General features: G+C 39.1%; 54 protein-coding genes and 1 tRNA gene (2 of these 55 cut by a window edge). 25 read left to right on the top strand and 30 right to left on the bottom strand.

Translation table 11 applies throughout. From position 1 onward, the window contains the following. The 5 genes in view from ACFSR3_RS00545 to mraZ are tightly spaced (at most 4 nt apart) and all read right to left on the bottom strand, a layout consistent with a single transcriptional unit that may run on beyond the window. Positions 1 to 1457, bottom strand: the 5' portion of a protein-coding gene (locus tag ACFSR3_RS00545; protein ID WP_379819228.1) for a UDP-N-acetylmuramoyl-L-alanyl-D-glutamate--2,6-diaminopimelate ligase. It extends 7 nt beyond the left edge of the window; 1457 of the gene's 1464 nt are visible here — the first part of the coding sequence; its start codon is at positions 1455 to 1457; the stop codon falls past the left edge of the window. After that, complete coding sequence (locus ACFSR3_RS00540; protein WP_379819227.1) at positions 1454 to 3460, bottom strand: penicillin-binding protein; 2007 nt, start codon at positions 3458 to 3460, stop codon at positions 1454 to 1456. Before ACFSR3_RS00540 ends, ACFSR3_RS00545 begins: the two co-directional genes overlap by 4 nt. Continuing rightward, positions 3451 to 3798, bottom strand: a complete 348-nt coding sequence (locus ACFSR3_RS00535; protein WP_114758652.1) for an FtsL-like putative cell division protein — start codon at positions 3796 to 3798, stop codon at positions 3451 to 3453. The genes ACFSR3_RS00540 and ACFSR3_RS00535 overlap by 10 nt, the downstream gene beginning before the upstream one ends. A gap of 4 nt (positions 3799 to 3802) precedes the next feature. Then, positions 3803 to 4711, bottom strand: a complete 909-nt coding sequence (gene rsmH, locus ACFSR3_RS00530) for a 16S rRNA (cytosine(1402)-N(4))-methyltransferase RsmH (protein WP_379819226.1) — start codon at positions 4709 to 4711, stop codon at positions 3803 to 3805. Continuing rightward, entirely contained in the window at positions 4686 to 5159 is a 474-nt protein-coding gene (mraZ, locus tag ACFSR3_RS00525; RefSeq protein WP_114758564.1) for a division/cell wall cluster transcriptional repressor MraZ, read from the bottom strand. Before mraZ ends, rsmH begins: the two co-directional genes overlap by 26 nt. Before the next feature lie 406 nt (positions 5160 to 5565). Here mraZ and ACFSR3_RS00520 point away from each other — a divergent pair, with 406 nt between their 5' ends. From ACFSR3_RS00520 to ACFSR3_RS00510, 3 genes are all read left to right on the top strand, one after another. Beyond that, a complete protein-coding gene (locus tag ACFSR3_RS00520) occupies positions 5566 to 6351 on the top strand; it encodes an alpha/beta fold hydrolase (protein WP_379819225.1) in 786 nt (261 codons plus the stop codon). Between the two features lie 145 nt (positions 6352 to 6496). Continuing rightward, positions 6497 to 7117 (top strand): ribosome biogenesis GTP-binding protein YihA/YsxC, encoded by a 621-nt coding sequence (gene yihA, locus ACFSR3_RS00515; RefSeq protein ID WP_114758566.1) that lies wholly within the window; start codon positions 6497 to 6499, stop codon positions 7115 to 7117. Between the two features lie 13 nt (positions 7118 to 7130). Continuing rightward, entirely contained in the window at positions 7131 to 7595 is a 465-nt protein-coding gene (locus ACFSR3_RS00510; protein ID WP_379819224.1) for a hypothetical protein, read from the top strand. 189 nt (positions 7596 to 7784) lie between these two features. Here the strand turns inward: ACFSR3_RS00510 and gldC are convergent, their stop codons facing one another. Further along, entirely contained in the window at positions 7785 to 8126 is a 342-nt protein-coding gene (gene gldC, locus ACFSR3_RS00505; RefSeq protein ID WP_199509093.1) for a gliding motility protein GldC, read from the bottom strand. Beyond that, entirely contained in the window at positions 8126 to 9088 is a 963-nt protein-coding gene (gldB, locus tag ACFSR3_RS00500; RefSeq protein WP_379819223.1) for a gliding motility lipoprotein GldB, read from the bottom strand. Before gldB ends, gldC begins: the two co-directional genes overlap by 1 nt. Positions 9089 to 9175: 87 nt before the next feature. Between gldB and nadE the strand changes: the two genes are divergently transcribed. Both nadE and ACFSR3_RS00490 read left to right on the top strand, forming a co-directional pair. Further along, entirely contained in the window at positions 9176 to 9982 is an 807-nt protein-coding gene (gene nadE, locus ACFSR3_RS00495) for an NAD(+) synthase (protein ID WP_379819222.1), read from the top strand. 75 nt (positions 9983 to 10057) lie between these two features. Then, positions 10058 to 10687: a LuxR C-terminal-related transcriptional regulator gene (locus ACFSR3_RS00490; RefSeq protein ID WP_114758570.1), complete on the top strand. Its 630-nt coding sequence runs from the start codon at positions 10058 to 10060 to the stop codon at positions 10685 to 10687. 121 nt (positions 10688 to 10808) lie between these two features. Here the strand turns inward: ACFSR3_RS00490 and dnaG are convergent, their stop codons facing one another. The 8 genes from dnaG to ACFSR3_RS00450 all read right to left on the bottom strand — a co-directional run bounded on the left by dnaG (position 10809) and on the right by ACFSR3_RS00450 (position 21912). Continuing rightward, positions 10809 to 12812 carry a DNA primase gene (gene dnaG / locus ACFSR3_RS00485; protein ID WP_379819221.1) on the bottom strand — a complete coding sequence of 668 codons (2004 nt, stop codon included), beginning with the start codon at positions 12810 to 12812 and terminating at the stop codon, positions 10809 to 10811. A gap of 358 nt (positions 12813 to 13170) precedes the next feature. Further along, a complete protein-coding gene (locus ACFSR3_RS00480; RefSeq protein WP_379819220.1) occupies positions 13171 to 14238 on the bottom strand; it encodes a hypothetical protein in 1068 nt (355 codons plus the stop codon). Positions 14239 to 14272: 34 nt separating this feature from the next. Next, entirely contained in the window at positions 14273 to 14944 is a 672-nt protein-coding gene (locus ACFSR3_RS00475) for a hypothetical protein (RefSeq protein ID WP_379819219.1), read from the bottom strand. Then, positions 14931 to 15491 carry an RNA polymerase sigma factor gene (locus ACFSR3_RS00470; protein WP_379819218.1) on the bottom strand — a complete coding sequence of 187 codons (561 nt, stop codon included), beginning with the start codon at positions 15489 to 15491 and terminating at the stop codon, positions 14931 to 14933. The genes ACFSR3_RS00475 and ACFSR3_RS00470 overlap by 14 nt, the downstream gene beginning before the upstream one ends. 197 nt (positions 15492 to 15688) lie before the next feature. Continuing rightward, complete coding sequence (locus ACFSR3_RS00465; protein ID WP_379819217.1) at positions 15689 to 16666, bottom strand: polyprenyl synthetase family protein; 978 nt, start codon at positions 16664 to 16666, stop codon at positions 15689 to 15691. A gap of 136 nt (positions 16667 to 16802) precedes the next feature. Beyond that, positions 16803 to 17858, bottom strand: a complete 1056-nt coding sequence (gene rlmN / locus ACFSR3_RS00460) for a 23S rRNA (adenine(2503)-C(2))-methyltransferase RlmN (RefSeq protein ID WP_379819216.1) — start codon at positions 17856 to 17858, stop codon at positions 16803 to 16805. 114 nt (positions 17859 to 17972) lie between these two features. Beyond that, complete coding sequence (locus ACFSR3_RS00455) at positions 17973 to 20231, bottom strand: T9SS type A sorting domain-containing protein (protein WP_379819215.1); 2259 nt, start codon at positions 20229 to 20231, stop codon at positions 17973 to 17975. A gap of 70 nt (positions 20232 to 20301) precedes the next feature. Further along, positions 20302 to 21912 carry a T9SS type A sorting domain-containing protein gene (locus tag ACFSR3_RS00450; RefSeq protein WP_379819214.1) on the bottom strand — a complete coding sequence of 537 codons (1611 nt, stop codon included), beginning with the start codon at positions 21910 to 21912 and terminating at the stop codon, positions 20302 to 20304. Positions 21913 to 22030: 118 nt separating this feature from the next. On the opposite strand from ACFSR3_RS00450, the gene ACFSR3_RS00445 reads away from it, so the two are divergent. Then, entirely contained in the window at positions 22031 to 22672 is a 642-nt protein-coding gene (locus ACFSR3_RS00445) for an O-methyltransferase (protein WP_379819213.1), read from the top strand. Here the strand turns inward: ACFSR3_RS00445 and ACFSR3_RS00440 are convergent. The 8 genes from ACFSR3_RS00440 to ACFSR3_RS00405 form a co-directional block, all read right to left on the bottom strand. Next, positions 22631 to 23242, bottom strand: a complete 612-nt coding sequence (locus tag ACFSR3_RS00440; RefSeq protein WP_379819212.1) for a phosphatase PAP2 family protein — start codon at positions 23240 to 23242, stop codon at positions 22631 to 22633. The genes ACFSR3_RS00445 and ACFSR3_RS00440 overlap by 42 nt on opposite strands. Position 23243: 1 nt before the next feature. Continuing rightward, positions 23244 to 23537, bottom strand: coding sequence for a Sec-independent protein translocase subunit TatA/TatB (locus tag ACFSR3_RS00435; protein WP_169521695.1), 294 nt, complete (start codon positions 23535 to 23537; stop codon positions 23244 to 23246). Between the two features lie 92 nt (positions 23538 to 23629). Next, positions 23630 to 25894 (bottom strand): M1 family metallopeptidase, encoded by a 2265-nt coding sequence (locus tag ACFSR3_RS00430; protein WP_379819211.1) that lies wholly within the window; start codon positions 25892 to 25894, stop codon positions 23630 to 23632. Between the two features lie 10 nt (positions 25895 to 25904). Then, a complete protein-coding gene (locus tag ACFSR3_RS00425; RefSeq protein ID WP_379819210.1) occupies positions 25905 to 26408 on the bottom strand; it encodes a DUF6702 family protein in 504 nt (167 codons plus the stop codon). 27 nt (positions 26409 to 26435) lie between these two features. Continuing rightward, positions 26436 to 27230 carry a hypothetical protein gene (locus ACFSR3_RS00420; protein ID WP_379819209.1) on the bottom strand — a complete coding sequence of 265 codons (795 nt, stop codon included), beginning with the start codon at positions 27228 to 27230 and terminating at the stop codon, positions 26436 to 26438. Positions 27231 to 27232: 2 nt separating this feature from the next. Then, on the bottom strand, positions 27233 to 28003 hold the full coding sequence (locus tag ACFSR3_RS00415) for a hypothetical protein (protein ID WP_379819208.1): 771 nt from the start codon (positions 28001 to 28003) through the stop codon (positions 27233 to 27235). A gap of 16 nt (positions 28004 to 28019) precedes the next feature. After that, positions 28020 to 28751: a hypothetical protein gene (locus tag ACFSR3_RS00410; protein ID WP_379819207.1), complete on the bottom strand. Its 732-nt coding sequence runs from the start codon at positions 28749 to 28751 to the stop codon at positions 28020 to 28022. Continuing rightward, complete coding sequence (locus ACFSR3_RS00405) at positions 28741 to 29469, bottom strand: hypothetical protein (protein ID WP_379819206.1); 729 nt, start codon at positions 29467 to 29469, stop codon at positions 28741 to 28743. Before ACFSR3_RS00405 ends, ACFSR3_RS00410 begins: the two co-directional genes overlap by 11 nt. 98 nt (positions 29470 to 29567) lie before the next feature. Between ACFSR3_RS00405 and pepE the strand changes: the two genes are divergently transcribed. Both pepE and ACFSR3_RS00395 read left to right on the top strand, forming a co-directional pair. Beyond that, positions 29568 to 30275 (top strand): dipeptidase PepE, encoded by a 708-nt coding sequence (pepE, locus tag ACFSR3_RS00400; protein ID WP_379819205.1) that lies wholly within the window; start codon positions 29568 to 29570, stop codon positions 30273 to 30275. A 6-nt stretch (positions 30276 to 30281) separates the two neighbouring features. Next, positions 30282 to 30827 carry an exonuclease domain-containing protein gene (locus tag ACFSR3_RS00395; RefSeq protein WP_379819204.1) on the top strand — a complete coding sequence of 182 codons (546 nt, stop codon included), beginning with the start codon at positions 30282 to 30284 and terminating at the stop codon, positions 30825 to 30827. 165 nt (positions 30828 to 30992) lie between these two features. On the opposite strand, the gene ACFSR3_RS00390 is transcribed toward ACFSR3_RS00395, so the two are convergent. Next, positions 30993 to 31065 (bottom strand) — tRNA-Gly (locus tag ACFSR3_RS00390). A gap of 308 nt (positions 31066 to 31373) precedes the next feature. Here ACFSR3_RS00390 and ACFSR3_RS00385 point away from each other — a divergent pair. Next, positions 31374 to 32960 carry a L,D-transpeptidase family protein gene (locus tag ACFSR3_RS00385; protein WP_379819203.1) on the top strand — a complete coding sequence of 529 codons (1587 nt, stop codon included), beginning with the start codon at positions 31374 to 31376 and terminating at the stop codon, positions 32958 to 32960. Here the strand turns inward: ACFSR3_RS00385 and ACFSR3_RS00380 are convergent. Further along, a complete protein-coding gene (locus tag ACFSR3_RS00380; protein WP_379819202.1) occupies positions 32949 to 33656 on the bottom strand; it encodes a murein L,D-transpeptidase catalytic domain family protein in 708 nt (235 codons plus the stop codon). The genes ACFSR3_RS00385 and ACFSR3_RS00380 overlap by 12 nt on opposite strands. Before the next feature lie 336 nt (positions 33657 to 33992). Here ACFSR3_RS00380 and gpmI point away from each other — a divergent pair, with 336 nt between their 5' ends. Continuing rightward, positions 33993 to 35513, top strand: coding sequence for a 2,3-bisphosphoglycerate-independent phosphoglycerate mutase (gpmI, locus tag ACFSR3_RS00375; RefSeq protein WP_379819201.1), 1521 nt, complete (start codon positions 33993 to 33995; stop codon positions 35511 to 35513). A 63-nt stretch (positions 35514 to 35576) separates the two neighbouring features. Here gpmI and ACFSR3_RS00370 read toward each other — a convergent pair whose 3' ends face one another. Continuing rightward, positions 35577 to 36854 (bottom strand): acetyl-CoA hydrolase/transferase family protein, encoded by a 1278-nt coding sequence (locus ACFSR3_RS00370; RefSeq protein ID WP_379819200.1) that lies wholly within the window; start codon positions 36852 to 36854, stop codon positions 35577 to 35579. 133 nt (positions 36855 to 36987) lie between these two features. Here ACFSR3_RS00370 and map point away from each other — a divergent pair, with 133 nt between their 5' ends. The 3 genes from map (at position 36988) to ACFSR3_RS00355 (ending at position 39138) form a co-directional block, all read left to right on the top strand. Beyond that, positions 36988 to 37806 carry a type I methionyl aminopeptidase gene (gene map, locus ACFSR3_RS00365; RefSeq protein WP_379819260.1) on the top strand — a complete coding sequence of 273 codons (819 nt, stop codon included), beginning with the start codon at positions 36988 to 36990 and terminating at the stop codon, positions 37804 to 37806. 211 nt (positions 37807 to 38017) lie between these two features. After that, positions 38018 to 38308, top strand: a complete 291-nt coding sequence (locus tag ACFSR3_RS00360; RefSeq protein WP_379819259.1) for a GxxExxY protein — start codon at positions 38018 to 38020, stop codon at positions 38306 to 38308. A 62-nt stretch (positions 38309 to 38370) separates the two neighbouring features. Next, positions 38371 to 39138: a class I SAM-dependent methyltransferase gene (locus ACFSR3_RS00355; protein WP_379819199.1), complete on the top strand. Its 768-nt coding sequence runs from the start codon at positions 38371 to 38373 to the stop codon at positions 39136 to 39138. Between the two features lie 89 nt (positions 39139 to 39227). Here ACFSR3_RS00355 and ACFSR3_RS00350 read toward each other — a convergent pair whose 3' ends face one another. Next, the gene (locus ACFSR3_RS00350) at positions 39228 to 42035 is read right to left on the bottom strand and encodes a M16 family metallopeptidase (protein ID WP_379819198.1); all 2808 of its coding nucleotides are present in this window, start codon (positions 42033 to 42035) and stop codon (positions 39228 to 39230) included. Between the two features lie 169 nt (positions 42036 to 42204). On the opposite strand from ACFSR3_RS00350, the gene ACFSR3_RS00345 reads away from it, so the two are divergent. The 4 genes from ACFSR3_RS00345 (at position 42205) to ACFSR3_RS00330 (ending at position 46158) form a co-directional block, all read left to right on the top strand. Beyond that, positions 42205 to 43470 (top strand): type IX secretion system plug protein, encoded by a 1266-nt coding sequence (locus ACFSR3_RS00345; protein WP_379819197.1) that lies wholly within the window; start codon positions 42205 to 42207, stop codon positions 43468 to 43470. 112 nt (positions 43471 to 43582) lie between these two features. Then, a complete protein-coding gene (gene apaG / locus ACFSR3_RS00340; protein ID WP_114758595.1) occupies positions 43583 to 43969 on the top strand; it encodes a Co2+/Mg2+ efflux protein ApaG in 387 nt (128 codons plus the stop codon). A gap of 111 nt (positions 43970 to 44080) precedes the next feature. Next, positions 44081 to 45706 carry an L-glutamate gamma-semialdehyde dehydrogenase gene (pruA, locus tag ACFSR3_RS00335; RefSeq protein ID WP_379819196.1) on the top strand — a complete coding sequence of 542 codons (1626 nt, stop codon included), beginning with the start codon at positions 44081 to 44083 and terminating at the stop codon, positions 45704 to 45706. 62 nt (positions 45707 to 45768) lie between these two features. Next, complete coding sequence (locus ACFSR3_RS00330; RefSeq protein WP_379819195.1) at positions 45769 to 46158, top strand: DUF1801 domain-containing protein; 390 nt, start codon at positions 45769 to 45771, stop codon at positions 46156 to 46158. Positions 46159 to 46174: 16 nt separating this feature from the next. On the opposite strand, the gene ACFSR3_RS00325 is transcribed toward ACFSR3_RS00330, so the two are convergent. After that, entirely contained in the window at positions 46175 to 47275 is a 1101-nt protein-coding gene (locus ACFSR3_RS00325) for a pyridoxal phosphate-dependent aminotransferase (protein WP_379819194.1), read from the bottom strand. A 77-nt stretch (positions 47276 to 47352) separates the two neighbouring features. Further along, positions 47353 to 47982, bottom strand: a complete 630-nt coding sequence (gene rsmG, locus ACFSR3_RS00320; protein ID WP_379819193.1) for a 16S rRNA (guanine(527)-N(7))-methyltransferase RsmG — start codon at positions 47980 to 47982, stop codon at positions 47353 to 47355. A gap of 111 nt (positions 47983 to 48093) precedes the next feature. Between rsmG and ACFSR3_RS00315 the strand changes: the two genes are divergently transcribed. The 5 genes from ACFSR3_RS00315 to ACFSR3_RS00295 all read left to right on the top strand — a co-directional run bounded on the left by ACFSR3_RS00315 (position 48094) and on the right by ACFSR3_RS00295 (position 52972). Further along, positions 48094 to 49188: a fatty acid desaturase family protein gene (locus ACFSR3_RS00315; RefSeq protein WP_379819191.1), complete on the top strand. Its 1095-nt coding sequence runs from the start codon at positions 48094 to 48096 to the stop codon at positions 49186 to 49188. Between the two features lie 35 nt (positions 49189 to 49223). Continuing rightward, positions 49224 to 50411 carry a pyridoxal phosphate-dependent aminotransferase gene (locus ACFSR3_RS00310; protein ID WP_379819190.1) on the top strand — a complete coding sequence of 396 codons (1188 nt, stop codon included), beginning with the start codon at positions 49224 to 49226 and terminating at the stop codon, positions 50409 to 50411. Between the two features lie 229 nt (positions 50412 to 50640). Then, positions 50641 to 51819, top strand: a complete 1179-nt coding sequence (gene purT / locus ACFSR3_RS00305; RefSeq protein ID WP_379819258.1) for a formate-dependent phosphoribosylglycinamide formyltransferase — start codon at positions 50641 to 50643, stop codon at positions 51817 to 51819. A 65-nt stretch (positions 51820 to 51884) separates the two neighbouring features. Next, the gene (locus ACFSR3_RS00300; protein WP_379819189.1) at positions 51885 to 52280 is read left to right on the top strand and encodes a DUF4878 domain-containing protein; all 396 of its coding nucleotides are present in this window, start codon (positions 51885 to 51887) and stop codon (positions 52278 to 52280) included. 35 nt (positions 52281 to 52315) lie between these two features. Beyond that, complete coding sequence (locus ACFSR3_RS00295) at positions 52316 to 52972, top strand: YiiX/YebB-like N1pC/P60 family cysteine hydrolase (RefSeq protein ID WP_379819188.1); 657 nt, start codon at positions 52316 to 52318, stop codon at positions 52970 to 52972. Between the two features lie 4 nt (positions 52973 to 52976). Here the strand turns inward: ACFSR3_RS00295 and ACFSR3_RS00290 are convergent, their stop codons facing one another. After that, complete coding sequence (locus ACFSR3_RS00290) at positions 52977 to 54608, bottom strand: hypothetical protein (protein ID WP_379819187.1); 1632 nt, start codon at positions 54606 to 54608, stop codon at positions 52977 to 52979. Between the two features lie 247 nt (positions 54609 to 54855). On the opposite strand from ACFSR3_RS00290, the gene ACFSR3_RS00285 reads away from it, so the two are divergent. The 3 genes from ACFSR3_RS00285 to ACFSR3_RS00275 form a co-directional block, all read left to right on the top strand. Next, positions 54856 to 55530 (top strand): response regulator transcription factor, encoded by a 675-nt coding sequence (locus tag ACFSR3_RS00285; protein WP_114758600.1) that lies wholly within the window; start codon positions 54856 to 54858, stop codon positions 55528 to 55530. 1 nt (position 55531) lies between these two features. Next, positions 55532 to 56929: a sensor histidine kinase gene (locus ACFSR3_RS00280; protein WP_379819186.1), complete on the top strand. Its 1398-nt coding sequence runs from the start codon at positions 55532 to 55534 to the stop codon at positions 56927 to 56929. A 79-nt stretch (positions 56930 to 57008) separates the two neighbouring features. Beyond that, positions 57009 to 57671, top strand: the 5' portion of a protein-coding gene (locus ACFSR3_RS00275) for a universal stress protein (protein WP_379819185.1). 54 nt of this gene lie beyond the right edge of the window; the window shows 663 of its 717 coding nt (coding positions 1-663); it begins with the start codon at positions 57009 to 57011; its stop codon lies off the right edge, out of view.

Here is a 57671-nt window from a genome sequence, read left to right as displayed (position 1 = left end):
TTTAATTGTGCTAAAATCTCTTTTACTGTTTCCATATCATCAAAATGGAATCGCTCCCCTTTTATTTCCTGATACGTTTCATGTCCTTTTCCCGCAATGAGTATAATATCATTCGGCTTTGCCAGCTGGCAGGCAACTTTTATAGCCTGTTTCCTGTCAACTATCGAAAGTGTCTTTTTATAATTTTGAGGCTCAACGCCTTTTTCCATTTCCTCAATAATTTCTTCAGGAGACTCACTCCTTGGATTATCTGAAGTAAATATGGCTTTATCACTCATGCTTGAGGCAATGTGAGCCATAACCGGACGTTTTGTTGTGTCCCTGTCTCCTCCGCAACCTACCACAGTAATTAGTTGCTCGTTGCGAGTACGTATATTTTCAATCGTGCTCAATACATTTTCAAGTGCATCAGGTGTGTGTGCATAATCTACAATTGCCGTAATTTTTGTATCGCTCACTATAAATTGAAACCTTCCTGATACACTTTCCAACTCACTCATAAGCCTTAGCACTTCTCTCTCTTCAAGACCAAGATTTACAGCCACAGCATAAATTGCAAGCAGGTTATAGGCATTGAATGTCCCAATCAGCTTAACCCATACTTCCTGTTCATTAATCTTGAGCAATAAGCCCGAAAGCTGGTTTTCTAATATCTGTGCCTTATAATCAGCATATGTTTTTAAAGCGTAAGTAAGCTTTTTAGCTTTTGTATTCTGAAGCATTACAAGCCCGTTCTTATCGTCAACATTTACAAGACCGAAAGAACCTTTTGGCAGCTCATCAAAGAACCTTTTCTTAACATCCCTATATTCTGCGAACGAACTGTGATAATCAAGGTGATCATGCGAAAGGTTGGTAAATACCCCTCCTGCAAACTCAAGACCTGCTGTTCTGTTTTGATGGATACCATGAGAACTTACCTCCATAAAGCAATACTCACAACCTACCTCTTCCATCTCTTTTAGATACCTGTTTATGGTAAGCGAATCCGGAGTGGTATGTGTAGCCTTATATTCTTTATCATCTACCATTATCTTCACAGTACTAAGAAGACCGGTCTTATAACCTGCATTCCTAAACAACTGATAAAGCAATGAAGCAATAGTTGTCTTACCATTAGTCCCGGTAATACCCACAAGCTTTACATTATGCGAAGGATTACCGTAAAAATTAGCAGCCATGTGAGCCAAAGCAGCACTTGCACTTTTAGCTTCGATATAGGTAATTCCATCAACAGTAGTTTCAGGCATGGTTTCACAAACAACAGCTACAGCACCAAGACTGATTGCCTTATCGATAAAAGCATGACCATCACTAATGGTTCCTCTGATTGCAACAAATACGTCACCTTCTTTCACAAGTCGTGAATCAAACTCTATCTTATTAACAGCAATATCTGTAGGACCTTTTACCGCCTCAATAGATGCTTTATATAATATGTCTCTTAACACCATCACGATAATTCCAGTATTATAGTTTGATTCTTAAACACTACTTCACCAGGTTTCAGTGATTGTTTTTTCACTTTTCCAACCCCTATTACCTGCACTTTTAACCCCATGTTACCCAATAGTGCTACTGCATCCATTCCACTCATACCAACTATATTAGGTATAACATTATCTTTTACTTTTGCCTCTTTATCATAATAAGAAGCATATAATTGCTCTTGTTGTTTTATCGTTTTATCCAGCTTCTTTACCTTATTGGTAGAAGGTACATCTGTAAATATCTTTTGCGCAATCCTTTTGAATACCGGACCCGATACATCGGCACCATAGTAGCCTTTATTAACACTCGGCCTATGAATAACTACAATACATGAGTACTGAGGATTGTCAGCAGGAAAATACCCCGCAAAAGATGACGAATAATACATACCTTCTCCCTTACCTCCCCCGTAGTTAACCTGAGCTGTACCGGTTTTGCCAGCCATTGAGAAATTGGGCGAATACAGTTTCGAACCCGTACCCTTTTTTACCACATTTTCCATAACAGCCTTAACCTTATTTATGGTTTCCTGCGAGCATATTTTAGGATTGATAACCTCCTTATCAAATTTCTTTATAGTTCTGTCCCACTCTTTTATTTCCTGAACAAACAGAGGTCTAACTAATTCTCCATTGTTTGCTACCGCATTATAAAGTGCCAGTGTTTGCAAAGGGGTCATCGACACACCATAACCAAAACCCATCCAGGGCAACGACAGTTTAGACCAGTTTTTATCCTGTGGTTGTGGTATTTTGGGCTTACCCTCCCCTTTTAAAGAAACTCCCAGCTTTCTATTTAAACCAAAAGCATTAAGGTGATCTACAAATTCCTGCGGATTATCTTTATAATTCTCATACACAGCCTGCACTATCACTGTATTTGACGACAACTCAAACCCTCTTGCCAGCGATATTTTTCCATACCCCCCTTTTTTAGAGTCACGCACTTTACGGTTAGAATAGATTATCTCTCCCCCATGGCTATCATACACCTTACTTGTATCTACTTTTTTATCTTCAAGCAGGGAAATAAGTCCTGCCAGCTTAAATGTAGACCCTGGTTCCTGTGACTCTCCTACTGCATAATTTATTGTTTCATAATATGAACCATTTTCATGGCGTCCAAGGTTAGATATAGCCTTAACATAACCTGTTTTGGTTTCCATTACAACCACACAACCATGATCGGCCTCATAATACTCAAGTTGTTTCAGCAATGCATGATGCGCTATATCCTGAATATAAACATCAATGGTTGAAACAATATCATAGCCATCTATAGGCTCTACCTCATTGTTATCGCTTATAGGCTTCCACTGGTTTTTTGCAATCTTCTGCATCAGCTGCCTGCCATCTTTACCGTTAAGGTATTTAGCAAAAGCACCTTCTATACCTACTTCAAGATTTTCTCCTTTATGGTCAATTCTTTCATATCCAATGGTACGTTCAGCAATTTTACCTATAGGATGCTCACGTATAGTCTTTTGCTCAGTTATTATCCCTCCTTTAAATGCCCCAAGATTAAACAGCGGAAAACTTTTAAGGCGCATATACTGGGTATAGCTCAAATTACGGGCAACCAAAAAATACCTGTTCTTTTTAGCCCTGGCTCTTTTCAGTTCACTGTAATACTCCTCAGAAGGCTTACCAAACATAACTGATAACGAATCTGCAAGAGGCTCCAGATTTTTATTAAAATTCTCAGCACTTGGTGCCAAAGCGTCAAAACGCATAGTATAATTCGGAATTGAAGTCGCCAGAAGACTACCGTCGGAAGAGTATACATTGCCCCTGTTTGCCGGAATGGTAAAGTTTTTCACCGTACGATCCTTTGCCAACTTACGGTAATAATCACCTTCAACCCACTGTATATTTACAAGCTTTATAGAAATAAGTATAGCCATCACAAAAATTGCGAAGGCTACCAGGTACATCCTGTACGACATTTTTTTATCGTTATCTATTGCCATAAACTTTCAAAAAATCCTTTTTCTTCTTCCTTAATTACCTTTATTTTTTTTGGAGGCACTGATGCCGGAAATATATTCCGCTCCTCCATTTTCTTTGAAACCGTAGACTCCATCTTTAACTCCATCAGTTCCGAGCGAACATCCACAAACTCCGAGCGCAGCTCTTTCACTTCCGTTTCAAGTTCTTTTATACGATAGTTCTTTTGCTCATAATTATGGGTGTTAGCAATCATAAGCATACATACAAGTACCAGAAACACTATAAAGCGCCAGTTCTTCATAGACCCTTCGTCTATAAGATATTTAGCCTTTAAAAGATTTAGCACTCCGCCCTTCATATTCTTATTTTTTCTCTGCCACACGCAGTTTTGCACTACGCGCCCTGTTATTTATTGCAATTTCCTCGTCAGTAGGAATTATAAGCTTTTCAATACTTTTAAAAGGAACCTCAAAATTCCCAAACATATCACGCTCCGGCTCACCTTCAAACATTCCGTTTCTCATAAAGCGCTTTACCAACCTATCTTCAAGTGAATGATACGATATAACACTCAACCTTCCACCCACTTTAAGAATTTCAAGAGACTGCTCTAAAAACTCCTTAAGCACATCCATTTCCTGATTCACCTCAATACGTATCGCCTGATAAATCTGCGCCAGTATCTTATTGCTTTTATGCCCCGGTAAAAATCTTGAAAGCACTTTTTTAAGCTGTTCTGAGTTCTTTATCGGCTCATTTCTTCTCGCTTCAACTATCACGTGCGCCATCGCGCCTCCATTCTTCAGCTCGCCATAATCAACAAGAACCCTTTTTATATCAGCCTCATCATATTCATTCACCACAACAAAGGCATTCAGTTCATTCTTTTTACTCATTCTCATATCAAGCTCAGCCTCAAAACGAGTCGAGAAACCACGTTCAGGAACATCAAACTGATGTGAAGAAACACCCAGATCAGCCAATATCCCATCCACAGCCTTCACCCCATGAAACCTCAAAAACCTTTTAATAAACCTGAAATTCTCCGGAATAAGCACAAAGCGTTCGTCATCTATAACATTAGCCTGAGCATCCTCATCCTGATCAAAAGCAAAAAGCCTCCCATTAGGCCCCAGCCTTCTCATTATCTCTCTCGAATGACCCCCACCACCAAAAGTTACATCCACATATATTCCGTCCGGCTTTATATTAAGGCCATCAACCGTTTCTTTCAGCAAAACCGGATTATGATATTCCATCTTCGTCATCATTTAAATTACCCATAACTTCTTCTGCCAGATCTGCAAAATCAACAACCGAGTCATCAATAGATTTCTCGTATTTATCTTTATCCCATATCTCAACAATATTCACTGCAGAAGAAAGCACTACATCTTTATCCATTTCAGCAAACACGAAAAGATCTTTTGGTATAAGCAGCCTGCCCGTTGCATCAATCTCAATAACTTTTACCCCAGCAGTAAACCTCCTGATAAAGTCATTATTCTTTTTCACAAAACGATTCAGCTTATTGATTTTTTGCATCATCTTATTCCACTCCGCCATCGGGTACAATTCCAGACAAGGCTGGAAAACCGAGCGTTTCAGCACGAATCCATCTTCCAATCCGGCATGCAATTGCTTCTTCAAAGGAGCAGGCAACATCAGCCTTCCCTTCGAATCCACCTTACATTCGTATGTTCCGATAATGGTATTCAAGCAGTTAGAATTATAGAGATTACAAAGCAAATATAGCTATATTTTACCACTTTATACCACTTCCTACCACTTTGTTGATAAGTTTTATCCTTTTTCTACCACCCGAAATAAAACTCCTACAAAGCCCGAAAAGCTATTTTTGAAGAATTTCAGGCACTCGAAAAAAAATGATGCGATTTTTCTATTTTTTTAAGACAACTTAACATTCATATTGGTGAAAACTAAAATGTCATAAAAATTGTTAATAACCCCGAAAACTGAACCTCAGTTATTTACAATTTTACTTCTCAAAAAAAGCTAAAAAAGCGCTCAAAGGTTAAAAAATAACCCAAATATCATGTAGTAAAATTCATTTTAAAAGAGAATATTATATATTTGCGACAATTGAATTTGTTTAGAATCAAACATGCAGAACACAAAAAAAGAAGGGAAGTACACTTACTATGAAGCCGGAGAAGGCACCCCTATAATCATCCTTCACGGACTTATGGGTGGACTTAGTAATTTTGACGGTGTAGCGAAATATTTCCCTACGGAAGGTTACAAAGTAGTTATTCCGGAATTACCCATCTATACACAAAGCATCTTAAAAACTAATGTAAAAGCCTTTGCCCGATGGGTAAAAGACTTCATCACCTTCAAAGGATTTGACAGGGTAATCCTTCTTGGCAACTCATTGGGAGGACATATAGCGCTTTATCACACTAAAATGTACCCCGAAAAAATGCTTGGACTCATCATCACAGGAAGTTCAGGTCTTTATGAAAGTGCAATGGGCGACAGCTATCCAAGAAGAGGCGATTACGACTACATCAAACACAAGGCTCAGGATGTATTTTATGACCCATCTGTTGCCACTAAAGAAATTGTTGATGAAGTTTATGCAGTAGCCAATGACCGCCTGAAGCTTATCAAGACGCTTACGATTGCAAAAAGCGCAATTCGTCATAACATGGCTAAGGACTTACCAAAAATGCATGTTCCTACCTGTATCATTTGGGGAAGAAACGATAATGTTACCCCTCCTCATGTTGCCGAAGAGTTTCACGAGCTGCTTCCAAACTCAGCACTTTACTGGATTGACAAATGCGGACACGCTGCCATGATGGAACATCCGGACGAATTTAACCGCCTCATGCACGAATGGCTTAAAAAGCTGGATACTGCACACCACCTGCTTACAGAAGAATAGAAGTTTACACTTATAGCAAAGCCCTGAATTATAATTCGGGGCTTTTTTTTATCGGGTGGTAAATTGTTGTAATATTAAGCTCACCCCATTATAACGATTCATGGCTTAAAATATTTACACTAACTTTGCGGTAAAATACCACAATATGAAAATTAATACTGCCGAGTTCGTTATCAGCAATTCAGATGTAAGCAAATGTCCAAAAGAACCACTGCCGGAATATGCTTTTATCGGCAGGAGTAACGTTGGCAAATCTTCACTGATAAACATGCTTACAGGCCGAAACAGTCTTGCCAAAACATCAGGAAGACCCGGAAAGACTCAGCTTATCAACCATTTTAAGATCAACGACAACTGGTTCCTCGTCGATTTGCCGGGATATGGTTATGCGCGCGTATCAAAATCTACTAAGCAAACATTCCAATCTTTTATAACTGAATATTTTGAAAAACGCGAACAGTTAGTATGCGCTTTCGTATTGGTAGATGTACGCCATGAAGCTCAGAAAATAGATATTGAATTCATCAACTATCTTGGAACCATAGAAGTTCCGTTCTGCATTATCTTTACTAAGGCCGATAAGATAAGCCGCGGAAAGATCGATCAGCATGTTGCAGCTTACCGCAAAGCTCTTTTGGCAAACAACTGGGAAGAAATGCCGCAATACTTTGTCACTTCCTCTTCAGAAGGAACAGGCCGCGACACCGTACTTAATTATATTGAAGAAGTTAATCAGGGTATTTTTGACAACCAGGGGTTCCTTTAAAACATTTGTAACCGTGAAATCCACATTTATAATCCTACTGGCCGCTAGCTTATTTATATCCTGCCAAAAGGAAACCTCCAACAGCAACGTTAACAAGCTGTTGCTTGAACAGTATAAAGAAGCGGAATACTTTTACCAAACCAATCTTAACGATTACGAGCAATTCATCAGCGGATATATAGCTGAAAACCCCCAGACAGGGTTATTTCAGAGTTATGACAGCATCCGCAAAATTAAAGCTATTGTAGATCGTACCGTTACAGATATTGACAAGACAAAACCTGCTGATAAAAAACAATTGATTACCGAGAGTCGAAATGAAATTGAAAGGCTATCACATTATAAGTTTGAGTTTATCGACCTGAAATCATTGGAAGGACTGGATGACAACCTATACAATCAGGCTATTAAAACAGATCTGCTGAAAGCCAATTACAATATTTTCCTTCAGTACTCGCACGATAAGATGAAGCAATAAACTAAAAACATTATATTTACCAACACCAACCTAATTAATTTTTTAACCGATGAAAAACTGGAGCGAGAAGACCCGGGAACTCTTTTTTTACACAATAATGACCGTTGCATTTTTGATTTTTGCAACGATTGTTTCCATACAATAAAAAAGCGGCTTTAAAAGCCGCTTTTTTATTGTATCTATCGAAAATTATTTCTTTCCGATCTCAAGCTTTTCAGCAAAGTAATCACAAAAATCTTTCATGGTATCGCTCATTTTTTTGTCACCTGTAGCACGCTCAAAAGTATCAGCCATTGATACCAGTGTCTGATGGTAAAACACTTTCATTTCATCAACAGGCATATCTTTTGTCCAAAGGTCGATTCGCATGCTTTCCTGAGCTTTGCTGTCCCAAACTGATAACATTACCGCCTTAGACTCTTCTTTCTCAACACCGCCATCGCGTGCAGTCCAGAACAGTTTTTCAGGAACACGGTTCTCATCTAGTTCAACAATTACTTTTATTTCAGATTTTATAGGGTTCTTAGACATTACTTTTTAGGTTTGTATTTAGAATTATCAAAAATTGTTTTGGCATCCATAGCCAAAAGGTCCTGCAAAGGTACATTTTTATTATTCTCTGCATAAGCTTTAACAATCTGCCAGCCTATCCACTGCCCTATTCTTCCCGGAGACTCATTATCAAGTTCAAGATAGAATTTTGAGAATGGCGCAGGATTAATGAAACGAGCCGGAAGTTTCGGGTCAGAATCATACAACAGCTTTTTATCCACAAAATAGCGCCATATTTCAGTTTCATTTGCTTCAGCCCATGCCAATTGCTCTTTAGTGTAACCTATCCTGTCATTTTCAGGAGTGTCAGGAATAAGCAGGTCTTTAGCATATAACTCCTTGCCCCAGTATATCATCAAAGACAACAATTGTCTGTCACGTGGAGGTGCTACTTTACCATACATAAATGAAGAAGCAATATCAGGCATAATCTGTTCTGGAGTATACTGCTGAATTTCATATTTATTCAGCCCTTCATACAGGTAATTATCTTTGCCTAAATACAGGCTAAGCGGAATAAGAATAACTTCAGGCGTATACACAGCTTTGATATCGGTATCATCACTAATAAGTGTTACAACTTTAGGTGTAGGCAGTTGCGGGTAATAATACTTTACATGCTGAAGAAATGCACCCACCTCATCTTCAAGATGGTTAATATTGCTGAATTTTTTATCAGCCTCTGCCTTAAGCTTTAGCATAAAAGGATCTTTCATCTTATTAAGCCACACAGCATCATCATTCCCTTCAGGAAAAAGATATGGAAATTTTTGTTTTAAAGTTACCAGCCCCTGTGGTCCCGCATCAAAGAATTCCTTATCAAAACGCTCAATCTTTACAGCAGGAACAGGTATTTCGGCAATCTTTTTCTCTGCTTCACTTTCCTTCTTACAACCCGCTAAAACAGCCATAAGCGCAATGACAAAGATATATTTCTTCATTTTTTGTATTTTTATTAGTAATTTCTTATTAAGGTTTTTATAATTTTATCCGCAAATATACAACGCAGTCATTTAATAAAGAAAATTATGCCCATCAAGTCCTCTTTCCAGGCGGAAGCTATAAACAACCATATTGTAAAATGGTTACACCACTATGCAGAAAACGCAGGAGTAAAAGGTTTTGTTGTGGGCATATCGGGTGGAATTGATTCGGCACTTACCTCAACACTTTGTGCACAAACAGGATTACCTACACTTTGCGTAGAGATGCCAATTCATCAGGCAGCAAGTCATGTAAGCCGTGCTCAGGAGCATATAAAGAATCTGAAGGAACGATTTGACAATGTATCTTCTGCAAGAGCAGACCTCACTCCTGTATTCGAAATTTTTAAGGAGCAAACCCCTACAAGCGAAAATCCGTATATACTAGACCTGACTCTCGCTAATACGAGAGCAAGGCTTAGAATGACAACATTATATTATTACGCAGGCCTACATAGTGCATTAGTTGCAGGAACAGGTAATAAAGTAGAAGACTTTGGCGTTGGATTCTTTACAAAGTATGGAGACGGCGGCGTAGACATCAGCCCGATAGCCGATCTTTTAAAGTCTGAAGTAAGGGAACTTGCCAAATACCTGAATGTAACCCAAACTATTATAAACGCCAAACCAACAGACGGGCTTTTTGGCGACGACCGAAGCGACGAAGATCAGCTTGGCGCCAGTTATGACGAGCTTGAATGGGCTATGGAACAGTTGGAAAATGGAAAAAACCACAACGATTTTACCGGAAGGGAAAAAGAGGTTTTTGAAATTTACAAACGACTGAATACCATTAACCAACACAAGATGAAACCTATACCAGTATGTAAAATTCCTCAAAAATTGAAATAAAATTCTTTCATTCACAATTCTTTAAGAATTAAATTATTAAATTTACTATAGTCTAAACCCAAAAATCTAACAATTATGATCAAACTATGCCTCGCGGACAATCACCCCGTAGTGCACTACGGCATGAAATCGTATTTCAGCGATAATCCGCAAATTAGCTTTGCAGGTGTGGTAAACAACCTGGATAACCTTTTGGATACCCTGGGAAAAAAATCAGTAGATGTTGCTGTGATTGACCTGGAACTGGAAGGATTGACCAGCATTAGTTCAGTAAAGTCCCTTGTTAAGGATTTTCCTGACACTAAGGTGATTATCTTCACTAATCTTGCTGAACAGATTTATGCACCAAATGCACTAAAAGCAGGGGTTTCTGCTTATGTACATAAGAGTGCGAAAATGGAAGAGCTTGAGAATGCGATCAAAAAAGTTAACGAAGGTGAAGTAGTATTCAGCGAAGCTGTTAAGAAAAACCTTGCCCTGTTGAACAAAGGAAAAAAATCCGAGCGTTTGTACAGGAAATTGTCTTCAAGGGAAATTGAGGTATTACGTTACCTTAGTGAAGGCAAAAAAAACAAGGAGATCGCAAAACTGCTTGACCTAAATGAGAAAACAATCAGTACGTATAAACTGCGACTGCTAACAAAACTACATGTTACAAACCTTGTAGACCTTGTTAACAAAGCTAAAACGTTAGACATTGTTTAATCACAAAAAACTATCCTCGGAAAACAACATTACACTTACTATAAAGTATTAGTACGGTATTGTTTTGCCAATACCCACCAACCAAATAAAACGCCCCGCTTACTACCGGGGCGTTTTTATTTTATACGTTTAATTTCCTTACTCTTATTCGTCCTAATTTTTCAGATACCTTATTAATAAAAACCTGATTGTCCCTAATCTGTAGCATTATTTCATCATTATCAGCATCAGGCAAAACTTGCGATATAAGACTTGCGATGTATTTATCCATCAATCTCCATCTTAAATCCAGAATTAGCTGATCTACATGCTCAACTATAGTATCAACCTTTAATCTTACGGGTATACTTTGCTTTTCTTCCCAACCACTTAAAAGATATTTCTCATCTTCCATATATAGCTCGGTCGCAAATCCCTGCAAGTCCTGAGAAACATCATTTATTGAAAAAGCCCGCTTTTCCGTCAGCGCATAGGATTTATAAATCAATTCATCATACAATCCTTTAAAGAGCGTATTTGAAAACTCGATTTCGTCTTCAAGAATATTCATGTATATCCTCTCATATACCCTGCACATTTTCTTTTCCTTGACAAGCTTTTCAACTCCAAACTCATCAAATTTTATGTAACTATCCTCAAATTCATCCTCAACGTGCCCATATTTTAAAAGCGCATCAACAATTGCTTTTTCTATACCATCTAACGAATTCACTTCCTCATTCCTATATTGTTCGTCCGGCGGCATCATTTCGTCATCATACACAGGCCTCATTGCGTTCTCGCGCTGCTCTTCCTTCATCTTTTTCCCGGCATCAGCAACATCTTTTTGTACCAGCTGGGCAAGCGTACTGGAAAGTACCTGTTCTGATATATCCATGATGCGTGCGCATTCCTGTATATATATTTCACGTTGTATACGATCAGGTATCTTAGAAATACTTGTAACCATATCCCTTATCAGTCCGGCCTTCTTTACAGGATCGTTCTTCGCTTCGTCCATAAGAAGCCCTGCTTTAAACTGTATAAAGTCTTTAGCATTATCATTCAGATAAGCAACCAGCTCATCATGTGGCGTTTTCTTGGCAAAACTGTCAGGATCTTCGCCATCAGGAAAGGCACACACCTTTACGTTCATTCCTTCCTCAAGAATAAGGTCTATACCCCTGATTGACGCCCTTAATCCTGCGGCATCACCATCAAAAAGAACCGTTATGTTTTTCGTAAGCCTGTTGATCAGCCTTATCTGATCAGGTGTAAGTGCAGTACCCGATGACGCTACTGTATTTTCTATACCTGCCTGATGGAATTGTATTACATCAGTATACCCCTCTACAAGGTAACAGTTATCGAGTTTGGCGATAGCCTGCTTAGCATGGTAAATACCATAAAGCACTTTACTCTTATGATAAATGTCGCTTTCAGGTGAATTGAGGTATTTGGCAGCCTTTTTATCATTACCTAATATCCTGCCTCCAAAACCAAGCACTCGCCCCGACATACTTTGAATAGGAAACATAACCCTACCGCGAAAACGGTCAATATGTCTGCCATCTTCACGCACAATGGTAAAACCTGTCTTATCAAGATATTCAAGCTTGTAAGCTTTACCAAGTGCTTCTTTCGTAAAGGCATCCCATTCTTCTGGAGAATAACCTAATCCGAATTTCTTTATGGTATCACCTGTAAAACCACGCTCCTTAAAATAAGAGTAGCCAATAGCCTGTCCTTCGTCGGTATTTAAAAGGGTATTTTGAAAATATTTTTGAGCAAACTCCGAGACAAGATACATACTCTCCTTCTCATTTGCCTGTTCTTTATCCTGTTCCGTCTGCTCGGTTTCTTCGAGTTCTATATTGTATTTTTTTGCCAGGTATCGAATAGCCTCCGGATAGGTAAAATGCTCATGCTCCATTAAGAAAGCCACGGCATTACCTCCTTTTCCCGAACTAAAATCTTTCCATATCTGCTTTACCGGCGATACCATAAACGAAGGCGACTTTTCGTTACTAAACGGGCTCAAACCTTTAAGGTTAGAACCAGCCCTTTTTAAATTAACAAAATCACCAATAACCTCCTCAACGCGGGCGGTCTCAAAAACGGTATCTATACTGGCTTTGGATATCAAAATGTAACAGGAAAAATTATATGAGTGCCAAAGTTACAAAATAAAAAAGCAGGCTCTTACTCAGCCTGCTTTTCATTACCAAAAAAAAAGAAATACACTACATCTAATGATCACTGATCCTGTTAAAGCATTAAGAATTGGACAGTTCCTTACACTTTTATAACCTTTCACAGTAATCCTAAAAACTTTTTCAAAAATACGCCCAAAGTACCTTTCAAAAAATACCCAACAATGGGTATTTTACTCTTTTCAATGTTAAGAATTGCATTTTTTCACCAAATGGTGACATGTACAATACAAAAAAGGGTGTCGTTTACGCCGACACCCTCCTTTCAAAGTACAAAACTAACCCTTATGTTTAATTGAAGTCAAAACGCAATCCTAAAGAAAAGTTGTTCTGATCAATATCGTTGTTATTAAATACCGGCTGAAGGTCATATTTTGCATACACACTTATATCTCTATAACCTACATAAGCACTTAAACCGTATGCAAAATCATTTACATTAAAATCGCCTTTGGTTTTATCCCTAACCCTGTTACCATTATCATTCTTGTATTTAAGAATCTGCTTCTCTTTTACATTTACACCTGCATATCCTCCAACACCTAGCCTGAAGCCTTTTTGAATCGGATAATATACCTTATCTCCATTCACTTTTTTTGGAGTAAAATCAAATTCCAAATGCATCGGCACAACAAGGTTAACATAACGAAGACGTACCTTATCAAGATTCCTTCCTGAATCTACTAATAATGTCTTATCTCCATCTGTCACGAATATTTTATCATCCTTTGGCCTTAGATTGTTATACTGAAGTGAAAGTCCGTATTTAAAATGTAGCAGATTATTGTTGTCGAATATTCTTGTGTTCCATGCCACACCCCACTCATAGAAATCAGATCTGTCCTCAAAATTCGCGGTATCCACTTTTCCGTCAGTCATCAGGCGGTTTATCCCTAAAGCAAACACAAACTGCGAAGTAGTCCTTTTATAATCATAACGTTGTACAGAAACCTTAGTAGAATCTTCGTCATCATCGCCTCTTTCATAAGTAATAAAAGCTATCTTGTGCTTTTTTCTATCATTGTATGCCACTTTGCCATCTACTTTATCTTTTACCAACTGATCTAGTTTAGCTTGCTCTACTGCTACTTTAGTTTCGATATTTGTAGCACGTTTTTCAGCATATTGCTGCTTTTGTGCTTCAGCCTGCTCTGCTGTTATCTCTTTATTATCAAGCTTAACATTTACCGATTCTACCTCAATTTTAAGCGAATCCTTTTGCTGTTTGGTAATAGTCTCAATGTTTTTAGAGATCTCTTTAGCTCTTTCTTCAAAAGTTGCAGGCTTAGTTTCCTGCCCTAAAACTTTGGTAGCAAGAAGACACAGCAATCCTGCCACATAAAAAGTTATTGTTTTCATGTTGATGATTTTTAATTATTTGTTATTGGTGATTTTATTCGTAATTCCTGTTTGCAACTGCCGAGCGCACTGCTTTAAAATTTTTAGCTGCTCCTATAAGTACCCTGTCTTTAAAACTATCGTCAAGTTCTTCTTCAACAGCCGACAGCAGTGAATTTGGATCTACTTTTACAGTTGATTTCTTTTTAGCTGTTTCAGCAGATGTTGCATCAGCAAGTATTTTATCAGTGTTTTCACGTACTATTATCGGCGACTCTTGTTTCTCATTTGAAACAATTACCTCCTGTGGTAAAATTTGTGTAGCTTTTTCTGTTTTGATTACAGTTTTTGCTGCCTCCGCATTAACCTTTTCACTTTGTTTACGAGGCGACTGGTAAGCAACGGCTTCCTCTGTTCTTACAGGAGCAATAACCACCTCATTCTCTACCGAATCAGACTCGTTTTGAACCTCATTATCATTTACCACTATACTATTATTGGTGTCAATTCCTGAATTTCCCTTTTCCTGGTTTAAGAACAGTACCCCAACCAGAAGGAATACTAAAAAAGCTGCAGCGATATACATCCAGCTTCTGTTTTTTTTCGGTTTTTTATTTTCAGCAACCGAAAGCATCGCATCAAGCCTGTCCCAAGCCATGTCAGAGGGCTGGATAGTCCTTTGCTCCAGCTTCTCCCTAAAATCCTTTTCCATTTTATTCGGTTCCATTTTCGTAATTCTTTAATTTGTTAATCTGATCCTTCAGCATCTTCCTTGCATGCGACAACTGCGATTTCGATGTACCTTCGTTTATCCCGAGCATCTTTGCTATTTCCTGGTGCTTAAACCCCTCAATCGCATAAAGGTTAAACACCATCCGGTAGCCGTCCGGCAAACCATCAATGAGCGATTGTATATCTTCTACCGAAAAATGACTTTCTATATTATTAAAAGTATCTTCTACATAAAACTCATCTTCAAGGAACTTTACTTTTTTCTGCACCCTCAGGTAAGAAATACATTCATTTACCATTATCCTCCTTATCCAGCCTTCAAAACTTCCTTTATTCTCAAAGTTTTTTATATTGGTAAAGACTTTCATAAAGGCCGTTATCATTATATCTTCTGCCTGGTGTACATCTTTTACATACTGCCTGCAAATGCTCAGCATCTTCGGAGCGTGTTTAGAGTAGATCTTTTGCTGTGCGTGACGATTATTCTCCGCCGCCTGTGCAATGGTATCTTTCTCTTCCTGATGTAGGGCAATTACTTTCAAAACGATTGGTTGTTTGGTTTAGCGGTCATTTTTCAATTATTAACCGACTTCTATTAGCATAGACGAGATGTCTTTTAAAATGGTTGCATCAATAGATAAAAATAATTCATTTTTTATAAATATTTTTTTCTGACCACTCAAAATAAAAACATAAAAGCCACTCAATGAGTGGCTTTACTTAAATATTGAACTTAAAATTATATTTTTCTTTCTATAACATAATTTACCATCAGCACTAATGCATCTTTATATATGGATGCCGGATAGTCTGCTAATAATAAAAGAGCCTCTTCCCTAAACTCTGCCATACGCTTTTCAGCATAAGGCAGTCCTTGTTTGTTCTTAACAAAGTCAATAACCTCCTTAACACGTTTTTTGTCTTTGTTATGGTTCTTAACCGAGTTTATTACCCATCGCTTTTCTTCTTTGGTGCAATTATTAAGCGCATAGATAAGCGGAAGTGTCATTTTTTGTTCTTTAATATCTATACCTGTAGGTTTACCTATCGAATCTTCGGTATAATCAAACAGGTCATCTTTAATCTGGAAAGCCATACCTATAAGCTCTCCGAATTTTCGCATCCTTTCGGTATGTACCCCTTCCGGATCTACCGAACAGGCTCCCAAAGAACAACATGCTGCAATTAGTGTGGCCGTTTTTTGACGTATGATCTCATAATATACATCTTCAGTAATATCAAGCCTACGGGCTTTCTCAATCTGAAGTAGCTCTCCCTCACTCATTTCACGCACGGCTACCGATATTATCCTTAGCAAATCAAAATCGCCATTATCGATAGAAAGCAGCAATCCCTTTGAAAGCAGATAGTCTCCAACTAATACCGCAATTTTGTTCTTCCATAATGCATTAATAGAAAAGAATCCCCTGCGCCTGTTGCTGTCATCCACGACATCATCATGCACCAGGGTAGCGGTATGGATAAGCTCAATTACTGATGCTCCCCTGTAGGTGCGTTCGTTTACAGTACCGCCGCTTACCATTTTAGCAGTAAGGAACACAAACATAGGGCGCATCTGCTTCCCTTTACGATTTACTATATAATAGGTGATTCTGTTTAGCAACGCCACTTTAGAAGACATCGACTCATGAAACTTTTTCTCGAAAAGTTCCATTTCCTGAGATATGGGCTGCTTAATTTGCTCGGTAATTTTCATGCCCTCCAAAAATACGTAAAAGCGAGTTAACAGCAAACACTACTTTGCTTCAAAAATTTTAATATTTCTTTAAAAAACACAAACCCCTTTTACCGTTAAAAATAAAGCCAAACATTAAAAAAGCGAAAGCCGACGGTTATACTCCGGCGGCTTCGTTTTTATTAGCCAGCTGCCCACAGGCAGCATCTATATCTTTTCCACGGCTGCGTCGCACTTTTGCAACAATATCGTTTCGTTCTAAAGCCTTTATATAAGCATCTATCACTTCCGGATCTGCCTGCTGAAACTCACCGTCATCAATAGGATTGTATTCAATAAGATTCACTTTACACGGAACATACTTACAGAATTTTACAAGTGCATCAATATCTACTTTTCTGTCATTAATTCCTTTCCATACCACATATTCATAGGTAACACGGCTTTTGGTCTTTTTGTACCAGTACTCCAGTGATTCACGCAAGTCTGCCAGTGGAAAGTTTTCGCTGAAAGGCATAATTCTGGAGCGAACCTCATCGATAGCAGAGTGTAACGAAACAGCCAGCTTAAAACGAACATCATCATCAGCCAGCTTTTTTATCATCTTAGGCAGTCCCGAAGTAGAAACGGTAATACGCTTAGGTGACATACCCAAACCTTCAGGAGAAGTAATCTTATCAATAGCCTTGATAACATTATTATAGTTCATAAGCGGCTCTCCCATACCCATGAATACAATATTAGAAAGCGGCCTGTTATGGTAAAAACGGCTTTCGGCATCAATAGCAGCAACCTGATCAAAAATTTCGTCAGGATTCAGGTTTCGCATACGCTTTAGCCTAGCTGTAGCACAAAAATTGCAATCAAGACTGCACCCTACCTGACTCGACACACAGGCAGTAGTACGTGTTTCTGTAGGGATAAGAACCGACTCAACGACAAGGCCATCATGCAGCCGTACAGCATTCTTTACAGTACCGTCACTGCTTTGCTGCATCTGGTCAACATGAATGTGGTTGATAACAAAATTATCTTCCAGCATCTGCCTGGTGCCTTTGGCAACATTGGTCATATCATCAAAGCTATGGGCATTTTTGCTCCACAGCCACTCATACACCTGGTTACCCCTAAATGCCTTATCGCCATTAGCTACAAAAAAATCGCGCAATTGCTCTTTTGTAAGCGCCCTGATATCTTTCTTCTCCGTTTGCATGCCGCAAAGGTACTAACTATTTAGCAAATATCCGTTTATCAGGATTACACATAAAATACAAACTCCGGATACAAAAAATCCTGCATCCGGAGTTGAATATATTTATTATTCGCTTTATTGCTTTATCAGCTTATAGTTAGCTGTTTTTCCGGTAGCCGTTTCTCTCACATTAAGCATATAAACACCAGCCGTATTTGAGCTGATATCTACATTGCCTGTCTGATTAAGGCTTCCTTTCTTAATTGTCTGTCCCAGCATATTGGTTAATGTATATTCAAGATTATTCTCCGATACAACATTAAAAATACCTGAAGACGGATTCGGATATATTTTCACAGAAGCTTTAAAAGCAAAATCGTCTGCTGCAAGAACGTCAGTAAGCCTGAAATTTACAGTCTCCGAACTACCAAATGCACCCCCTAAATGAATCAGTGTCCCTTCAGGTGTCTCTAACCTGTAAAAACCGGGTCCGTAATCGCAACACATACCATCACCCTCACTATCATAAATGGTAAATGTGTAGCAACCGGCAGTGGTCAGCGTAAAAGTTTGCGAGAAAGATTCAAACTCGCTATAGTTATCACCTTCATACAAAACAACACCTGCTTCATTTTTAAGTTCCCATGATGTTTCTTCAGCAAAATAATCCGTCTGAAGATAAAACTCAACATTTGTTATTGGCATAACGGTCACAATAAAACTGTTAACCACCAAATTATCCGATATATCTTCGTCGTTCTGTCCGTTAGGCATAGTAACTTCAACAGATAGTGTATTCTCACCTGAGGTTCCCTCTAGCACAGGTAACTCAATATCAATTGCTGTATTCACAACAAGGTCCCCTGTCCAGTTTATAACTGCCGGAACATTATTAAACGTATAAGTAATTTGTGCAGAGGTAAGATTTTGCGTTCCTTTATTCACCAGACGTATTACAGGATGAACATCATTATCACAACCTGTCAGACCCAGCTCAGAGACAGAAACTCTTGCATTAACAACATATACCGGTTGTTCAGGATAATAATTAACTGTCATTGCACCAGTATTTGTTGGGTCAAGCCAGTCTTTAAGCCTTGTTGAAGAAGTTGTCCCTGCATCCCACGATTTGCCAAGCCTTCCGTAAACATCGTCTCCTCCATTATCTGTATCTCCATTACAGCCTGAAGTTCCTCCATATAACTGACCAACTATTCTTCCGTCCTGATTGAATAATGGTGATCCCGAAGAACCACCCTGAGTTACTCCCAGATCCCAATCAGCAACTTCCCACATAAATTCACCTCCATCATTATTTAATATTGGCGCGTCAAAATCCCTACAGGCTTTCATAATATCTCCCGCAGGGTGGTGAATTCCAAAAGTTGATTGCGCAGGCGTTTCACTTCTGTCCCAACCTGCCCAAACCAGATCCCATTCTGTCGGCAAAGTAGAGGTAATCTGTAACAAGCAGAAATCACTCTGGGCACGTTTTGCCTTTAACTGAGCGCCACTAACTGTCTGATAATAATTTGGAGCATTATCAGTACTTACAGCACTACCTGCACAAACAGGATTAGGGCTAATCCAGTTAAAACGAAATGACCATTGATTTATAGTCTCGTCAGCACAATGATTAGCCGTTAAAAAATAAGGAGTACCATCATTGCTGGTATTATTTATAAGTGCACCTGTACAAAATGCAGAATTGGCTACAATAATAAGTGCTACAGACTTTTTGTTGATATCTTTAAGTCCGTCAATATCATCCATAAAGCAATTCACATCATAGTTACAATTGCCTGATGTATTAAGTCCATCGCTTGGATCTTTCTGAAATGCACTTAGTGACCTGTAACCATGAACTACTTTAAACACCTCCAGTTTACCCTGACCGGCTACGGCAGCCGGTTCATAATATTCAATCCAGATATCATCTCCTTTTACCAGCCAGGTTCCAAGCTCACGCTTTTCATTGTTCTGCTGCTCATCATAAGCACCAAGCAAATCAGTCCTGTCATTATTATACAGATATACTTTTGCTCCCTTCGGCATGTAAAAGTCACTAAAAAGAAAATTCAGTGTCTGGGCACCTGCTGAAGAGTAGCGTATTCTCCAAACCCGGTCACCATTAGCCAGAGTGCTCCAGTTACCGCTGTTTTGTAAATTATGGTCAACAATAAACTCAAAACCATAGCGCCATGGCTTTCCTTTATCTTTATCCGTTATTTCGTCCTGAGCCTGAAGTTTTGCAAGATCAAAATCCGGCATTCTATAGGCTTCGACAGGCTCGAAACCTTTATTTTTCCAACTGAAGGGCTTTCCTTCATTCGTTACCTGTGCTGAAGCTATGCCAACAAGCATAAGCAACATAAACGTAATTTTTCTCTTCATTCGCTGTATTTAAGGTTGTAAACAGAATATTTAATTGTTACAAATATAACAAAAATGATTATTTGAGTTATTAATACTTTGCAACTTTGAATTCTATAGTATGTCCCGAACTTTCGGTTATTACCAAAGGGTAAACTCCTTCTGCCAATCCTGAAATATCAATGTTGTTATTACCCGGCACTAACTGACCATGCGCTATTAACTGACCTACCATATTGAAAAGAGCAAAGTCGCATACTTTAGGAGAATCAATAGTAACAATCCCTGAAGACGGATTAGGATATACAGAAAATTTAATATCCTTTTGAGGCGCATCTGTTGAAGAACGGTAATTTATGGTCAGGGCGTTGGTATTTTCCGGATCCAGCCAGTCTTTAAGCCTTGTAGCAGAAGTACCTCCCCCATTCCATGAAATATCAAATCGACCATAAATATCATAACCTCCATTATCTGAAGTACCATTGCAACCTGACTCTCCTCCATACAACTGACCAATTATCCTTCCGTTATTGTCAAATAAAGCCGACCCGGAAGATCCTGATTCAGTAACACCCATTTCCCAGTCATTAACCACCCACATAAAAAGCCCATCGCTATTATTTATTGATGGAGCATTATTATCCTTGCTGGCTTTCATAATATCTCCGGAAGGATGATGGATACCAAAAGCAGATGATGGCGGGGTTGTACTCCTGCTCCACCCAGCCCATACCAAATCCCATGCCTCCGGAAGTTGAGAAGTAAGTTTTAGCAGACAAAAATCGCTGGCGGCACTCTTAGCCTTTAACTCAGCACCACTAACAGTCTGATAATAATTGGGAGCGTTGGTAGTACTATTGGTGTTTTCTGCGCATACCGGATTTGGACTTATCCAGTTAAAACGAAATGCCCAGTTAGATACATTTTTCCCTTCAGCGCAATGATTCGCCGTAAGCAAATAAGGCGTACCGTCACTTGACGTAGTATTGATAAGCGTACCTGTACAAAAACTTGAGTTGTTTACTATAATCAGGCCTACCGCTTTTTTATTGATGTCTTTATAACTGTTGATATTACCCATATCACAATCTACATCATAATTGCAGTCACCTGATGCATTGAGATCATCATCCGGCGATTTTTTCATAGTTGCAACAGATCTGTAACCATGAACAATTTTAAAGATTTCCAATTTACCCAGTCCTTTTACAGCAGCCGGTTCATAATATTCTATCCAGATATCATCACCGCTTACCAGCCAGGTACCTAATTCTCTTCGTTCATTATTCTGCGCTGCATCATAAGCCCCAAGCAAATCTGTTCTTTCATCATTGTACAGGTATACTTTTGCCCCTTCAGGCATATAATAATCACTAAAAAGAAAATTCAGGGTTTTAGCCCCTTTGGAGTAATAACGAATTCGCCAAACCCTGTCCCCATTTGGCAACACAGTCCACTTCCCACTATTATTAATATTATTGTCTACTAAAAATTCATAGCCATAGCGCCATGCCTTTTTTTTATCGGCATCATTAATTTTATCTTCTTCCCGGAGTTTAGCAATATCAAAAACAGGCATGATGATTTTATCTATCCTGCTCTTTTGTGTAAATCCCCAGCTAAAGGGTTTACCTTCATTAGTAACCTGACTGTATCCGGCGACAAAAACAAAAATCAATAAAAATGTAGATATACCTTTCATAATTAGCATTTAGCCCAGTAAAAATAACCGTTTAAATGTTAAATTGTTCCGTTTGCAAAACTTTCTGATATAATTTATCCATACCCCGTCATTTATTACCTTTGCTAAAAATCATTTTATGCATTTCATATCGGAAGAACTTGAGGATTATGCTGCTTTTCACAGCGAAAACGAACCTGCTTTACTGGCTGCCCTGAACAGGGAAACCCACCAGAAAATACTTCAGCCACGAATGCTGAGCGGACATTTTCAGGGAAGGGTATTAAGTATGATATCTAAACTTGTAAATCCTAAGCATATACTTGAAATTGGAACTTACACAGGGTATGCTACGCTTTGCCTGGCCGAAGGTTTACAGGAAAACGGAACGCTTGATACCATGGACAATAATGAGGAATTATATGATTTTCAAACAAAGTATTTTGATCTTTCTTCGTGGAAAGACCAAATAACACAGCACCTGGGCAATGCACTTGATATGATACCATCACTAAACAAGAAATTTGACCTTGTTTTTATCGATGCCGATAAAGAGAATTACATCAATTATTTTAATATGATTGTACCTATGATGAACAAAGGTGGCATCATATTATCCGACAATGTATTGTGGAGCGGAAAAGTACTTGAACCTGTAAAAGCAAACGATAAAAGCACAAAAATACTTTTAGAATACAATCAGTTGCTTAAGGAAGACCCGAGAGTCGAAACAGTATTATTACCCATTCGTGATGGGCTCACTGTTAGTAGGGTTATCTAAATTTTCTTTTTGAGGAAAATATTTATCCCTTAAATAAACATATAATTTCAATACAAGCCAGGCGGTAAAGATACCCCACGCATAACCTACCAGAATATCGCCCGGATAATGCAACCCAAGATAAATACGGCTGTAGGCAAATATAAGTGGCCATAAAAAGAAGAAGACCATATATTTGAGATACGGCCTCAAAACTTTATACAGAAAAAAAGCAGCAGCCATAGAATTGGCAGCATGTCCGGAAATGAAACTGAAAGACCTACGGTGCTGAACAGCCCTGATAATACCCGCAATTTCAGGATTATTACCAGGTCTTAACCTTTGGAAACCGTTTTTAAAAAGGTTCGTAGTCTGATCTGTAAAGGCGATAAGTACAGCTATCATTCCTACTACTAACAGCGCGTGACGCCATCCGAGTCTTTTAAAAGTAAGATAAGCAATAATGGCAAAAACCGGAATCCAGTTTTGCTGTTTTGTTATGAATTCCCAAAAAGGGTCAAAAAATTCAGAACCAAAGGAATTCAGGTATACAAATACATCCCTGTCGAGGTTTACCAGCTTATCAAGCATATTATCTGATGCGTTTTATTGGTCCCGACATGTCTTCAATATCCTCTTTCACCTTGTCAATCTCGCCGGTAATATTTTTAGTTATATTATCATTGCCCATATCCTCAAATGATCGTTTGATACCATCAAGGTCGGCACTTTTATGAATCTCGCTTTTTATCTCGTTAGAGGCATTCTTAAGTTGCTGCATACCTTTACCAAGGCCGCGCGCAATTTCCGGAATCTTGTCAGACCCAAACAACATAAGCACCACTATTATGATGAAGAAAATCTCTCCTCCTCCTATTCCAAACATAGCTTCAAAAATTTAATATACAAAGGTATTATAAATTACGTTTTTAATTGGCTTAGGGTTTGCGATTTTACAATTACTAAACCTAATTTAACTTATTTGCTTCCCTTTTTCTCCAACTGATCGAATTTTGAGCCAGATTCCTGCTTTGGCCAGCTATTATTTGAAGTATCAACATCGGCAGTAAGCAATTTAGGATCAAGCATAATTTTAGTAACTTTCTTCTCAGTCGCAAAAACACGTGAAGCCGTTTCGTTGTTCTTTCTCCATATCTGAACCGGGAAGGTATGACTTTCTGTAGTACCATCTTCAAAAGCAAGCTCAACGATTATAGGCATAAGCATATCGCCCGGCTTATTAAAAGTCACTTCATAAAAATATTTCGGAGCTTTTAGCCTTGTTCTTTCTTCCGGCGAAAACTTAGACCCCATATAATCTTCAAGAAGCCTTACATCTTGCACATCAAGGGCTTTTTTATCCCTGTTCTTTAGCTCAGACTCATCGGCGACCATATAAACAAAAGGACCTTTTTCCCTATCGAATCTTCCTTTTTTAATGTTAACATCCTTTAGGCTTTCAGGCTGTTTTTCGGTAACATAATATTGTTTTACTTCCTGTATTCCCATATCTACATAATCTGTAGTATAGAACCAGCCTCTCCAAAACCAGTCAAGATCAACAGCCGAAGCATCTTCCATAGTCCTGAAAAAATCTTCCGGCGTTGGGTGCTTAAACTTCCAGCGGTTAGCATACGTTTTAAAAGCATGATCAAATAGTTCTTTGCCCATAACCACCTCACGAAGCATATTTAGTCCGGTTGCCGGTTTTGCATAAGCATTAGAGCCAAACTGATGTATAGCTTCAGAGTTTGTCATTATAGGCTCCAGGAATTTCTGATCACCACTCATATAGGGCACTATTTTGGCAGCAGGCCCACGCGATGACGGATAGTTAGCATCATACTCCTGCTCTGTAAGATACTGCAGGAAAGTATTAAGCCCTTCGTCCATCCAGGTCCACTGCCTTTCGTCAGAATTCACGATCATCGGGAAGAAATTATGCCCTACCTCATGAATAATAACACTCATATTACCCCATTTGATCCTTTCACTCACAAAACCTTTTTCATCAGGTCTTCCGTAGTTCCAGCATATCATTGGATACTCCATCCCCTGATCTTCAGCAGATACTGATATCGCCTTAGGATAAGGGTAATCAAAAGTATATTTAGAATATGTTTTTAAAGTATGTGCCACCACTTTAGTAGAGGTGTCTCCCCATAGCGGATTAGCTTCTTTAGGGTAAAGCGAAATTGCCATTACGGTTTTCTCCGACAGCTTTACCGCCATTGCATCATAAATAAACTTCCTTGATGTTGAGAAAGCAAAATCCCTGACATTAGTAGCTTTAAATTTCCAGGTTTTCTTTTGCGACGAGAAACCTTTCTCCGCTTTTTCGGCCTCTTCCTGTGTTACAATAACTACAGGCTTATCATAAGTTCTCGTTGCAAGTTCATAACGCTTCAATTGTTCAGGTGTCAGCACTTCTGCCCTGTTTTGAAGCTCACCCGTACCATCCATAATATGATCGGCAGGAACAGTAATATTCACTTCAAAATTACCAAACGGCAATGCAAACTCTCCCGCTCCCCAAAACTGCATATTCTGCCAACCTTCCACATCATTATAAACCGCCATTCTAGGATAGAACTGCGCTATTACATACAGGTTGTTGTTGTCTTTATCAAAATGTTCATAGCCTGAACGGAAACCATAAACACGGTAATTATTTACCGTATACCACCATTTGATAGAAAATGATACTTTCGCTCCCGGTTTCAGTGGTGTTGGCAGGTCGATACGCATCATCGTTTGGTTAATGGTATAATTCAAAGGCTTGCCATTGGCATCCTGAACATACTCAATATTAAATCCTCCGGGGAAGCCTTCTTCAAAATAACGACGCGAAAAAGCATCAGGTTTGTAGGCCTGATCCATTTTCTGGCTCTCTACGAGTTTCGATTTCGAATCTTTTGCCTGTTGGTTCTGATCGAGCTGTACCCAAAGATAATCCAGTGTTTCAGGCGAGTTATTATGATAGGTAATTGTTTCTTTACCTAAAATCTTAGTATTCTTATCATCAAGCTCTATATCCATTTTATAGTCGGCCTGCTGCTGATAATACGCAGGTCCCGGAGCTCCCGATGCAGTACGGAACATATTTGGCGTTGCCAGAAGATCATACATCTGACTGAACTTATTACTGTCCTTATGCCCCGGCTCACGCTTTTGGACATTTTTTTCCTGAGCTGTAATTTGTATTGCCGACAACAACGACAATGTATATAGTAGTTTCTTCATAATCCAGATTTTAGAACCCGAGCACCCCTCCGGTTGTACCATTAGTCAGCAAAAGACTTTTTTTGTTACCACCTACCGTAACATGAATTATATTTTGCTGATCATCAAACACATCCAACAAAACAGTAGTATCAACAGCTAAAGACTTTATAGCTTTTTCAGCCGGAAGTGTATAATAGCATACAAGGATATCATCTTCCGTTTCTTTTCCCAAAAATTTTATCTGTTTTTCTTTACCGTTTATTTTTATGTGCAGTTTTTCCGTTATGTATTTCTTGATGTATTCATCGGTTCCGGCAACTTCAGTTGATGTACCAATGTAAAAGTGCTTCTTGTATTTTTTTACGAAAGCCGTTTCAAGGTCATCGATAAAAATACGCGAAGTCATTTGTATTTCCTTTTTTGCAGGAACATAGTTTAACTGAAATACCGACACATAATACTTATGTGCGCTAACAGCCATCATAACTGTAACGGAAAGTAAAAGGGCAATACTTGCGGCAATTTTTCTCATCGCCCCAAATGTAATAAACTTAATGGTTTATTTGCCTTTTTTTAAATATTCTGAACTCTGATTCACAAGATAGTCAGTAAGTTCAAACTCATATTTAGGCTCAAGCATCCATGCAGTTTCTTTTCCTTTGTCACAATAAGCCAGAAATAGCCCAATTTCATCATTGGGAATTTTAAGCATATTGGTAAAAAAATGATGTGTATAGCGTTCTTTTACATTCTCAGAAAAATTCTTAGCACTGCTATTGCCATAAATCTCACCCTTATCAGTTCGTTTCTTTTTCTTAAAGATCATTTTATACACTTCATTGAAATTAACTCCTGTCAGCGGACTCCCCAAAACATTGCTTGGCAATGCTGTATTAGGATTCGCAATTGGTCTTATCGTGGGATCACTGGCTATAAGACCGGTAGAATTCATTCCTCCTGTTATGTTTTTAGTCTTAGTGTTTTTACTATCACTTTCCAGATCTCCGGTAAGTGCATTAGCCTTAATCACTACCTCATCAAGCACTGTAACATCAACGTTAAGCTCAATAACAAGTCTCCTTCCTGTAAAATGTTCTTTTTTCAACACCAGTTTTGCTTCACGCACTGCTATCCCTGAAAACAATAGCGTATCAGTCGGTCGGGCATAAATGGTAAAGTCGCCATTCCCATCAGTAATAGCCTTTATATTCGAAGTAATATTCTGTACCGAAAGATTCTCCACATTCAACGAATCAGCTACTACACGGCCGGCTAATATTTGTCGCGGCTGCTTTTGAGCAAATCCGATTAGTGGTATCAGCAGAAAAAGAAAAAACAGAAACTTGGCTTTCATAATTATTGGGTTAAGTTGGCAAATCGTAAATATCTTTCTTTAAGATAAGCTATAAGTTCGGATTCATTTTTAGGATCGAGCAGGTATCGTTTTGCCCCATCATTGCAAAAATTAAGAAATAAGCCCAGCTTTTCGCGCGGAACTTTTATAATCTCAGTGAAAAATGATTCAGAATAGCTTTCCTGCAGGATTTTTGAAAATGATTTTTGCTCCACTTTAGCATTAGCGTATAACTTATCTTTTGAAGAGCCTTTTTTATTTTTTGAATCCGAAGAACTTAACGCATCGGCAAGCAGCCCATACACAGCGATAAAATTCAGATTCATCGATGGGTTATCGACAACCCTTCCTAGATTCAGCAAAGAAGGATCAAAATCATCTTTGAATTTTTCATTAAGCAATACCACATCGGTGTTTTTGCTGTCAATGTAAAGATTACCCGTAAGCCCGCTAAGCTCTATATCATCAAGCAAAATTGCAGACGGCACAAGCCGTACTACAAAAAGTTCCTCCTTTACATCAATTGCCGTAAGTGTATACTGAAGAGTTTTAAAAGCCGGCGCTGTAAACTCAAGCACATCTCCTTCTTTAGCATTGATAGTAAAGCTTGACTGTTCATTTACTTTCCCCGCTACTCCTGTTGTGGTATTTTTTACTTCCAGAAATTCAATAGTCATTTCATCTGCAATAGCTTTACCATACACTATATGCCTTTCCTGCGCAAAAAAAAGCGTCGGCAAAAAAAACAGAACAAATGCTATTATATTTTTCATGGTTGGTTATTTATAGCTATTTATCTTCCTGCTGAAGTTTGAGGTATTTTTTAGCCAGTTCTGCAAGCATAAAATCCACATACGCTTTGTTATTTCCTTTTATGGCTACAGCAAACTCTTCATTTTCTGCCAGGTAATACAGGAAACCGTTAACCTGCTCTTTTGGAATATTATAATTCGCAGTAAATTCTTCATCGCTGTATAACCCCCGCGCTTTATCTATAGTCCCCTCCTGCTTTTCGGTCTCATAGGCTCTTTTCAACATTTTAGTACGCCCCGAGATAGCATTTATAATAGGATCAAGTCCAATAACCGTGCCTACAGTCATTGCGCTGGCCGTATACAACCTGCGTTCGGCTACCGTATATCGTTTCTGCCCTTTAGGCACCAGCCCTAAAGCTTCCGAATTAATGTGACTGTATTTATTTATAACAACCTCCTGAAGCTCGTAAGAATTGAAGTTTACGCTTATTACATAAGGCGTTACCTTAAACGAATCAGCATTAAGCATAAATTCGCGCACTACAATTTTAGTACTATATACCACCAGCCTGTCACCTGGCTTTGCTACAAGATCAAAAAATCCTTTATAATCGGTTTTAACTTCAGTTCCGGCAGTTTTGTTGATTACAAAAACATCACCAACCCCATTATCACCAACAACTACCCTTCCTAACATTTTTTGCCTTTCCTGCGAGAATGCAGCAAATGACAGGAATAACAAAATATACAGTAGTTTAGTTTTCATCTTTTATAAGTTGAAGGTATTTTCCTGACAATCCACTCATCAGAAACCTTGCCATAGTATCGTTCTTGTTTTTTATGGCTCTGGCAAAATTAGCATCTTCGACAAGGTAATACACAAACCCCCTCACATATTCTAACGGTATATTGAATTTCGTTACAAGTTCTTCCTCACTATAAATATAGTTAATCTTCTCCATAAGATTTTCCTTTTCGGCAGTCTCATTGGCTTTTTTTAACATTTTAGTGCGTCCGGTCAGGGCATTTATAACCGGATCCAACCCCATAGGATTCATTTTGGATGAACTTGCCGTCAGTAATCTTTTTTCTGTGGGCGTATATTTCTTTTGTACCCTTGGAACCAAACCCAAAGACTCCGCATTGATATAACTGTAATCAACAATAATTAACTCTTCGAGATGATGTACATACTTTTCAACAGGAACTATAAGAAGCGTAGATTTCACATCTTCTTCTTCAAGCGTAATTTCTTTAGCTACAATATTTATTGCCGAAAAGATTATGGTGTCGTTTGCTCTGGCAGGAATCGTAAAGTAACCACCCCGTGTTGTGGTAACCGAATTATCTGCAGTTTTATTAATAACATAGATACCTTCAAGGTCTTCAGCATCTGATTTGATTTTTCCGTTAACAGGGACACGTTCCTGTGCTGTGAGTAAGGATGTAGCAGCAACAGAAACCAGGAAAAATAAATTTTTCAAGTACGTGAGTTTAGGTGATTAATGAATCAAGCAGAAAAGCTACGCCGCAACGTGTATCAAAACTTTGTAACTTTACCTCTTCTTAGATTATTAAACGGATGAAAAAACTAATTATTGCAAGCACTTCCACTTTACACGGAGGCGCTTACCTTGAATATTTACTACCTACGCTCGAAGTACATTTTAAAGATTGCAAATCACTGCTTTTTGTACCGTATGCGAGACCAGGCGGCATTAGCCACGACGACTACACTAAAAGAGTAGCCGAAACTTTTGCAACGATAAACATCAGTGTTAAAGGGCTTCATGAATTTGACAACCCCGAGCAGGCAGTAGCCGATGCCGAAGCCATATTTACAGGTGGCGGAAACACCTTTTTACTGGTTACCCAACTGTATCAGAACAATGTAATGACTGCCATTAAAAAAGCGGTAGAGAACGGAACGCCATATTTAGGAAGCAGTGCCGGAAGCAACATTACGGGGCTGACGATGCAAACAACCAATGATATGCCCATCATTTATCCGCCAAGCTTTAATACACTTGGACTTGTACCGTTTAACCTGAACCCGCACTACCTTGACCCGATTGAAGGCTCGACACACATGGGTGAAACAAGGGAAACCAGGATTAATGAATTCCACAAAATAAACCCTCAGCCGGTACTGGGATTGCGTGAAGGCAGCTGGCTTGAAGTACATGGCGACAAAATAACCCTTAAAGGCGATTTGCAGGCAAGACTTTTCCGTCAGGGCAAAGAAGCCGAAGAACTGGAAACAGGAACTGACCTGTCAGATCTTAAGTAAATAATAATGGCACAAAAATTAGACAAAATACTGGTAGTAGATATTGAAGCTACCTGCTGGAACGGCCCCAACCCTCCGGGCATGGAAAACGACATCATAGAGATTGGCATCTGCATGCTCGATATACACACCGGAGATATTACCGATAACCGCGGTATAATTGTAAATCCCGAGCGTTCGGAAGTCAGCGAGTTCTGTACAGAATTAACTACCATAACTCCTGAAATGGTAACTGAACAAGGCATATCGTTTAAAGAAGCATGCGCGATACTTAAAAAAGACTATATGTCGCAAAGCCGTGCCTGGGCAAGCTTTGGCGCATATGACCTGAAACAGTTCCAAAGACAATGCAGTGCGGTGAATGTTGGCTATCCTTTCGGTCCATCACATATTAATGTAAAGACGCTTTTCGCCTTGAAAAACAAGCTGGGACACGAACAGGGAATGGCAGGCGCACTCGCTATGCTGAACATTCCGTTGGAAGGTACACATCACAGAGGTGTGGATGACGCGAAGAATATTGCCAAGATATTGAATAAAATTCTTGAATAATGGAAACCGTAAATTTCTAACGAACAGAAAGTGAGTTTTCTAATAAAAAAACTCATCCCTCTACACAAAACAATTTCAAATCAAGCTCATCACTTTCCTTTAGAGAAGGCTGCTGTGAGAGCAATAAAAAAAAGCCCAAACATAAGTTTGGGCTTTTTAACGCAGAGCGGAAGACGAGGCTCGAACTCGCGACAACCAGCTTGGAAGGCTGGAGCTCTACCAACTGAGCTACTTCCGCGTTATTGTGGTGCAAATATACAACCACTTTCCATATTCGCAAACTTTTCAATGAAAAAAATTAGAGGTTTTTTCACCATCAGCACTTAAATTATTTATTATTAATTCGTTACCTCAATAAAAAAATTTCATTTTTTTTCTAAACAGCAACCTTAACATTTCCTGCCAAACTCCCGATTTTACTGAACCGGAATATTGGGCAGTATTAACCCGATGTTAGCCTTTCATCTTTAACACCTCTTTTACAAATAATTACATTTTTCGCAATAAATCATTTTGTAAATTTAGTAAAAGCTAATTTCAAACGTTATGATGAAGGTAGCCTGCATAATACTAAGTATATTTTTTCTTGCCTCCTGTAAAAACACTGCCGGGGTAAAAGAAAAACAACCTGCTGTTGTGGTAAATACCCAACACCTGAAAAACACGTCTCATACTATCGACAGTAATTTTCTTGAAGAGGCAAGCAAAGGCATAAAAGATTTTTATTCTTCAAATGCATTCAAAACCGTATGGACTGAAGAAAAAAACCGCATCGCTCTTATTGAATCCATAAAAGATGCTACTAACGACGGATTACTTCCCTCTGATTACAACCTCAGCAAACTTGAGGAACTTGAAAATAAGATTGATATTACTGAAGACCAATGCATACATTATGATATTTTGCTAACACAGTCGTTTCGCAAGCTTGCTAATCACTTATTCAAAGGAAAGCTTACTCCCTATAAAGTGTACAACGACTGGGCGTTGCCTTCAAAAAACTTTGACAGCAATAGAATGCTTACCGAAGCATTAGCTAAAAACGACATAAAAAAGACACTTGAAAAATGCAGGCCAACCCACAAAATGTATGGAGGACTCAGGGAAGGCATGATTTTTTTAAACAGTCTGCCGGACGACAAAAACCTAAAAAAGATTGACATTAGCGGCGCCATAAAACTGAAAGATTCCGGAAACGTAGTAACTGATATTAAAAAGAGGCTGGTTTACTGGAAAGACCTCGATCCTGCCGATGCCACCGGAAACGTATACGACCGTAAAACGATGAAAGCTGTAAAACATTTCCAGAAACGTCACGGCTTATATCCTGACGGGGTTGTGAGTACCTCAACAGCCAAAGCACTAAACACGAGCCTTACCGCCCGTAAGCAGCAGTTAATTGCTAATCTTGAACGCTGGCGTTGGTTCCCTTATGATTTTGGTAAAAATGCATTACTCATTAACATACCTGAATATCAACTGACAGTTATAGAGGAAAACGACACCATAGAAATGTATAAAGTAGTAGTTGGCAAGCCCGAACGAAGAACTCCGGTGTTGCATGCCGTACTGAACAATCTGGTTATTAACCCCACCTGGACGGTACCTCCTACTATACTTAAAGAAGACCTTACTCCATCGGCCTCTGAAGACAGGAGTTACTTTGCAAGCCACAACATGAAAATATACAAACATCGCGATACTATAGAAACGCTGCCTGAAGACTGGGATCCCGAAAAGGCTGATCATTATAGGTATGTACAGGGTCCGGGCGTAAACAACGCTTTAGGCCTGGTAAAGTTTAATTTTAGAAATAGTTTTAGTGTTTACCTGCACGATACCAACCACAGGGAACTTTTTAAAAGAGGCTACAGGGCATTGAGTTCAGGCTGTGTTCGTGTACAGGATCCGCTGAAGCTTGCCGGGTACATCCTAGATAAAGAGAAGGCCGACTGGACAAAAGAAAAACTGGATGAAATGATTGCCGAAGGGGAAACAAAAAACGTGAGCCTCAATAAAGCGACTCACGTTCATCAGTTATATTGGACCGCCTGGATGGATAAAGGCGGTTTGCAATTCAGGAATGATATTTATAATCTTGACGGCGTACTCTATAAAAAATTACGACAGTAATTTAGAGGAAGCCGCATAGCTTTGAGAAGGATGGTAGATAAAAAGGCATGATTTTCCTTTTATCAGATTGATCACTTCTTTATTAAGCGTTGGTGGCAGTGCCGGACATCCCTGGCTTCTGCCCAATCTTTTGTGCGCTTTGATAAAACCTTCAGTAACATAATCAGCAGCATGCATTACTACAGCCCTGCTGCGTGCATTACTGTTGATACCCTGCTCCAGTCCGTCAAGACGAAGCGAAGCCCCGTGTTTACCCTGATAAATCTCACCTGTAGCATAAAAACCAAGGCTGCTTTTATTAGAACTTGCAACATTTGAGAAAGCAGTAGCAAACTCGTCGCCACTATTTCTTCCATGTGCCACAAGAGTATTATAAAGTACCGTATTGGTAGCCATGTCGATAATCCAAAGTCTTTTTGTGTTAGACGATTGGCTGAAATCGATCAGCGTTATAATGTCTTTTTTAATTTTACCCTCAGCCTTAAGCTTTTTAAAACCATTCATGGCTTTCTGAAAGCATTCAAACTTTGGCATAGACAGCGAATGTGCCTTGATAGTGTTGTACACTGAAACAGTCTCGGATACAGCATTTACTTCTGCATTATTAGTTTTTACAGTAGTTTCGGCGTGTTTTGGTGTTGTTGCGGTAATTGTAAAGAACAAAAAGAAAACCGACGTAAAAAAGTTGTAAACCATAAGTAATCTAGTAGTTGTGTTTTTAGACAGCGGCTAAAATAGTTAAAGAAAACTTAACAAAAAAATAGCAACACTGTTAAAATCAATTATTTAACATTTATCATTTGGCAAGCCTCTTCCCAGGCGTCACCTCTCACTTCATCAATAATTAACACTATAACGGTCTCGTAATAAAGATATTGTATCAATCTTAATTTTTTTTGTAAATATTCTGTAAAATTGGATGCAAAAACAATCTCTCTTGCGAAATAAATGGGCAATTTATAGTAATTTTAGCCCTCGTTATCGGGTTAATAATAACCCAAAATCGTGCCAAAAAATCATAATATTCTAAAAATGAACAAGAAAGTAATTTTAATGATACTTGACGGATGGGGTAAATCACCGGATCCAAAAGTGTCTGCCATAGACAATGCCAATGTCCCTTTTATCAATAGCCTGTACCAAAACTACCCTAACGCTTCGCTTCGTACCGACGGCCTTAACGTAGGACTTCCTGAAGGGCAAATGGGGAACAGCGAAGTAGGCCACATGAACCTTGGTGCAGGCCGTATCGTATACCAGGATCTTGTAAAAATCAACCTGGCGGTTCAAAACAATACCCTTGCTCAGGAAAAGCCTCTTGTTGATGCTTTTAACTATGCTAAAGAAAACAATAAAAAAGTTCACCTGCTGGGACTGGTTTCAAACGGAGGTGTTCACTCACATATCGATCACCTTAAAGGGCTGGTAGATGCTACTGAGGCAGCAGGACTTGACAAAGTTTACATTCACGCCTTTACTGACGGACGTGATGTTGACCCTAAATCAGGTGTATTCTTTATTTCTGATCTGGAGAACCATATCAAAAACACCCATGCAAAACTAGCCTCAATAGTAGGGCGTTACTATGCAATGGATCGTGACAAACGTTGGGAAAGGGTAAAACTTGCTTATGACCTTTTGGTTAATGCTGAAGGAACTCCTTCTACCAATGCAGTTGACAGTATTCATAACAGCTACAATGAAGGTGTTACGGATGAGTTCATTAAACCTATCGTAATGACCGATGACGCCGGGCAACCTTTGGCAAAAATAGAAGAAGGCGATGTAATTATCTTCTTTAACTTCCGTACTGACCGTGGAAGACAGCTTACCGAAGTACTGAGCCAGTATGACATCCATGAGCAAAATATGCACAAGCTGAACCTGTATTATGTCACCATGACCAATTATGACGACAACTACACAGGCATTCACGTAATATACGACAAAGACAACCTTACCGAAACATTAGGTGAGGTGGTATCACGCAACGGTAAAAAACAAATTCGTATTGCCGAAACGGAAAAATACCCTCACGTTACGTTCTTCTTCTCAGGAGGCCGTGAAGAACCTTTTGAAGGTGAAAAACGTCTGCTTTGCCCTTCACCAAAAGTTGCTACTTACGACCTTAAGCCGGAAATGAGTGCTTTTGACCTTAAAGATGCTCTTGTTCCGGAACTTAAAAAAGGTGAAGTAGATTTTGTATGCCTTAACTTTGCCAATGGCGACATGGTAGGACATACCGGTGTTATGGAGGCTGCCATTAAAGCTTGTGAAGCCGTAGATGCCTGCGCAAAAGAAGTTATTGAAACCGCACTTGAAAACGGTTACACAACCATAGTAATTGCTGACCACGGTAACTGTGAAACGATGATAAACCCTGACGGATCGCCTAATACGGCGCACACTACTAATCCGGTACCTATCATCCTTGTAGACAAAGACCTTAAACATGTTAAAGATGGTATACTAGGTGATATTGCCCCTACTATCCTTGACCTTATGGGACTGGAGCAGCCAGCTGTTATGACAAGGCATTCATTAGTTTCATAGTAACACAGTTGCAAGGCAACTAAGTAAAAAGGCCTGCAGAATTATATTCTGCAGGCCTTTTTTTTATGAGATATTTTTTAAAGATTCAAAATATGCTCTATCAATGGTCTCCCTATGGTCAGGGTGCGCGACATTAGTTAATGCTGTGGCGCGTTGTCGTAATGTCTTGCCATATAAATCGGCAATACCGTATTCGGTAACCACATATTGTACGTGCGCACGTGTAGTAACTACCCCTGCCCCCTGCTTTAAGAATGGTACAATTTTGCTTTCGCCGTTTTTAGTTACTGATGGCAAAGCAATAATAGCTTTTCCGCCCTCGCTGAGCGATGCTCCACGAATAAAATCCATTTGCCCACCAACTCCCGAATACATTTTAGAACCAATAGAATCGGCACATACCTGTCCGGTAATATCAACTTCGATAGCTGAATTGATAGCTACCATTTTTGGGTTACGGCGGATCACAGATGTATCATTTACAAATGATGATTCTCGCATTGAGATAAATGGATTGTCATTTACAAAATCATAAAGCCTTTGTGAACCGATCAGAAATGTAGCCAGTGCCCTGTTCTTAGTCACCCCTTTGTATTTGCAATTGATGATGCCCTGTTCGATCAGGTCGATTACGCCATCGGAGAACATCTCGGTATGCAACCCAAGGTTCTTATGATTGGTCAGTTTTGCCAGTGCTGCGTTAGGTATCGAACCGATACCCATCTGAAGCGTACTGCCATCTTCAATTAGCGAAGCTACAAACCCCCCAATTAGGGCTTCTTGTTCTGTAATTACATCCGAACCATGACCATACAATGGCATATCTACTTCTACAAGATAATCAATATCCGAAACTTTGATAACACTATCACCAAAGGTTCTCGGCATTTGTGGATTGACCTGAGCGATCACAATTTTAGCCATTTCGATAGCTGCTTTTGTTGCTTCTACTGAAACACCCAGCGAGCAATAACCATGACTGTCAGGAGGTGAAACATGAATAAAAACAACATCGAGATGCACTATGTTATTCCTGAACAAACGCGGAATCTCACTAAGGAAGACCGGCGTATATGAACCGTTGCCGGCGGCGATGGTATGCCTTACATTTTTGCCTATAAAGAAAGAATTCACATGAAAACTATCACTCAACTCAGGATTCGCATAAGGTGCTTCACCTTCTGTATGCATGTGGCAAACCTCAACATTACGCAATTCTGATGCTCTTTCAGACAATGCTTTGGTTAAAACCGTTGGCGTTGCGGCAGCTGCCTGCACATAAATCCTGTTTCCTGACTGTACTACTTTTACGGCCTCGGCCGCAGTTACATATTTACTCATACCTATAAAAGTTTAAAGCAAAATTAGTTTCACATAAAGATATAAAACATGACATAACTCATGTTATACAACCATTTAAAATAATCATTATAAAAATCGTACTTTTGCCGTGGTAAAAAATTAGAGCATGAGCATGATCATCCCAAAAACGAGAGAAGAAATTGAACTGATGCGCCAAAGCGCACTTATGGTTTCTAAAACATTAGGCATGATTGCCGCAGAAATAAAACCGGGTGTTACAACACTTGAACTTGACAGAATGGCCGAAGAGTTCATTCGTGATCATGGCGCAATACCTGGCTTCAAAGGACTTTATGACTGCCCTTCAACGCTTTTAACAAGCGTTAACGAGCAAATAGTTCACGGCCTGCCAACAAACCGTCCAATCCAGGAAGGTGATATCGTATCGGTAGATTGTGGCGCTATCATGAACGAATTTTACGGAGACCATGCTTATACCTTTGAGATAGGCGATGTAGCTCCTGAGACTAAAAAACTATTACAGGTTACCAAAGAATCACTTTATGTGGGCATCCGTGAGTTTAAAGCAGGAAACCGTGTAGAAGATGTTGGTAACGCTATACAGAAATATACCGAAGCGCATGGTTATGGTGTAGTACGTGAGCTTGTAGGCCACGGACTTGGACGCAAGATGCACGAAGCTCCTGAAATGCCAAACTACGGCAAACGTGGACGTGGTAAAATGTTTGTTGAAGGTATGGTTGTTGCTATCGAACCTATGATCAACATGGGTACCAAAAACATAAAACAGCTTAAAGATGGCTGGACAATTGTTACAAGAGACGGGAAACCTAGCGCTCACTTTGAGCATGATGTTGCTCTTGTAGATGGTAAACCGGAACTGCTTTCTACATTCGCCTACGTATACAAAGCATTAGGTATTGAAAGCACTGAAGAAGATGAGTTCAGGAAAATACCATTTGTAGTCTAACCATTTCATTATAATAATACCACAGAGACTCACAAAGACAACGCTGAGATTCGCAGAGTTAATTTAGCTTGCAATCTAAAGATTGAAGAACACAGAGCTGCATGGAAATAAATAAGCTGACACATAGCGTAATTGGTTCGGCAATAGAAGTTCACAGAACTTTGGGCCGGGCTTACTAGAGTCTGCTTACTGCGAATGCTTATCATATGAAATTAAAAATAGTGGCCTATATGTTGAAAGAGAAAAATTACTTCCAATAACATATAAAGATATCACTATCAATCATGGCTATAGAATAGATTTAGTTGTTGAAAACAAATTAGTTCTTGAACTGAAAACGGTTGAAGAACTAACAGATTCACATCAGGCTCAACTACTCACTTATCTAAAGTTAGGGAATTATCCTATTGGATTGCTTATAAACTTCCATAGCAAAATATTGAAAAACGGATTAAAACGTTACGTGAACAGCTCTGCGAGCTCCCATCCTTCGGATGGTTAACTAAAACTCGGTGTATCTCTGTGATTTCTTAGCGAATCTCAGCGGTATGATAAAATTTACTGATGAAGAAACTTTTTAAGTTAATACTCAATACCATACCACGTCCATTACTGATAAGACTCAGTTATGTGGCGCGACCGGTACTGGCTGCTGCCCTGAAGGGTAACACCTATACCGACCCTATAGATGGTAAAAGCTTTAAAAACTTCCTGCCCTACGGTTACGGACACCAACGCAATAATGTGTTGGCACCGGGAACGCTTTCATTAGAAAGACACCGTTTGTTATGGCTATACCTTAATAAAGAGACTGATTTTTTCATAGCTCCAAAAAAGGTATTGCATTTTGCTCCGGAACAGGCTTTTTATAAGCGTTTCCGCAACCAGAAAAACCTGGATTACACTACTACCGACCTATACTCGCCTCTGGCAGATGTTAAGGCGGATATTTGTAACCTGCCGTTTGAAGACAATGCATATGATCTTATACTATGTAATCACGTATTGGAACACATCCCGGATGACACCAAAGCGATGCAGGAACTATACCGCGTTTTAAAACCTGGCGGCATGGCTATTTTACAGATTCCGCAGGATTTGAGCCGCGAAACGACTTTTGAAGACGACAGCATTACCGATCCGAAAGAACGCGCTAAAATCTTTGGACAATATGACCACGTAAGGGTATATGGACGCGATTATTTTAACAAGTTGAGAAGTATCGGTTTCCGTGTAGTTGAAGAAGATTATACTAAAAAACTAACTCCGGAAGAAGTAGAACGTTACTGTCTGGCAAAAGGTGAAATCATCCCTGTTTGCTACAAAGATTAATTTTTTGCTTAAACTACATAAATCAAAAATCCCTGCTATTGTCTTTAGCAGGGATTTTCTTTTTAACCTCTATAGTAAAACGAAAAACATTAACTTTTCTCGGGCATAAGTACACCTATAATCTTATCTTTTGTAAGGTACTTTTTAGCCACTTCCTGAATATCTTTAGCCGTAAGTGCATTTACCTTTTCTTCAACCGTAAGGATATCTTCCGGATTTTCTCCCTGTGAGTAAGAGCTCCTGAAGTTACTAACCCAGGTACGATTCTCTTTAATATTCTTCTTATAATCCAGTAACTCACCTTCTTTATATTTGGCAAGATCTTTTGCTTCCGGACCATTTTCGATTATCTTTTTTATTTCAGCCAATGCCGACTCTGTAAGCTTGTCTACATTTTCAGGACCACACGGGAAAGAAACCGTAAATCGATATGAACCGTAAGGAACCTTTCCTAATCCACCACTAGCATTCACACCATACACACCACTCTCTTTCTCCCTAAGCTCCTCTACAAGTTTAATAGTCAGGATTTCACCAAGTGCCTGCATAGCCAGATCTTCTTTAGGGCTGTATTTTGTTTCGCCTCTATACCTAATCATAACTTTACTCTTAGGCTCAGTACCTTTATAAATTATTTTTTTATGCTCACCCTTTAATGGACGTATACCTAAATCTACGATTTTCTCCCTCTCTTTTGTCGAAGGCAGCGAAGCTATGTATTTTGCAGAAAAATCTTCAATAGCTTTATCATCTATATTACCCACAAAAAAGAATTCAAAATCTCCTGCATTAGCAAAACGCTCTTTGTATTTTTTATACGCCAGTTCATAATCTGTGTTTGCCCAATCTTCGTCAGAAGGAAACATTGGAGTAAACCTCGGATTATCTTTACCTGTAAACTTAAGTAGTTCACTGGTAAAATAAGTATCAGGATTAGAGCCCATATTAGCAAACATTGATTTTCTTTTTTTCTCATAGCCTGCATAAGCATCCATGTCAAAATTCATATCTGTAAAATAGGCATGTATCATCTGAAACATGTATTCCATATCTTTAGGTGTCGAACTACCTCTCAAACCTTCAGTTTCGTCATATACATAAGGTCTGACATTTACAATCTTACCGGTCATAAACTTATTGATATCATTTAATTTCAGACCTGAAAAACCTGCGTCTGGCAATCCTGATTCAGCCCAATTCGTTTTTAGATAGTCATTAGTAGAATAAAGATTTGACCCTCCAAGGCTTACTGCCTCAAGCAAAACCTCATCATTCTTAAAATCAGTTTTTTTATAGGTAACCTTTGCGCCGTTAGAAAGCGCTAAAGTAGTGGTGCCCAGTTTCGCATTCGTCTCTTTTTTAGTGACTTTTCCGGGTTTTACCTCTTTTCTCAATAGACTTGAAGCAATTACACCTTCATCATAAGGCTTAAGATTATCTGACTTAGCATTCAGCACAGCCAATACTTCCTGCTCTGTTGGTTGTTTTACCCCTTCTTTTTCAGGCCCGGTAATCACAACCACACGATTATCGTCTTTTACAAACCCGTTTACAAGCCCATTTATATCATTAAGACTTATCTGAGGCAATACTTTTTGCAGGTAGTCATACATCCATTCAATACCGGGAGCAGGTTCTTTATCAAGGAAATTTGCCTGATACTGCCCTACAAAAGCAGAAGAATTCATTTTATCCCTCTCTTTATAGCTACGTTCCATACTTGTCAGGAAATCTGTTTTTGCCCTATCCAGTTCTCCCTGCGAGAAACCATACTTTTTAACACGGTTATTTTCTTCAACAAGAACTTTAAGTGCATCAAGCTGCTTGCCATCCTGTGTCATTGCAACAGACTGATACGCTTCTTTGGTTCTTGCCATTGTCCCGCCGTGCGAACTAAAACCATAAGTAAATGGCGGCGTAGGCGAATTGGTAAGTTCACGCAGTCTTTTGTTAAGCATTACTGAATACAAACGTTCTGTTAAACGCTTTTTGTAATCATCTAAAGTTACAACAGGCTTAGCCTCGTCATGATCTTTATACATAACCTGTACCTCGCTGCCCGAAGCTTCTTTGTCACTTTCGATTGCTACAAAAGTTTCTTTATGATTAGGAAGGTCGTATACTTTTCTTGGACGCTCATTTCTAGGATTTTCATAAGATGAAAAATGCGCATGGATCTTTTTTTCCATTTCAGCAACATCAATATCGCCCACAACAATTACAGCCATTAAATCCGGCCTGTACCAGTCTTTATAGAATTTTTTGATCTTGTCGTACGTAAAATTCTCGAGGATTTGTTTTTGTCCTATAGGAAAACGGTTTACATAATGCGACTGATACATTACCTTTGGCATAAATCGTTTCATCATCCTGTTGTCAGCATCAAGGCCAAGGCGGTATTCTTCGAGAACAACACCTCTTTCCTTGTCGATTTCTTCAGGAGAAAGAATAGTATTAAACGCCCAGTCTTCAATTATTTCAAAACCTTTTTCAAGTTTGGCAGGATCATCACTGGGAATAGGAAGAAAATAAACCGTTTCATCAAAACTGGTGTAGGCATTTAAGTGCTGCCCGAATTTTACACCGATACTCTGAAGGTAATCTACCAACTGATTTTTAGGAAATCGTTTCGTACCGTTAAAACACATATGCTCCATAAAGTGAGCCAGTCCCTGCTGGTCATCATCTTCAAGAATAGAGCCTGCATTTATAACAAGCCTCAGGTCTACTTTGTTTTCAGGTTTTGCATTTTTTCTGATGTAGTAGGTAAGCCCATTTTTAAGTTTTCCAACTTTCACATTTGGGTCAAACGGGATTGGATCACTCCCTTTGAGTTCCTGCGCAAAGCCCATAACAGGCATAGCAGCAAGGAAAACCCATAGTTTTAGGTTTTTCATTTTATAATTGGTTTAGAATTTTGGTTTCATAAAGAACTGAAAAATAAGGATATTATTATAAAATTTAAAAGAAAAGCCTCACAACTATTTTGGCGCGCTTATTGCTACTGATAAAATCGCAGATATAATATATTTAGTATCTTTACCGTTCAAGTTAAAAACAAAACAAATGACAAACGCCTTCAAAAGGCTTATTGCCTTAGTGTTTCTTACTTTTTTGCCTTTTGTGGCTTTTTCTCAAGTTCAACAGGAAATAGCTCCTCCTTACAACATAAAAACCGTTGCTTTTATGAAAGATGGCCAAAACGCTTATCCATTTTTCAGGCTTAATGAACCTTTCACTTTTGTTTTTGACGATCTTTTTGGTAATGAGGCCAACTACTATTATAGTATCCAGCATTGCAATTACGACTGGACACCATCGTCTATGCTAAGCATAAACGACTACATCCGCGGTTTTGACACACAGCGAATCCAAACCTATACAAACTCATTTAATACCCTTCAGATTTATTCTCGTTACACACTGGCATTCCCTAACAAGTTTACCACACTGCTACTTAGCGGTAATTATATTTTAAAGATACTTAATGAGGATCAGGAAGTAATTTTTACGAGAAGATTTGTATTGTATGAAGATATGGCAACTGTTCCTGTCCAAGTAAAAAGGACAAGAGACATGTCTACCAATCTCGAAAAACATAATCTCGATTTTTCTATAAAAAGCAGAGGATTTATATTTCAGATGCCATTACAAAATGTAAAAATAGCTTTATTCCAAAACGGACGCTTTGACAATGCTATTTACAATGTAAAACCACAGTATACCATTGGTAACGATCTTATTTACAAATATGATAAGGAAACCCAGTTTTGGGCAGGAAACGAATACCTTTATTTTGAAAACAAAGACATTCGCAACGCGGTTAACAATGTAGTGCGAATAACTGCCGGTGAAATTTACAACACTATATTATACACCAATGAGGCAAGAGCCAATAAGCCTTATACTTTTTTCCCTGACGTAAATGGTAATTTCGTAACGAAGAACATTAACCTGAGCGTTACTGACCCAATGGTGGAATCCGATTACACATGGGTATTCTTTAGCCTTAGCGCACCGGCTTATTATGGCAAAGACCTTTACATAGGTGGTATGTTTAACAATTATGCTAAAACTCCTGAATACAAAATGGACTACAACGAGAAAACCAAATTGTATGAGAAGGCCGTTATGATGAAGCAGGGTTTTAATAACTATATGTATATCAGCACAGATAAAAACGGAAAAGTAGATGGTAAAAATGCTGTAGATGGTAACTTTTACCAAACAGAAAATGAATACACCATATTAGTATATTACAGGGAGAACAACGATCGCTACGACAAGGTAATTGGCGTAGGGACCGCAAACTCAACAGATATTATAAACTAAAAATCAATTAGTTAAATATTACTTTCACATAATTTAATCTTTGAAAATTAGTCCTAACGTAATAAATTTGTATTTTTGTTAATAGGATTGAGAACCGTTAAACAGGTTTAGCATGGTAACACAGATAACAAGAGGCATAAAAATTTCGGTATCCACTAATTTTGAAGGGACTTACTTCAAAAATTACAGGATTCAGTTTGCATTTAGCTATGAGATAACCATAGAAAACCAAAGCAAAGACTCTGTACAGCTTAATACCCGCCACTGGGAGATTTACGATTCGCTTAATGATATCGAAATTGTAGATGGTGAAGGTGTTATAGGTAAAAAACCTGTTCTTAAGCCCGGAGAAAAACACACTTATAGTTCCGGATGTCTTTTAGCTTCACCATTTGGAGCCATGAGAGGTTATTTCAACATGATAAACTTTACTACAACCCGTTCTTTCAGGGTAATGGTACCTACTTTCAGGCTAAGCGCTCCATTTGCCATAAACTAACATTATAATCAGCATATTGCCTTTTTTCCTGTATTATTTGCAATTACAGGAACAATAATTTATTGTACATTTGCAATACTTTAATTTAATCCTTTAAAATTACATTACACTATGCCAAAAGGAATATATAATGTACCAAAAGCTATTAACGAACCTGTTAAGGCTTACGCTCCCGGATCTAAAGAAAGAGAGCAGGTACTTGCCGCTTTTAAAGAAATGTACAACTCTACAACTGATGTACCTTTATACATAGGTAGCGAAGAAATCCGCACCGGAAAAACAAGAACAATAAACCCTCCATTCGATCACAAAAAAGTAGTAGGTGTTTTTCATGATGCTGAAAAAGAGCATGTAGAAAAAGCTATTGCTGCTGCACTTGCTGCTAAAAAGAAATGGGCTGCACTTTCTTGGGAACACAGAGCATCTATCTTCCTTAAGGCTGCTGAGCTTTTAGCCGGTCCTTACCGTGCAAAGATCAATGCTGCTACGATGATTGGCCAGGCTAAAACGGTTCACCAGGCAGAGATCGATTCAGCTTGTGAATTTATCGACTTCCTTCGTTTTAACGTAGAGTTCATGACAAGGATATACAACGAGCAACCTATATCTTCAGAAGGTATCTGGAACAGAATGGAGCATCGTCCGCTGGAAGGTTTCATCTATGCTATCACTCCGTTCAACTTTACAGCCATTGCCGGTAACCTTCCTGCTTCTCCTGCCCTTATGGGTAACGTAGTGGTTTGGAAACCAAGTGCAACTCAAATGCTGAGCGCGAATGTTATCATGGAAGTGTTTAAACTTGCAGGACTACCTGACGGCGTTATCAACATGATTAACGGTAGCGCAGGAATGCTGACAGAAACGATCATTTCAAGCCCTGATTTTGCAGGTGTTCACTTTACAGGATCTACAGGTGTATTTAACGACATCTGGGCTGGAATCGGTAAAAACATCAGCAAATACAAAACATACCCAAGAATTGTAGGTGAAACAGGAGGTAAAGACTTTGTTATTGCTCACCCTTCATCTATTCCTGCACAGGTAGCGACAGCACTTTCAAGAGGTGCTTTTGAATACCAGGGACAAAAATGTTCGGCTGCATCAAGAGCTTACATCCCTCAGTCTATATGGCCTGAAGTAAAAGAGCAAATGGTAAAAGACCTAGCTTCTTTTAAAATGGGTTCTCCTGAAGACACTACTAACTTCGTATCAGCTGTTATCACTGAAGGTTCATTCGACAAGCTTGCTAAAGCTATCGATGCTGCTAAAGCCTCAAACGAAGCAGAAGTGGTTATTGGAGGTGGTTATGATAAATCAGTGGGATGGTTCATCGAGCCTACGGTTATCGTTACAACTAATCCTAAATATGACACTATGGAAACAGAGCTTTTTGGCCCTGTACTCACAATATATGTTTATGAAGACGCTAAATGGAGCGAAACACTTAAACTAGTTGACGAAACTTCTCCGTATGCACTTACAGGAGCTATCTTCAGCCAGGATCGTTATGCTATCGAAGAGGCTACTAAAGCACTTGAAAATGCAGCAGGTAACTTCTACATCAACGATAAGCCAACAGGTGCTGTTGTAGGACAGCAGCCATTTGGTGGTGCAAGAGCATCGGGCACTAACGACAAAGCAGGTTCGGTACTGAACTTACTACGTTGGGTATCGCCAAGAACAATCAAAGAAACGTTCGTTCCGCCAACAGATTACAGATATCCGTTCTTAGGATAATCCAAATAATAAAATCCTTTCCCGTTCATTCAGGAAAGGATTTTTTCTTTTAATTTAGTCTTATGGAGAAAACAATTCAGGAATATAATAACACCCAGACAGAAACCGATAAAGCAATTTGCAACAAACTGTTCGAGGAGATCAATAAAAACCTTCCCGAAGCAGAAAGCAAAATATGGCATGCCCACCCTGTATGGTTTCTTGATGGCAACCCCATTGCAGGATACAGCAAGCTCAAAAATTGCATACGACTACTGTTTTGGAGCGGACAATCTTTTGATGAGCCCGGTCTTCAAAAGGAAGGCTCTTTTAAAGCTGCCGAAAAACGCTACACCTCAATTGAGGAAGTAAATAGTGATGACCTGAAACGCTGGCTTGATAAAGCAAGGGATATTCAATGGGATTACAAAAACCTGATAAAGAGAAAAGGGGTTTTAGAACGGCTTAAATAATTATAAAATCCTTTAGTTACGAAATAGCCTTTATCAATTTTTGCATATCCTCCATAGTGCCAATGGTGATTCGTGACCATTTACCATCTTCTTCAAAAATACCTGTTCCTTCAATCTTATTACTTTCCAATAGCTTGAAGAAATCTTTTTTATAATTAGCCAATGAAAAATAAATAAAATTGGTTGATGTCGAAATGCATTCAATCCCTAACTTTTTAAATTCCTGAACAGTAAAGCTTTTAGCAGCTTCATTAAGTGTTCTGGTTTTCGTTATAAACGCCGTATCGTTTAGCGCAGCTAAAGCACCCGCTCCCGAAACGGCACTCACACCACCCGGAATATAAGCCTGCAATTTATCCATTACAGCAATGGTATCGGCATGTGCCATAGCATAACCGATTCGCGCGCCAGCAAGTCCATAAATCTTTGAAAAAGTACGTACTACAATAACATTTTTATTATCCTTTACCAGCGAACACATCGATACCTCATCGGTAAATTCAATATACGCTTCGTCAACCAAAACGATTGCTTTTTTTGAAGCTTCATTAATAAAAGCTATAAGTTCCTGGGTTTTAAGAACAGTCCCTGTAGGATTGTTAGGATTACATATATACACCAGTCTGGTATCAGCACGCATAGCTTTCAGCAAAGCGTCAAGGTCGTTCTTTTTATCTTTTGTAAGCGGCACTTCTATACGTTCTGCTCCTAATTGCATTGCCGCATTTACCCAATAGCCAAACGTATTAGCAGAGATTACAATACTGCCCTTTGTTTTAGCAGCAATCCTTCCTGCGACATCAAGCATCTCCATAGACCCCGGGCTCATTAACACATTGCCCGCTTCAAGGCCATTCTTTTTAGCAATAGCTTCTGCAAGCTTTTCCGTCTGGACCCAGGCATAACGGTTACTCCCGTTTACAGCCGCAGCCATAGCAGCACGCGAAGCCTGTGAAGGTCCGTATGGATTTTCATTAGAACTAAGTCTTACAGGAACATCTTCGGCTATTACAGAGACATCAATATCATCTAGCGCAAAGCTCTCAAGCGATGTCAGACTCAGACCCAGTACAGCCAATCCCGTTTTCTTAAACCAATCCCTTCTGTTGTTTTCCATAATCCTGATTTTTAGATTATAAGTATAGTAGCCGAAAAATTTGTTACATAAAAAAAGCTGCCCGAGGCAGCTTTTAGTTACACTTTATATTTCATGGCAAGGTGAACCACTTTTTTAGTTTCAAAGAATTCATCTTCAAAATAGTCTGAAAGATTATATAGTGTTACCCTTTGAAAAACAGCAAGCTCTTCGGTAAGATCGCCGCCTTTAAGGTAAAGTATACCGTTAGGAAGATCGTGGTTTTGTTCTCTTTTTATCTTGCCCCTTACCCACACCACAAAATCGGGCATGTTAGTCACTGCACGGCTCACGATAAAATCAAAATCTTTCTTTACGGTTTCAGCTCTTTTTTGTTCAGCTTTTACATTCTTAAGCCCAAGACCATCAGCGACACCCTGAACCACTTTTATTTTCTTGGCGATAACATCGATCAGGTAAAAATTGGTTTCCGGAAAAAGGATTGCCAACGGAATACCCGGAAATCCACCGCCTGTACCCACGTCCATAACATCGGCACCCGGCTTAAACTCCATTACTTTAGCAATACCTAACGAATGCAATACATGGCGCGTGTATAACTCATCGATATCCTTTCTTGAAATCACATTTATTTTCGCATTCCATTCTTTGTACAATTCTTCAAGTTTGGCAAATTGAGCAATCTGAACCTCAGTAAGGTTAGGAAAATGCTTAAGTATCTCCTGCATGTTTTTAATTTTGAACAAAAGTAATCATTTCCGTGATGAAATTTTGCATCATTTTTTGCGTTTACCTTTTCATTAATACCTACCTTTGAAACCCAAGATTATAAACTTGTTATGCACATAAACCCTCCTATATTTTCAAAGAATGACTCGGTAAAATTTTTCAGAACGCTAAATAAGCGCGTTAACGATTATTTTAAAGAGAATAACATAAAAAAAACAGGCAACTGGAAACTACATTTAAAAGCATTTATTATGTTTTCGTTGTTGCTTACCCCTTACTTTGTAATTCTTGCTTTAGATATGCCGCTATGGGCGCAACTGCTCCTTTCGGTTGTTATGGGAATTGGCATGGCGGGCATCGGGATGAACGTTATGCACGATGGTAATCACGGTTCGTATTCCGACAAATCATGGCTTAATAAATTCATGGGGGGAAGCCTTTACCTTTTAGCAGGAAATGTGAACAACTGGCAGGTACAGCACAATGTATTACACCATACGTATACCAACATACACGGACATGACGAAGATCTTGATGCCGGACGCGTTATCCGTTTTACACAGAGCGCCAAATGGAGACGATTCCATAAATTCCAGCATTACTATTCTATTTTCCTGTACGGGTTACTAACATTCAACTGGGCTATAACAACGGATATACGTCAGATGAGACGTTACATAAAAAGAGGGCTTTCGTATGGCGAATTCCAGAGTCCTATAAAACAATGGACCGTTTTGGTGATAACTAAAATCATTTATGTGCTTGTATGGATCGTTACCCCTATGCTGCTTGGCATTGTTTGGTGGGAAGTACTTATAGGCTTCTTCGTAATGCATTATGTTGCAGGACTTATACTAAGTGTGGTATTTCAATTGGCACACGTAGTTGAGGAAACTGCCAACCCTGTTCCTGACGAAAACGGCGAAATGGAAAATACCTGGGCAATTCACCAGTTGTATACTACGGCTAACTTTGCCCCTAAGAACAAGATCATTAACTGGTTTACCGGTGGTCTTAACCACCAGATAGAGCACCACATATTCCCAAACATCAGCCATATCCATTATGGAGCTATCGCAAAGATCGTAAAGGAAACTGCCAAAGAACACAACCTGCCGTACCATGAATTCAAAACCATGAGAGGCGCTGTTGCGGCACATTTCAGACACCTGAAAGAACTGGGAATGAAACCTGCATTGAATTAATAAAAAACACTAAACTCTAAAATAATATCAAAAAAATGAATCCGCTTTCTGACAGAATCAACAACCTATCTGTATCACAAACGTTGGCAATGGCTGCAAAAGCCAGAGAACTTAAAGCACAGGGTAAAGATATCATCAGCCTTAGTTTAGGCGAGCCTGATTTCAACACACCTGATTTCATCAAAGAAGCTGCTATTAAAGCTATACACGAAAATTACAGCACGTACAGCCCTGTAGACGGTTATGCCGAACTTAAGGATGCTATCTGCCGTAAATTTAAAAGAGATAATAACCTTGATTATAAACCGGCTAACATTGTAGTTTCTACTGGTGCAAAACAGTCACTGTACAATGTATGCCAGGTAATGCTTAATCCTGGTGATGAGTGTATCCTTCCTGCACCATATTGGGTAAGCTACTCAGAAATGGTTAAGATGGCAGAGGCTACTCCTGTTGAAGTACCAACATCGGTAGAAAGCGATTTTAAAATAACTCCTGAACAGCTTGAAGCGGCTATAACGCCAAAGACCAAGCTTATCATGTTCAGTTCACCTTGTAACCCAAGTGGTTCAGTATACAACGAAGCGGAACTTACTGCTATCGCAAAAGTACTGGAGAAATACCCTCAAATCTATGTAGTATCTGATGAGATCTATGAGCATATCAACTTCTCAGGAACTTTCTGCAGTATTGCTACTATTCCGGGAATGTTTGACAGAACAATCACTGTAAATGGTGTTGCAAAAGCATTCGCAATGACAGGATGGAGAATTGGTTATATCGGAGCTCCGGAATTCATTGCTAAGGCATGTACTAAAATGCAGGGACAGGTAACCAGTGGTGCTAACAGTATCGCACAACGTGCTACTATCACTGCTGTTGATGCAGATCCAAGTGTACTTAAAGACATGGTAAGCGCTTTCCATAGAAGAAGAGACCTTGTTGTTGGATTACTAAAAGAGATTCCGGGCATCAAGATCAATACGCCTGAAGGTGCTTTTTATGTATTCCCAGACGTATCATCTTTCTTTGGCAAAACACTTAACGGTGTGGAGATCAAAAACGCTGACGATCTTTCTATGTACCTGTTAGAATATGCTAACGTAGCAACCGTAACCGGAGATGCTTTTGGTAATGCTAACTGTATCCGTTTCTCTTACGCTACAAGCGAAGACATCCTGACGGAAGCACTACGAAGAATAAAAGAAGCTTTAGCTTTCTAAATACCTGAATCCCTCGCTATAGCGAGGGATTTTTTTTTGCCTCACCCCCAAGCCCCTCTCCAAAGGAGAGGGGAGCAATTGAAAACAATAAGTATTTATATGTTACGACTCCTCTCCTTTACTTCGCCAGTTCGCTTTGCTCTTGTAGAGAGTCCCGATAGCTATCGGGAGCGGTGAGGAAACAATAAACTTTTGTATTTTTGCGCAATCAAACTACAAACACAAAACAATAAACACATCCATGCAAAAAAAGATATTACTATTAGGGTCAGGCGAATTAGGTAAAGAATTTGTTATCGCTGCACAGCGCATAGGACAGACAGTTATTGCTGTTGACAGTTATGCAGGCGCACCTGCAATGCAGGTAGCCGATGGCTTTGAGGTAATCAACATGCTTGACGGTGCAGCACTGGATACCATCGTTGCCAAACACAATCCTGATTTTATAGTTCCTGAGATAGAGGCCATCCGTACCGAGCGTTTTTACGATTACGAAAAACAAGGCATTAAAGTAGTACCATCGGCTAAGGCTGCTAACTTTACTATGAATCGTAAAGCTATACGCGACCTTGCCGCTAAAGATCTTGGGCTACGTACTGCCAACTATCGTTATGCAACATCGGGTGAAGAGCTGGCTAAGGCAGTTGCCGAAGTAGGTATACCTTGCGTGGTTAAGCCATTGATGTCATCGTCAGGTAAAGGACAATCGACCATCAAAAGTGAAGAAGATATTGAGAAAGCATGGAAATATGCCGTTGAAGGTTCGCGTGGTGACGTTGTAGAAGTTATTGTTGAGGCATTTGTAAAATTCAACTCTGAGATTACCCTGCTTACAGTCACTCAAAACAACAACCCTACCCTTTTCTGCGCACCAATAGGCCACAGACAGGAACGTGGTGACTATCAGGAAAGTTGGCAGCCGGCTAACGTAACTGACAAGGACATTGCCGAAGCTCAGGATATGGCACGTAAAGTAACCGAAGCCCTTGGTGGTGCTGGTATCTTTGGTGTTGAGTTCTTCCTTACGGATGAAGGCGTGTACTTCTCTGAACTATCTCCTCGTCCGCACGATACAGGAATGGTAACGCTAGCCGGAACACAAAACTTTAATGAGTTTGAACTGCACCTGCGCGCAATACTAAGCCTTCCAATTGCTGAGATTATACTAGAGAAAGCCGGAGCAAGTGCTGTAATACTGGCTTCTGAAAATAGTGACAACCCAACTTTTACAGGTGTTGAAGCAATTGCTGCCCTTCCTAAAACTGACTTCAGGTTATTCGGAAAACCAACATCACGTCCTTACCGCCGCATGGGGGTAGCATTGGTTAGCGATGAAGTAGGCACACCTATTGAAGGCATTGTAGAAAAAGCGAAAGCTGCTGCAGCATTGGTTACTGTTAATAAATAAAAACTTTTCTTATAATTCCGTGCAGTAAATAATTTAATTTTACGGTAAACAAACCAATCATTTATATGAAACAAATTAAATTATTTGCTGCTACGGCTATTGTATCGCTGTCGCTTTTTTCTTGTTCAGGAAATAGCCCTGAAGCTACTGCCGAAAAATTCATAACTCTTACTCAGCAAGGTGAATTTGGACAAGCAAAAGAATACTGTACTGAACAAACCGGTGCACTTTTGGGCATGGCTGAAGGTATGGTGGGCGATAAAAAAGCTGAAATGAAAGAAAAAAACAAAGATCTTAAAGTTAGCATTTTATCAAGTGAAATTAAAGGTGACTCTGTAGCATCTGTAAAATATAAGGTTACAGGCAATGAAGTGGCTGATAAGTCTGGCGAAAAAAGCCTTGACCTTAAAAAGGTTGATGGCAAATGGAAAGTACACATGAACAAAGAAGGCGCCCGTTAATCTTTGCCTATAAAATCTTTTAAAAACATTATCAGATGAAAAAATTTCTTTTTGGTTTGATAATGTTTTTTTTATTGATCTTAATCTCCTATAAAATCTTCTTTTATCTGGATGCCCGCTCAGAAAAACGGCAATTCGCTTTACATCTAAATAAGGCCCGCCTTACGAAAGAACAGTTTCTCACCATACACGAAGGGGATTTCATTCTTAGAAGGGGATTTGGCTATTTTAGCGACATCATTGCCGAAAGGCTAAACAATGGTAGTTATGATGTAACCCATGCGGGCATTGTTGTAAAACGAGAGAATAAGCTGTATGTAATTCATTCTTTATCATCTGATGTTTCATCCATAGACGGTATGCAGATACAATCTCTTGAGCATTTTTTATCTTATAGCATGCCGGACAGGATTATGGTAACATCGGTTAAAAATTCGACTCCCAAAATACAACAGCAAATAGCTCAGAAAGCAGAATTCTATCTTTCAAAGAAAATTCCCTTTGATCATAGCGGCACTTTTGATAATGATTCGGAGTTTTATTGCACCGAACTGATTTGGCATATCCTGGAAAAAGATTTGCGGCATCTCAAACTCCCAAAGGAGTCTGATAGCCGCAAAAAAATATTTATGACAATGACTTCTATGTATAGCCCAGATTACTTCGACATAAAAATAAGCACTTACAAATAAGTTTTTACTTCTTTACGCCCAACTTCAGGTTATCAAACGAAGAAACATCAATTACTTCTTCAGCATCGTTATCGAACGATATATTGATACTATCCCCAACAACAGTTACAGGCAGTTCGTTAGACAATTGCGATGAACCGATGAATATCTTAGGATTTCCATTTACCGTAAAGTAGTAGAAGCTGTTGCCATTCTTGATATCGCTTTGTATACGTGTTACTACTGTTTTCAGGGTTGCACGGTTATCTTTAGCATCGGGATTAATGCGGTTACCTGCCATGTTGTATACGTTCTTGAACGACATCAGCGTTTCACGCATAGTATTACCCACACCCACAATGGTATAATCGCCAATGGCAACCATAGCATACATTTTTACCAGTCCGCCCTCATCTTTAAGTGTCATAACATAGGTCGGTATCCCGTTTATGGTATAAGGCACCGGCAGTGAGGCATGATATCCTTTTTCCTGTACTTTACCTTCGGCAGAGCTTTGTGCTGCATATTCGGTAGCTCCACTCTGGTGGTATAAATGTGTTTCTTTAGTACGGGTATCTACCAGTACAAAACCGATATTTGATTCATCTTTACCTACTGATGAAACTCCGGTATACCAATATGGCCTTCCATCCTCTCCATAAACGAGCGTAAGGTCTTCGGTAATCATAAGTTTATCTTCATTACTCCAGTTCCAATATCCGTGAATGTACTCACCCCAGTCGTTCAACTGATCTATTACAAAAGATATCGGCTGAATCCTGTCTACCCATTTAGGGGTATCGGCAATGGTGTAATCGCTTATTTCACCTGTCTGGGCATCGATAAGAATAACCCCTTTAGCATCATTGCCTGAAAAACCTACTTTTTTGTCATATTTGGTAGCCACCCAGTAAGGTTTACCATTATCGTCGATCTCAAAATTGAAATCTTCGAGACCCGTAGTCATATAGCCGTTAAAGTAAGCATGCCTCTCCACATTACTACCAAAGAACGCTTCAGGCTGGTATTTTATCTTCAGGTCTTTTCCGTTAAGTGTCTGAACCAACTTTACATCACGCTCATTGGTAGCCGAAACCATTACATAACCTTCGGTACCTGCTTTGTTGTTCATCCATTTAAAGAAACCTGAGTGCTGTAATGGTGCTACCCAATACAACTGGTCCCCTACTTTCTGGATAAAGAACTCTCCAAGCTCTGATTTACTACCTAAGGCAGGGTCAGAACCTAATATTTTCTCACCTAACAGATAAGCTAGGTCTTCGTCTACCACTCTCACTTTTTCTATGGCTATAGGAGCAATGTGATTAGTCATTTTATCTCCGGCCTTTACCTCGCCTATAAGTTCGCGGTACGATTGATTCCAAAAGATGGGCGCACTCGTTAAAAAAGGTAATATCGTTACATATACAATAAGAATTGCTACTACAGCAAAAAGAATTTTACTTAATTTAGTAAGCCTAAAACTCGCTTTTTTATTCACCTGGGTTATTTCAGCAAAGCTAAAGCCTGCAACAAGCAACATAAGAATAAGGATAATTGCAAAACCTGTAAATCCGTAACTGATTACAGGTAATTCTAAGTAGAATAATAAAAATCCAACTAAAAGTAATACTACGACCACTAATGGCTTTTTCATTTTTGTGTTTTTGATTATTTGGTTATACCTATTTGTACGCAAACCTATATAAATGTTACATCGTATATTGAGATATAGCTACGAATTGAATAATTATTACAATTACAACCTTAAACTACAGATTAAAGATTACTTCGGTTTATTTTTATCAATTTGATAATTGCTGAACAGATGTTGAACGTAAAATTCATTTTGCATAACTTTTAGATTTGAATTACTATTTTTGCCTAAGCCCTCATTACAATCCATGAAAATACTACTAGTAGAAGACGAGCCTAACCTTCTTTCCATCCTTAAAAAAGGACTGGCAGAGAAAAACTTTGACGTGAGCGCCGCACTTGACGGCACAACTGCACTTGCCATGCTCGAATCTAATGTCTTTGATGTAGTGGTTCTGGATGTTATGTTGCCGGACGTTAACGGAATTGAAATTTGCCGCAGATTGCGTGCAGCAGGAAACTTTGTACCTGTACTCATGCTTACCGCTCTTGACAGTAGCGAGAACATCGTTACCGGACTTAATGCAGGTGCAGATGACTATATGGCAAAGCCTTTTAAGTTCAGCGAACTCGAGGCAAGAATAAACGCATTAGCCAGACGTGCTCAGCAAAAACAAACACCTCCTGAGACTATTACTATTGAAGATCTGGAAATAGACCGTATAGCAAAAACCGTTAAGCGAGGCAATGATAACATATTATTGACTGCCAAAGAATTCCGTTTACTGTATTATCTCGCTAAAAATTCGGGTATAATATTATCGCGGGAACAGATACTGGACAACGTCTGGAACATTAACTTTGACATGAATACCAATGTAGTTGATGTATACATAAACTATCTTCGAAAAAAGATAGACAAACCCTACGATACTAAACTTATCCATACCATAAAAGGGCTGGGCTATGTAATAAAACCATAATATGCAGATCAGAAAAAAAATCATTACCACTTACATTACTCTTTCAGGTATTAGTACTCTATTGCTATGCGTGGTAGTTTTTTTTCTTTTTAAACAAAACAACCAGTACTATTTTCTAAAACGCCTGCAGGACAGAGCCAAGATAGTAGCCTCTATCCACTACCAAAACGACCCTGAAAAAGCGCGCTATTACCGTGAACTCAAAAAACATGGGTTAGAAGAACTAATCGACGAAAATGATTTTGTACTGAAGGTTAATGGAGCTAATTCCTTTGAATACAACACCCAACTGCATTTGCCCCATGAATTTTATGAAGAAGCCATGACAACCGGAAAGGCATGGGTAATGCTGGATGAACATCAATATTATTATGCTCAGCTATTTGATGAAAACAACATAAAATATATGGTTATTGTAACCGCTAAAGACCGACGCGGAAACACAACTACAATATACATAACCCGTATCATGGTTTTTGGGGCTATTGGCTTTATTATCCTTGCTTATTTCTTTGGACGCTTTTTAGCTCAACGATTCATAAACCCGGTATCTACCATTACTAAAGAAGTAAAACGTATTAGTGCCTCTAACCTACACAACAGGCTACCACTTCCAGGAAATGACGATTCGGATGAGATTACTGATCTTACCAAAACCTTTAACGATATGCTCGACAGACTGGAAACCTCCTTCGAGATCCAGGCTAATTTCATTAATAACGCGTCACACGAATTAAAGACGCCCATTACCACAATACTGGCCGAAACGGAGATTGCCCTGCTAAAAGAACGAAGCCCTGAAGAATATACTGCTGCACTTGAATCTATCAACAGGCAGGCTTCACGCCTTAGCAACCTTACCGAAAGCCTCCTCAAGCTTACGCAAACCGGATATGATGGCAACAAACAGGTACAGGACATTGCCCGCATTGACGAACTTCTACTGGATGTGAAATGCGATCTTGACAGGTTATACCCTGATAACCGTATTAGCATCAAACTAAACAATATGCCCGAAGACGAAGCTATGCTTACCCTGCCATGCAACAAGCCTCTACTTGAACTCGCTATAGGTAATATCATCTCTAATGGAGTTAAGTACTCGGATAATGAGGAAGTGTTTGTTTCACTTACAGCAGATACAAAAGCTATTAAAATTGTAATTACCGATATAGGAATAGGTATACCGCCAGAAGACATCCCTTATCTTTACGAACCGTTCTTTAGGGGTAAAAAAGCATCGCGCTACACCGGATATGGCCTTGGATTACCATTAGCCATGAAAATCATCAGGATGCATAAGGGAGAGCTTAATGTACAATCTGAACCCGATAAAGGAACAGTTGTAAGCATCGTTTTCCATAAATCCAACATTAAAAATCCTAATGTAAAATCTTAGGGTTTTCTAATTTTATTTTAAGCACTTTCTTATATCGGGATAATTAATTTGTCTGTATAACTTTTAAGAATTATACAGCATGAAAAACATACTTATCCCCACAACATTACAACATGATACCCTTTTTGCAGTAAAAACAGCACTAAAACAGGCTAACAGTAACTGCAATATAACAATTATGTATGTATGTGATGTTGCTGATGCCGAATCTGCTTCATTATTCCTAAGATCGGCCAGACCTTCAAAAACAGACTTACAGGCAAAAATACTGGAGGCTTGCCATTCAGAAGCCAACAATTATCCGCACTGCACGCTCGAATTACATAACCGTTATGGCATTTCGGCTCCTTTGCTTAAAAACCTGCTACAGCATTTAAACACTGATTTTATTATAGTTCCTGCTTCCTACAGGCAGGAAAGGGACAGCATACACCATTACTGCCTGAACTTATTAGCAAACAGTAAAATTTCCATGCTTCATCTCACTGAAGCCGGTGAAGAACTGGAGTTTAACAAAGCCCTGTATCTCGAACATTCTTCTGCGCAGCTTGACATTCCGCAACTGCAGGAACTTGTAGGCAACAGCTTTAATTTAAGAATCGTTAGCCACGCGTCACTAACCGGAAACTATCCTGAACAATTAGAACAGCAGCTTAGCGATGCTATCACTAAAAATAATATCGACCTGCTTATCGAAACCCGAAAAGCAGAAAAGATTAGGATGAAAAAACGCAAAGAAGCG

The sequence above is a fragment of the Flavobacterium suzhouense genome (assembly GCF_042684765.1).
Classification (GTDB): Bacteria; Bacteroidota; Bacteroidia; order Flavobacteriales; family Flavobacteriaceae; genus Flavobacterium; species Flavobacterium suzhouense.
This window is presented reverse-complemented; position numbering and strand designations above follow the sequence as displayed.

Coding starts and splice junctions, on each gene's coding strand:
- ACFSR3_RS00540 (WP_379819227.1), bottom strand. CDS start 3,460: ATGGCAATAGATAACGATAAAAAAATGTCGTACAGGATGTACCTGGTA.
- ACFSR3_RS00535 (WP_114758652.1), bottom strand. CDS start 3,798: ATGAAGGGCGGAGTGCTAAATCTTTTAAAGGCTAAATATCTTATAGAC.
- rsmH (WP_379819226.1), bottom strand. CDS start 4,711: ATGATGACGAAGATGGAATATCATAATCCGGTTTTGCTGAAAGAAACG.
- ACFSR3_RS00520 (WP_379819225.1), top strand. CDS start 5,566: ATGCAGAACACAAAAAAAGAAGGGAAGTACACTTACTATGAAGCCGGA.
- yihA (WP_114758566.1), top strand. CDS start 6,497: ATGAAAATTAATACTGCCGAGTTCGTTATCAGCAATTCAGATGTAAGC.
- gldC (WP_199509093.1), bottom strand. CDS start 8,126: ATGTCTAAGAACCCTATAAAATCTGAAATAAAAGTAATTGTTGAACTA.
- gldB (WP_379819223.1), bottom strand. CDS start 9,088: ATGAAGAAATATATCTTTGTCATTGCGCTTATGGCTGTTTTAGCGGGT.
- nadE (WP_379819222.1), top strand. CDS start 9,176: ATGCCCATCAAGTCCTCTTTCCAGGCGGAAGCTATAAACAACCATATT.
- ACFSR3_RS00490 (WP_114758570.1), top strand. CDS start 10,058: ATGATCAAACTATGCCTCGCGGACAATCACCCCGTAGTGCACTACGGC.
- ACFSR3_RS00480 (WP_379819220.1), bottom strand. CDS start 14,238: ATGAAAACAATAACTTTTTATGTGGCAGGATTGCTGTGTCTTCTTGCT.
- ACFSR3_RS00475 (WP_379819219.1), bottom strand. CDS start 14,944: ATGGAACCGAATAAAATGGAAAAGGATTTTAGGGAGAAGCTGGAGCAA.
- ACFSR3_RS00465 (WP_379819217.1), bottom strand. CDS start 16,666: ATGAAAATTACCGAGCAAATTAAGCAGCCCATATCTCAGGAAATGGAA.
- rlmN (WP_379819216.1), bottom strand. CDS start 17,858: ATGCAAACGGAGAAGAAAGATATCAGGGCGCTTACAAAAGAGCAATTG.
- ACFSR3_RS00455 (WP_379819215.1), bottom strand. CDS start 20,231: ATGAAGAGAAAAATTACGTTTATGTTGCTTATGCTTGTTGGCATAGCT.
- ACFSR3_RS00450 (WP_379819214.1), bottom strand. CDS start 21,912: ATGAAAGGTATATCTACATTTTTATTGATTTTTGTTTTTGTCGCCGGA.
- ACFSR3_RS00445 (WP_379819213.1), top strand. CDS start 22,031: ATGCATTTCATATCGGAAGAACTTGAGGATTATGCTGCTTTTCACAGC.
- ACFSR3_RS00440 (WP_379819212.1), bottom strand. CDS start 23,242: ATGCTTGATAAGCTGGTAAACCTCGACAGGGATGTATTTGTATACCTG.
- ACFSR3_RS00435 (WP_169521695.1), bottom strand. CDS start 23,537: ATGTTTGGAATAGGAGGAGGAGAGATTTTCTTCATCATAATAGTGGTG.
- ACFSR3_RS00430 (WP_379819211.1), bottom strand. CDS start 25,894: ATGAAGAAACTACTATATACATTGTCGTTGTTGTCGGCAATACAAATT.
- ACFSR3_RS00425 (WP_379819210.1), bottom strand. CDS start 26,408: ATGAGAAAAATTGCCGCAAGTATTGCCCTTTTACTTTCCGTTACAGTT.
- ACFSR3_RS00420 (WP_379819209.1), bottom strand. CDS start 27,230: ATGAAAGCCAAGTTTCTGTTTTTTCTTTTTCTGCTGATACCACTAATC.
- ACFSR3_RS00415 (WP_379819208.1), bottom strand. CDS start 28,003: ATGAAAAATATAATAGCATTTGTTCTGTTTTTTTTGCCGACGCTTTTT.
- ACFSR3_RS00410 (WP_379819207.1), bottom strand. CDS start 28,751: ATGAAAACTAAACTACTGTATATTTTGTTATTCCTGTCATTTGCTGCA.
- pepE (WP_379819205.1), top strand. CDS start 29,568: ATGAAAAAACTAATTATTGCAAGCACTTCCACTTTACACGGAGGCGCT.
- ACFSR3_RS00395 (WP_379819204.1), top strand. CDS start 30,282: ATGGCACAAAAATTAGACAAAATACTGGTAGTAGATATTGAAGCTACC.
- ACFSR3_RS00385 (WP_379819203.1), top strand. CDS start 31,374: ATGATGAAGGTAGCCTGCATAATACTAAGTATATTTTTTCTTGCCTCC.
- ACFSR3_RS00380 (WP_379819202.1), bottom strand. CDS start 33,656: ATGGTTTACAACTTTTTTACGTCGGTTTTCTTTTTGTTCTTTACAATT.
- gpmI (WP_379819201.1), top strand. CDS start 33,993: ATGAACAAGAAAGTAATTTTAATGATACTTGACGGATGGGGTAAATCA.
- ACFSR3_RS00370 (WP_379819200.1), bottom strand. CDS start 36,854: ATGAGTAAATATGTAACTGCGGCCGAGGCCGTAAAAGTAGTACAGTCA.
- map (WP_379819260.1), top strand. CDS start 36,988: ATGATCATCCCAAAAACGAGAGAAGAAATTGAACTGATGCGCCAAAGC.
- ACFSR3_RS00355 (WP_379819199.1), top strand. CDS start 38,371: ATGAAGAAACTTTTTAAGTTAATACTCAATACCATACCACGTCCATTA.
- ACFSR3_RS00350 (WP_379819198.1), bottom strand. CDS start 42,035: ATGAAAAACCTAAAACTATGGGTTTTCCTTGCTGCTATGCCTGTTATG.
- ACFSR3_RS00345 (WP_379819197.1), top strand. CDS start 42,205: ATGACAAACGCCTTCAAAAGGCTTATTGCCTTAGTGTTTCTTACTTTT.
- apaG (WP_114758595.1), top strand. CDS start 43,583: ATGGTAACACAGATAACAAGAGGCATAAAAATTTCGGTATCCACTAAT.
- pruA (WP_379819196.1), top strand. CDS start 44,081: ATGCCAAAAGGAATATATAATGTACCAAAAGCTATTAACGAACCTGTT.
- ACFSR3_RS00330 (WP_379819195.1), top strand. CDS start 45,769: ATGGAGAAAACAATTCAGGAATATAATAACACCCAGACAGAAACCGAT.
- ACFSR3_RS00325 (WP_379819194.1), bottom strand. CDS start 47,275: ATGGAAAACAACAGAAGGGATTGGTTTAAGAAAACGGGATTGGCTGTA.
- rsmG (WP_379819193.1), bottom strand. CDS start 47,982: ATGCAGGAGATACTTAAGCATTTTCCTAACCTTACTGAGGTTCAGATT.
- ACFSR3_RS00315 (WP_379819191.1), top strand. CDS start 48,094: ATGCACATAAACCCTCCTATATTTTCAAAGAATGACTCGGTAAAATTT.
- ACFSR3_RS00310 (WP_379819190.1), top strand. CDS start 49,224: ATGAATCCGCTTTCTGACAGAATCAACAACCTATCTGTATCACAAACG.
- ACFSR3_RS00300 (WP_379819189.1), top strand. CDS start 51,885: ATGAAACAAATTAAATTATTTGCTGCTACGGCTATTGTATCGCTGTCG.
- ACFSR3_RS00295 (WP_379819188.1), top strand. CDS start 52,316: ATGAAAAAATTTCTTTTTGGTTTGATAATGTTTTTTTTATTGATCTTA.
- ACFSR3_RS00290 (WP_379819187.1), bottom strand. CDS start 54,608: ATGAAAAAGCCATTAGTGGTCGTAGTATTACTTTTAGTTGGATTTTTA.
- ACFSR3_RS00285 (WP_114758600.1), top strand. CDS start 54,856: ATGAAAATACTACTAGTAGAAGACGAGCCTAACCTTCTTTCCATCCTT.
- ACFSR3_RS00280 (WP_379819186.1), top strand. CDS start 55,532: ATGCAGATCAGAAAAAAAATCATTACCACTTACATTACTCTTTCAGGT.